The sequence below is a fragment of the Streptomyces sp. H27-H5 genome, assembly GCF_026627505.1.
GTDB lineage: Bacteria > Actinomycetota > Actinomycetes > Streptomycetales > Streptomycetaceae > Streptomyces.
Map to the genome: position 1 here is coordinate 56090 of NZ_JAPNLK010000023.1, position 41242 is coordinate 97331.

Below are 41242 nucleotides of genomic sequence, written 5' to 3' on the forward strand. Positions count from 1 at the left end.
CCACCGGCGCCGCCCCCGAGGCGCACGCCACCGCGGTGCCCAAGCCGGCCGCCGACCACGCCTTCGAGCACGCGGAGTGCATCGGATGCGGTGCGTGCGTGGCCGCCTGCCCCAACGGCTCGGCCATGCTGTTCACCTCCGCCAAGGTCAACCACCTCAACGTCCTGCCGCAGGGCTCGCCCGAACGCGAGACCCGCGTCCTCGACATGGTGGCCCGGATGGACGACGAGGGATTCGGCGGCTGCACCCTGACCGGCGAGTGCGCCACGGCCTGCCCGAAGGGCATCCCGCTGCCGTCGATCGCCGCGATGAACAAGGAGTGGCTGCGGGCGGTCCGCAAGGGCTGACCGGGCCGTGTGAGCCCCGTACGAGCGTCCTCCGCCGGGTCCGGGCCGGCCGGCCCCGGTTCCCCCGGCCTGGGCCGATCGGCTGACCCGATCCGCCGACCGGGCGCTCGTGCGGGCCGTACGTCGCGCCGCGCCCCGGCGGCGCGCGGCGCGTGGGGGACAGTGAGCCCCATGCCAGAAGCCCCCGCCGGGACCGGACCGCGCCGCCGCACCGTGTTGGCCGCCGCCCTCGCCCCGCTCGCGGTGGCCGGCTGCGCCTCCGAGGAACCCGCCGGTCCGGCGCCCGGCCCCCAGGCCGTCGCCAAGGACGCCGTCGTGATGGTGATCCGGCACGGGGAGAAGCCGTACGCCGGGGACACCGGCGAGGACGAGGACGGCAACGAGGACCCCGGCTTCCTGGCCGGCCGGGGATGGCGCCGCGCCGAGGAACTGCACCGGCTCTTCCCGCCGAGCCGCGGTTCCGTCCTGCCCGGCCCGCGGCCGTCTTCGCCACCGGCGGCAAGCCGCCCGCCCCGGCCCGCTGCAAGCAGACCGTCGAGGCGCTGGCCGCCGCGCTGAAGACCCCCGTCCGCACCGAGTTCGGCATCGGCGCCGAAGCGGGACTGGCCCGCGCCGCCCTGGCCGCGCGGATGCCCGTGCTCGTCTGTTGGGAGTACGCCGGCATGCCCCGCCTGGTCCGCGCCCTCGGCGCACACCAGGTCCTCGGGGTCCCCGCGATCTGGCCCGACCGCTACGACCTCGTCTGGGTCTTCACCCGCCGGCGGGGCGAGTGGAGCTTCCGCGAACTCCCGCAGCAACTGCTGCCGGGCGACGCCTGAGCCTTCCCGGTGCCTGCCCGGGAGGCGGATGTCAGCCCCCGCCCTCGCCCCCGAGTGCCCGCGCCAGGTAGCCCGCCGTGACGCTGCCGGGCGTGCGGGCCACCTCGCGCGGGGTTCCCGACGCGATCACGCGGCCGCCCGCCGCACCACCGCCCGGGCCCATGTCGAGGACCCAGTCCGCGCCGGCCACCACCGCCATGTCGTGCTCCACGACCACCACCGAGTGCCCGGCGTCCACCAGGCCGTGCAACTGCCGCATCAACACCCGCACATCTGCCGGGTGCAGTCCCGTGGTCGGCTCGTCCAACAGGTACAGGGTGTGGTCGCGGCGCGAGCGCTGGAGCTCCGACGCCAGTTTGACGCGCTGCGCCTCCCCGCCGGACAGTTCGGTCGCCGGCTGGCCCAACCGCAGGTAGCCCAGCCCGATCTCCTCCAGTGCCCGCAGGCTGCGGCCCGCCGCCGGGACCTCCGCGAAGAACCCCGTCGCGGCCTCCACCGTCAGACCGAGCACCTCCGCGATGTTCAGGCCCCGATAACGGACCTCCAGCGTCTCGGAGTTGTAGCGGGCGCCCGCGCACTGCGGACACGGTGCGTACGTACTCGGCAGGAACAGCAGCTCCACCGACACGAACCCCTCGCCCTGGCAGGTCTCGCAGCGGCCGCCCGGCACGTTGAAGGAGAACCGGCCGGCCTTCCAGCCGCGCGCCTTCGCCTCCTCGGTGGCCGTGAAGAGCCTGCGCACCACGTCGAACAGCCCCGTGTACGTGGCCAGGTTGGACCGCGGGGTCCGGCCGATTGGCTTCTGGTCCACCTCCACGAGGCGGCGTACGGGAAAGTTCGGATCGGTGAGCCGCCCGGACACCTCCTCGGCGAGCGCCTGCCCGACGAGCGTGGACTTCCCGGACCCGGACACGCCGGTGACGGCGGTGAACACCCCCAGCGGGAACTCGGCGTCGACACCGCGCAGGTTGTGGCGCCGTACCCCGCTGAGCCGGATCGTCGCGCCGGCGGTGCGCGCCGGTCGGGGCGCGAGGGGTTCCTCCGTCCCGAACAGGGCCCGCGCGGTCGCCGATTCGGCCACGTCGGCCAGTGCGGCCGGGGGCCCGCAGTGCAGCACTTGCCCGCCGTGCTCGCCGGCCGCCGGCCCGACGTCCACCAGCCAGTCCGCGTGGCGCACCACGTCCAGGTGGTGTTCCACGACGAAGACGGTGTTCCCGGCCGCCTTCAGCCGGTCCAACACGCTCAACAGGGCTTCGGTGTCCGTCGGGTGCAGCCCTGCCGAGGGCTCGTCCAGGACGTACACCACTCCGAACAGGCCCGACCGCAACTGCGTGGCCAGCCGCAGCCGTTGCAGTTCGCCCGCCGACAGGGTGGGTGCGGTGCGGTCCAGGCTCAGGTAGCCGAGTCCCAGCTCGGTGACGGGGTCGATGCGCGAACGCAGGTCCTCGACCAGGACCCGCGCCGCCTCACCCTCCGAGGGCGCCGTCGCCAGCACCTCGTCCAGGTCCGTCAGCGCGAGCGCCGCCGCCTCGGCGATCGTGCGGCCCGCGAAGGTCACCGCCAGGGCCTCGGGGCGAAGACGACGCCCCTCGCACACCGGGCAGGGCGCGTCGGTGAGGAACCGCTCCGCCCGGGCCCTGAGGGTGGCGCTCCTGCTGTCGGAGAACGTCCGCATCACGTACCGGTGCGCGCTCATGTACGTGCCCTGGTAAGGCCGTTGGATGCGGTCCGCGTCGCGCACCGGGTGCACGGTCACCACGGGCTGTTCCTCCGTGAACAGGATCCACTCGCGGTCCTTGGCCGCCAACTCCCGCCAAGGGCGGTCGACGTCGTACCCGAGCGCGTCGAGGACGTCCCGCAGGTTCTTGCCCTGCCAGGCACCCGGCCAGGCGGCGATCGCGCCCTGGCGGATCGACAGGTCGGGATCCGGTACGAGGAGTTCCTCGCTGGTGTGGTGTACGCGCCCCAGCCCCTGGCAGGAAGGGCAGGCGCCCGCGGCCGTGTTGGGGGAGAAGGAGTCCGAGTCGAGCCGTTCGGCGCCGTCGGGGTAGGTGCCCGCCCGCGAGTACAGCATCCGCAGGGAGTTCGACAGCAGCGTCACCGTGCCCACCGAGGAACGCGAGCCGGGCGAGGAACGTCGCTGCTGCAACGAGACGGCGGGCGGCAGGCCCGTGACGGAGTCCACCTTCGGGGCGCCGATCTGGTGGATCAGCCGGCGGGCGTACGGGGCCACGGACTCGAAGTAGCGGCGTTGGGCCTCGGCGTAGAGCGTCCCGAACGCCAGGGAGCTCTTGCCGGATCCGGAGACGCCGGTGAAGACGGTGAGCGCGTCGCGCGGGATGTCCACGTCGACCCCGCGCAGATTGTGCTCCCGGGCGCCCCGGACCCGTACACAGGGGTCGTGGCTCGGGCTCGGGGGGCCGGGGGCGTACGGGCCCGGGGTGGGGGAGTGGTGCATTCGCCCCACTTTAGTGCGGCGGGACCGTCGCCTCCGCTCCCGCCCCCCGATCACATCGGCATGCGGCGCCCGCTCAGAGCCCCGCGAGCCGGGCCAGCCCCGCGAAGGAGTCCAGCAGGGCCGTCCGGTCGTGGGTGGAGGTCGTGACCAGCAGTTCGTCCGCCTCCGTCGACCGCGCGACCTCGGTCAGCTCCGCCGCGACCTGCTCCGGAGTGCCGTGGATGTGCCCGACCAGCGCGCCCTCGTACAGTTCGCGCTCCTTCGGGTTCATCTCCAGCGCCTCGACCTCCTCGGCCGGCCGGAGCGGCGGGAAGCTGCCCCGGGTGCGGGAGTACGCGAGCGACCACGCCTCCGGTACCAGGATCCGGCGGGCGGCCTCCTCCGTCTCGGCGACCGCCACGGTTCCGGAGACCATCACGTACGGCTCCGCGCCCCAGGCGGACGCCCGGAACTCCTCGCGGTAGCGCTCCACGACCTCGGTCACCTTCGCCCGGCCCCGCAGATCCCCGACCACCATCGGCAGCCCGGCCCGCGCCGCGATGCCCGCGCCCTCGCCGGTGGCCAGCACGTAGGGCGTGATCGGCAGTCCCTCCGCCGGACGGGCGTGGACCTGGGGGTGGGCGCGCTGGGTTCCGTCCAGCCAGCCCAGCAGCTCGGTCAGTTGCTCCTCGAACAGGTCGGCGTCCCTGGTGTCCCGTCCCAGTGCCCGCCGGATCCCGTCCGTGAAGCCGACCGAGCGGCCGAGGCCCATGTCGACGCGGCCGGGGAACAGGGACTCCAGGACCCCGAACTGTTCGGCGACCACCAGCGGTTGGTGGTTGGGCAGCATGACCCCGCCCGTGCCCACCCGGATCCTGTGCGTGGAGGCGGCCACGGCCGCGGCGAGCACGGTCGGCGCGGAACCGGCGACGCCGGGCACGCTGTGGTGCTCCGACACCCAGAAGCGGTGGTAGCCCAGTTCCTCCGCGGCGCGCGCCAGCGCCACGGTGTCGCGCAGCGCCTGCGGGGCGCTGTGGCCCTCGCGGGTCCGGGACCGGTCGAGTATCGAGATTTTTCGGATCACACCGGTGTCAACGTCGTGGAGCGAGGAGGATTCCCCGGTCCGGGAGGGCGCGAGGGGGATTGCACCGCGGGTCGAGCGCCGGCGGGTCGGCGCGGGCCTGACCGGCGCCACGTCGACGGCGGAACCTAGGCTGGTCGTATGACGCGTGAGACCGACAACCGCCGCCCGCTGGCCGTCTTCGACATCGACAACACCCTGGCCGACACCGACCACCGGCAGCACTTTCTGGAGCGGCGCCCCCGGGACTGGGCGGGTTTCTTCGGAGCGGCCCCGGCTGATCCGCCGCTCGCGCGCGGGGTGGCGCTGGCGGTGGAGAGCGCGGCGGACTGTGAGGTCGTGTACCTCACCGGGCGCCCCGAACGGTGCCGTGCGGACACCGTCGAGTGGCTGACCCGGCACGGTCTGCCGGAGGGGCGGCTGTGGATGCGGGGCAACCAGGACCGCCGCCCGGCCCGGACGACGAAGCTGGAGGTGCTGGGGCGGCTCGCCCGGGGGCGGGACGTGCGGATGCTCGTGGACGACGACGAGCTGGTCTGTCAGGCGGCCCGGACGGCCGGCTTCCGGGTGGTGCTCGCGGACTGGGCGGCGGACGCGCCGGAGCTCAAGTCCGCCCAGGAGGGCGAGGGCCGCACCTGAGAGGCGGCCCCCGCGTGCCGCCCGGGGCGGGGCGCGGCGGCCCTCGCCTTCGACCGGGAGGCGTCAGACCTCCCGTCTCTCCCCAGACCTCGCGTCACTCCTCGCCGTCGATGCGGAAGCCCACCTTGAGGCCGACCTGGTAGTGGCCGATCTCGCCGTTCTCGATGTGTCCGCGCACCTGCGTGACCTCGAACCAGTCGAGGTTGCGGATCGTCTGCCCCGCGCGGGCGATTCCGTTCTTGATGGCCTGATCGATGCCCTCTGGAGAGGTGCCGACGATCTCGGTCACCCGGTACGTGTGGTGGGACATGGGGTCTCCCGACAGTGGTCGCTGTTGCCTTGTTCCAAGGTGCCCCAGTAAGTCCAGGTCCGCGAACTTTGCGTGAACAATCCCGAGCGAAAGGTCTTGACCAGCCTATTGGTCTATGCCAATTTCAAGCCATCTGAGATCCATCCCCAGAAGGTGACCCCCGTGAAGATGCGCTTCCTCGCCATGTGCACCGTTCTCGCGGCCGCGACCGCCCTCACCGGCTGCAGCCCGGTGGCCGGATCCGAAGGCGGGCCCGAGAAGGTGACGCTCTGGTTGATGAAGGGCAGCGCCTCGGACGACTTCATCGCGAAGTTCACCGCCGACTTCGAGAAGGAGCACGCCGGCATCGACCTGGACGTCAAGATGCAGGAATGGACGGGCATCGGCGACAAGGTCAACGCCGTCCTCAAGGGCACGAGCAAGGAGAGCGCCGACGTCATCGAGGTCGGCAACACCCAGGTGGCCCAGTACGTCGAGACCGGCGGCATCTCCGAAGTCACCATGGACGGGCTGCGCGACTGGGACAGCAGACACTGGCTCAAGGGCCTCTCCGACCCGGGTAGCGTCGACGGCGCCCAGTACGGAGTTCCCTGGTACGCCGCCAACCGGGTGGTGATCTACAACAAGGAACTCTTCGCGAACGCCGGGATCACCACCCCGCCGAAGACCCGTCAGGACTGGATCCAGGCCACCCGGCGGCTCGACAAGGGCGAACAGCAGGGCATCTACCTCCCCGGCCAGAACTGGTACGTCCTCGCCGGCTTCATCTGGGACGAGGGCGGCGAACTCGCCGTGCAGACCAACGGTGAGTGGGCCGGCGCGCTCGACGACGAGAAGGCCCTGAACGCCATGGAGTTCTACCGGCAACTCCAGGGACTCGGCGACGGCCCCAAGGACGCCGACGAGGAGACACCCCCGCAGTCCGAGGTCTTCGCGCGCGGCCGGATCGCCCAGATCATCGGCCCGCCGAGCCAGGCGGCGGCGATAGAGGCCGCCAACCCGGCCCTGAAGGACAAGCTCGGCTTCTTCCCCATCCCCGGCAAGAGCACCGAGAAGCCCGGCGCCGTCTTCACCGGCGGATCCGACCTGATCATCCCGGAGAAGGCGGGGAACCGTGAGCACGCCGTGGACCTGATCACGGCGCTCGTCAGCGAGAAGTGGCAGACCGAACTCGCCACCACCATGAGCTACGTCCCCAACAAGACCACCCTCGCCCACGTGGTCGAGGGCAACGAGGGCGCCGCCACCATGGCCGTCGGCGCCGCCCAGGGCCGGGCCACCCCGCAGTCCGCCCGGTGGGCCGAGGTCGAGGCCGAGAACCCCATCAAGCCGTACATGACGGCCGTGCTCACCGGACAGGACCCCCAGCGGGCCGCGAAGACCGCCTCGGAGTCCCTCAGCCGGATCCTCGGCTCCGACCACTGAGGCGACCCCCACGATCGAGGCGACGCCGACCGCGACAAGGGCCCCCTCCCGCGGGTCCGCCCGCGCGTCCGCCGAGTTCAGCGTTCGCACATCCGGCCGCCGCTGAGCGGTCATGTCGAATCCAGCCGGTCACGGAAGAAGTAAAGGAGCCAGGCCACCAACCTGCCGGCCTGTCTCTCCGTGCCCGGATCAGGAGCAGCCATGACCATCGCACCCCTGTCCCCGTCCCCCCTCGCGCCCCCCACCCTCCCCGCCGCCCCGGCCGTCCCCCTCGCCCCGACGCTCCCCGCCGCCCGCCCCGCGCCCGCGGGCCCCCGGTACGCCGTCCGGCTCGCCCGCGACGAGGACGAGGTACGGGCCGCCCAGCGGCTGCGCCACCAGGTCTTCGCCGGGGAACTCGGCGCCCGCCTCGACCACGCCGAGCCCGGCCTGGACGTCGACGCCTTCGACGCCTACTGCGACCACCTCCTCGTCGTCGACGAGGAGAGCGAGCAGGTCGTCGGCACCTACCGACTGCTTCCCCCGGAACGCGCCGCCGTCGCGGGCCGCCTCTACTCCGAGGGCGAGTTCGACCTCGGCGCGCTGGCCCCCATCCGCCACGACCTCGTCGAGGTCGGCCGGTCCTGCGTCCACCCCGACCACCGCAACGGCGCCGTCATCGCCCTGATCTGGGCCGGCCTCGCCCGCTACATGGACCGTTCCGGCCACAACTGGCTCGCCGGCTGCTGCTCCGTCCCGCTCGCCGACGGCGGGGTGCTGGCCGCCGCCACCCGGGAGACCGTCCTGCGACGCAACCTCGCCCCCGAGGAGTACCGCGTCACCCCGCACCTGCCCTGGAGTCCCGAGGGCATCACCGTCCCCGGCCGGCAGGAGCTGCCCCCGCTGCTGCGCGGCTACCTGCGCCTGGGTGCCTGGGTCTGCGGAGAGCCCGCGCTGGACGCCGAGTTCGGCTGCGCCGACCTGTACGTACTGCTCTCCCTGCGCCGGACCAACCCGCGCTACCTCAACCACTTCCTCGCGCTCGCCCCGGGCGCATGAACGCCTGGCTGCCCACCGCGCCCTGCACCCCCGAGGCCTGCGCCGGCCACGAGGGTCCGACGGCGAGCGTCCCGCACGCGGTGCTCCGCCTCGCCGGCGCCGTGGCCCTCGTCCTCCTCGCCGTCCTGACCGCCGCGCCCGTACGGCTGCTCCCGGACCGACCCCGACACGCCCTCGTACGGGGCTGGTCGGCGGCGCTGGTCGCCTCCCTGGGGATACGGATCACGGTGCACGGAAGCCCCGGCGCGGCCGGCGGCCGGCTGATCGTCGCCAACCACATCTCCTGGCTCGACATCCCGCTCGTGGCCGCCGTGCTGCCCTGCCGGATGCTGGCCAAGAGCGAGATCGGTGCCTGGCCCGTGCTCGGCCGGCTCGCGGCCCGGGCCGGAACCCTGTTCATCGAACGGGACCGGATCAGGGCCCTCCCCGACACCGTCGCGACCCTCACCGGCGCGCTGCTCGCCGGGGACCGGGTCACCGTCTTCCCCGAGGGGTCCACCTGGTGCGGGCGGGCCCAGGGGCCGTTCCGCCGGGCCGCGTTCCAGTCGGCGCTGGACGCGGGCGTGCCCGTACAGCCGATCCGGCTCGCGTACCGGCTGTCGGGAGGCGGGGGCCCTGCCGGGGGTCTCGCGGGGGCGCCCGCCTTCGTCGGGGACGACCCGCTGACGGCCTCCCTGTGGCGCATCGCCCGCGCCCGGGGCGTGCGGGCCGACGTGTGGTTGCTGCCGCGGATCCCGCCGGGCCGGCACGAGGACCGGCGGGACCTCGCGGCGGCGGCGCAGGAGGCCGTCCACGCGCGTGCCGCGCGGCCCGTGCCGGCCGCGCGGCCCGTTCATCCCGCGGAGCCCGTACAGGGGGCACGGCCCGACCGGACCGCACCCCTGCTGCCGGGCATCCCCACTCAGTCCACCGGGCCCTCCGCCACCGACAGGGACAGCGCGAAGCGGCCCGCCGCGTCCGTCCACCACTGGGTCAACTCAAGCCCGGCGGAGGCCAGTTCCTTGCGAACACCCTCCTGACGGAACTTCGCGGAGATCTCCGTCAGGATCTCCTCACCCGCCCTGAAGGGCACCACCATGTCCAGGGCCCGGATCTTCACCACCGCCTCCGAACGGGCCCGCAACCGCATCTCGATCCACTCGTGTTCCTTGTTCCACACCGCCACGTGCGTGAACTCGGCGTTGTGGAAGTCCGCGCCCAACTCGCGGTCGATCACGGCCAGTACGTTCTTGTTGAACTCCGCCGTCACCCCCTGCGCGTCGTCGTACGCCGCGACCAGGACGGCCTCGTCCTTCACCAGGTCGGTACCCATCAGCAGCGCGTCACCCGGCGACAGCATCGCCCGTACGGACGCCAGGAACGCGGCCCGCTCCGGCGGCAACAGATTCCCGATCGTGCCGCCGAGGAACACCACCAGGCGCGGCCCGGGGGAGTCCGGCAGCCGCAGCGGCCGCGTGAAGTCCGCCACCAGCGCGTGCACCTTCAAGCCGGGATGCTCCGCCAGCAGGGTGTCCGCCGCACCCCGCAGGGCGCTCTCGCTGACGTCCACCGGGATGTACGTCTCCAGCGCGGGCATCGCCTCGATCAGGTGCCGGGTCTTCTCGGAGGAACCGGAACCCAACTCCACCAGCGTGCGGGCGCCGCTCTCCGTCGCGATCTCCCGGGCCCGCTCCAGCAGGATCTCCCGCTCGGCGCGGGTCGGATAGTACTCGGGCAACCGGGTGATGTCCTCGAAGAGTTCACTGCCCCGGGCGTCGTAGAACCACTTCGGCGGCAACTTCTTGGGGGAGCCGGTCAGTCCGCCGCGCACGTCGGTGCGCAGCGCCTTCTCCGCGGTGTTCTCGTCGAGGGTCCGGGTCAACTGGAAATCACTCACGGTCGGCTCTCCTTGAGCGGGGTCAGGTCGACCCTCGTACGGGTTGCGGTCAGCAGGGTCCGGTCGGGTACCTCGCACCAGCGGGAGTCGTCGTCGTGCGGCTCGGAGGCCACGACCACGCGCCCGGCGTGCGGGTCCGCCAGATACCAGAGGGAATCGCCCCAGGCGGTCGCGGCGATGGTGGAACCGTCGGTCAACAACAGGTTGAGCCGTGAGGCGGGGGCGGCCGAGGCCAGGTCCCGGACGGGACCGGCAAGGGCGGCGCCGAGGTCGTCCCCGGCGCGCAGACGGTGCAGGACCAGCGCCCAGATCAGCGCCGAGTCCGTGCGCGCGGCGAGTTGCAGCAGCTCCTCCACCGGCAGCCCGGCGGCGACCGGGGCCGCCGACTCCGGCCAGTCCCGCACCGAGCCGTTGTGGCTGAAGAGCCACCGCCCGTCGGAGAACGGCGCGGCGGCCGCCTCCCCGTCGGCCCCCGCGAGCGTGGCGTCCCGTACGGCGGCCAGCACGGCGCCGCTGCGCACCACGCGGGTGAGGTCGGCGAAGGTGAGGTCGCCCCAGATCGGGCCGGCCCGCCGGTAGCGGGCCGGCACCGGGTCGCCCTCCGCGTACCAGCCGATGCCGAAGCCGTCGGCGTTCACCGTGCCGTTGCGCTGCCGGCGCGGCGCCCACGACTGCCGCACGAGGGAGTGCTCCGGTTCGCTCAGCAGCCTCCCGAGGCTCACCACCGGCCCGAGATAGGCGAGATGGCGACACATCAGACATCATCCCGAGCGGTGCGGAACCCGGCGAAGATCTGCCGGCGCACCGGCAGGTCCCAGTTGCGGAACGTGCCCCGGCAGGCCACCTGGTCCACCGCGAACGACCCGCCCCTGAGCACCTTGTGCTCGGGGCCGAAGAACACCTCCGAGTACTCCCGGTAGGGGAACGCGCGGAACCCCGGGTAGGGGAGGAAGTCGGACGCCGTCCACTCCCACACGTCGCCGATCAGCTGGCGCACCCCGAGGGGGGAGGCTCCGGCCGGATAGCTGCCCGCGGGGGCCGGGCGCAGGTGGCGCTGCCCCAGGTTCGCGTGCGCCGGTGTCGGGTCCGCGTCGCCCCACGGGTACCGGGTGGAGCGGCCCGTGCCCGGGTCGTACCGGGCGGCCTTCTCCCACTCGGTCTCGGTGGGCAGCCGGCGCCCGGCCCAGCGGGCGTACGCGTCCGCCTCGTACCAACTGACGTGCAGCACGGGCTCGTCGCCCGGCACCGCCTCGGTGACGCCGAAGCGGCGGCGCGACCACGCGTCGCCCTCCCGGTGCCAGAACAGCGGGGCCTCGATCCCGTGCGCGCGGATCTGCTCCCAGCCCTCGGCGGCCCACCAGCGGGACTCGCGGTATCCGCCGTCCGCCATGAACGCCTGGTAGTCGGCATTGGTCACCGGCGCCGTGTCGATCCAGTACGGCGCCGTGTCCCGGGTGTGCGCGGGCCTTTCGTTGTCGAGCGACCAGGGTTCGGCGGAGGTGCCCATCGTGAACGGCCCGCCGGGCACCCGTACTTCAGTCGCGGACAGGGGCGGGCCCTGCGGCGGATCCGGGTCCGGGGCGGTCAACACCGCGGCGCCCCGCCTCAGCTGATGTGTGACCAACATGGTTTCGTCGTGCTGCTGTTCGTGCTGGGCGATCATCCCGAAGGCGTAGCCGCCGGACAGCAGGTCCGTACCCTCCAGCGGGGTGCGCTCCAACAGGTCGAAGACCCGTCCGCGGACCTCCGCCGCGTACCGGCGGGCCTCCTCGGGCCCCAGCAGCGGCAACTTCGGCCGCTCGGAGCGCGGATGCTCGAACGCGTCGTACAGCGGGTCGATCTCCGGACGCATCGACTCGCGGCCGGCGACGTTGCGCAGCAGCCAGAGCTCCTCCATGTTCCCGATGTGCGCCAGGTCCCAGACCAGCGGGGACATCAGGGGGGAGTGCTGCGCGGTCAGGTCCCGGTCGCTCACGGTCTCGGTCAGCCCGGCGGTACGGGCCCGCGCGGTGGTCAGGGCCGCCACGGCCCGCTCGCGGAGTATCTCGGGGTGTATGTCGGTGGTCACGGGCGTGCGTCCTTCCCGGCGGGCTGCCGCTGTTCCTCTTCGTCGTCCGCCGGGCAGCGGCCGCGCAGTACGTAACGCTCGGTGAACGCGCCGACCTCGTCCCGGACGTGCGTGCTCGCCCCGAGCCGGGGAAGTGCCTCGCCCGCCGCCAGGAAACAGGCGACGGCGGCCGACCGAAGCTCCGGATCGGCGAGCCCCGCGCGGGCGGCGGACCGCCACAGGGGGTTGCGGGGCGCGCTCCGGGACCCGTACGCGTCCGACAGCGCCTTCGACACCCGGTACGCGGTCTCCGCGGCCTCCGGGTCGTCGAACAGCGCGTGCACCACGGCCACCGGCACGATCCAGCCGTGCTCGCCGGGCTGCGCGTCGATCATCCGCAGTTCCAGGTGGCCGCGCGGTCGGATCGGCGGGAACAGCGTGGTCAGGTGGTACTCCAGGTCATCGGCGGTGGGAGGCCGCGGGCCCGAGCCGGACGTCAGCCAGTCCCGGAAGGTCAGGCCGCGCGGGATCACCCAGGGCGCCCCGTCCCCGACGGACCGGACGCACATCACCTCGGTGTCCAAGGCGTGCCGGGTCCACGCGTCGCGGGGCTCCTCGTCCAGCGGCGGGGCCAGGGCGCGCCGCGTGTCGATGTCGTTCCAGATGCCCTGGCGGGCGCACCGCCAGCCGGCGTACGGGCCCTCCGCGGCCGGGGAGTTGGCGAAAGCGGCCACCAGGACCGCGCCCAGCAGGTGCGCGAGCCGCCAACGCCGTCCGTACCCGAGCGGGCCCGGCTCCTCGTGTCCGGCGTCCACGCAGACCTGTACGGACGCGGAGGAACGCATCATGGCCCGCCCGGCGGGACCCGTGCGGTCGAAGTAGGTCTCCATCGCCTGGTAGCGCGGGCTGTCCAGCATCCGGCGCAGGGGGCGCCGGGCGTCCTGCCCGAGACCACGCAGCACCAGGCCCTGCCGACGCAGGACGCCCCGTACGGCCGTGAGGTCGGCCTGGAGGCCGTCCACGCAGGCCGTCAGGGAATCGGCCGGAGCCGAACTGAGCTCCAACTGGCCACCCGGTTCGACGGTGAACCCGGAGTGCAGAGGCAGGGCGCCGGCCGCGTCGTGCGCGGCGGCGAGCCGGTCGGCGGACAGCGCGAGATCGGGACGCTCGGCGTCCAACACCAGCCATTCGAGTTCGGCGCCGAGCACACGAGGTGGACCCGTCTTGAAACAGATGCCGTGGAGGATGGTCTCCGCCGAGTCCACGGTGAGGGGCTCGGGCGGGGGGTGGTGCACAGGCGGAGCAGGTGAGTCCTGGCGCATGACCGGATCCTCGTCTCCTGTCGGCGGCCGGCGCTTTCGTCGGCCGTGATGTCACCCGTGCCTACCCGTCTGCGGGCCACAAATCCCATTGCCGTTCGAGGGGCTCGACCGGAGGATTGCGGTGTGAGCAGCAGATTGCGTGAAATCGCGCGGGAGAACGCGACGATCCTTGCGGCCGGGGGGTACCGGACGCGGACGGGACGGCAGATCTCCCTGGCCGCCGCCCTGGTGGAAGCCAAGGCAGGAACCAGAATATATGGACCAAACCGGGTCATTCCATATGGAGAACCCCTCACAAAGGAGGGGAAGACCGCCTTCGAGGTCACGGGCGAGAGCAGCACCGTCGCCGCCCACCGGCTCGCGAAGGACGCTCCGCGAGGGGTCCGGGTCGCCTACACCGACCGGGTGATTCACTCGCCCGCCGTCCCCGTTTTCCGCGACGATCGGGGCGGGCTCCTGGAGACCCCCTTCCCGGTCGCCTTCCTCACCTCCCCGGCCCCCAACGCGGGCACCATCCGCCGCCAGGAACCGGAGCGCGCCCACGAGATCCCCGGCGCCTTGGCGCGCCGGGCCGAGCTGGTCCTGGAGGTGGCGGCGCTGCACGGCCACCGGCGGCTGGTGCTGGGAGCCTGGGGATGCGGGGTCTTCCGGAACGAGCCGGCGGCCGTGGCCGAGGCCTTCCGGGAGCTGCTCACCGGCCGCTTCGACGGCGTCTTCGAACGGGTCGTCTTCGGAGTACTGGACCGCGCGCCGGAACCCCGCCAGGCATTCGAACGAGCGTTCGCCGGGCTGTGTGCGGAGCCGGGGAGCACCGACCCCGGGCACTGACCCGGGGCCCGATGCCGCGCGACTACTGCCAGCCGTGGCGCTCGCGCAGCCGATCCACCACCAGCTGGAAACGGCCCCGGTCCAAGGCGCACGCCTCGCGCCGCATCCCCGACTCGTGGACCCTCAGCACCCGGTCCACCGCCACCCAGGACTCCCGCCCCGCGCCGTCCCACGGCCCGGTCCCGATCGGCACCCACTCCCGGTCGTGATCGTGCCGCTTGCTGGAAACAACTGCACGGCCAGCAGCGTGCTGCCGCCCGCCTCCCGGGCGACCACCAACACGGGCCGGTCCTTGCCCCGACCGTCGTTCTCCTCGTACGGGACCCAGGTCCACACGATCTCGCCGGGATCCGGATCGCCGTCCTTGTCCGGCGCGTACTCGGTGCGCACCGGGCCGATGGCGCGCGGATCCGCCTCACGGGTCGCGGTGACGCCGTCACGCCCGGGCTGCTCGACGTGACCGTCGTCGTGGTCGTTGCTCTGGTGGGAAAGTGCCGTCATTCCGGTGAGGTTACTGGTTCCGGCCACTTCGAGGCCCAGTCCTCGGCCGCCTCGACCTGGGCCGCCAGGGAGAGCAGCAGGGGCTCCGCGTGGGCAGGACCGAGGAGCTGGGCGCCCAGGGGCAGACCGTCCGGGGTGAAGCCGGCCGGGACGTTGACGCCCGGCCAACCGAGGACGTTCCACGTCCAGGCGTACGGGCACGCCGCGATCATCGCCCGGTCCGTCGCCAGGGCCCCCAGTCCCGCCAGGGCGCCGATCCGCAGCGGCGGGGTGGCCGTGGTCGGGGTGAGCACGACGTCGAAGCGGTGGAAGATCTCCCCGACCCGGCGTTGCAGCACGGCCTCCGCCCGGCGGGAGGCGCGCAGGGGCACGCCGCCCAGGATCCGGCCCGTTCGGACGGCCTCGTGCGTGCGCGGGTCCAGCAGCGAGGAATCCGGGACACGGGCCGCCAAGTCCCGCACCCCGCTGGTCGCGCGCGGCGCGAAGGTCAGGCCGATCGGGCCGTAGCGGGGGTCCTCCTCCACCACCTCGTGCCCCAGTGACTCCAACCGTGCGGCCAGCCGTTCCACGGCCGAACGCACCACGGGATCCAGGGACTTCGCCGTGGCGGTGAAGGCCATGGCGAACGACAGGGCGACTCGAAGGCGGCGCGGCGTGCGCCGGGCGGCGTCGACGGCCGAGATGCGCGCGGGATGGTGCAGGTCCCCGGCGTGCTGCCCGCTCGCCGCGTCGAGCAACAACGCCGCGTCGCCCACGGTGCGGGCCAACACGCCGTTGACCGTGAGCCCGTTGAAGGACTCGGGTTCCGGCCAGGTGGAGATGCGCCCCCGTTGTGGCTTCACGCCGACCAGGTGGGTCCACGCCGAGGGGATGCGGACCGAGCCCGCCCCGTCGGACCCGAGCGCCGCCGGGACGAGCCCGGCGGCCACGGCCGCCGCCGAGCCGCCCGAGGAACCACCGGGCGTGTAGGCGGTGTTCCACGGGTTGCGGGTGTCGCCGAAGGCGTGCCCCTCGGTGAACGGCCACTGGCCCAGCTCCGGGGTCTGGGTCTTGCCGACGATGATCGCGCCGGCCGCACGCAGTCTGCGTACGGCCTCGCTGTCGGCGTGCTTCAGTGGGAAGGTCCCCGCGCTGCCGAAGGCGGTCGGCTCCCCGGCGACGTCCATGTCGTCCTTGACGGCGATCGGCACCCCGAGCAGCGGGAGCCGCTCGCCGGCCGCCAGTCGCCGGTCGGCGTCGTCGGCCTCCGCGAGCGCGGCCTCGACCCGTACGACACGGAAGGCGTTGAGCGCGGGCTGCGCGGCCGCGATCCGCTCCAGGGCCTGCTCCGTCAACACGCGCGCGCTGACGCTGCCTTCGGCGAGCGCGCTCGCCGTGTCCGACAACCCCGCGGAGACCCGCGGGGCCGAGCCAATCGAATCCAGCGATGACGCCGACATCGGACCTCCCCCTTACCGATCGGTAGGTACGACGGTAGCGGGGAGGAACGGAGAGCCGCTAGGGGCGCCGCGGCCCCGGCAGGATCCAAGGGGGACGGCCTGGATCCAGCCCTCCAGGGAACTCATGAACCCCTCGAATCGTCCCGGTGGATGGTGTGTCCGGCGCCCGCCACCGAACGGACCTCGAAGCCGCGCTCCTTGAGCAGCAGCGACCGCTCGGACGAGATCAGGAAGCTCGGGTCGGCGAGCTGCACCAGCGACGGGACCACGGGTGCGGCGGGCAGCAGGTCCGTGCCGAACAGCGGGGCCAGGCACAGGGCCGTCGCCTCGTCCCACACCGCCAACGTCTCCAGTTCGATGTCCACGTCGGCGTCCTCCCAACGGGGGTTCATGGCCCGCACCCGCTCCCTGGAGGCCGTCGCCTTGAATCCGGCGAACACCTCGGGCCCGGCGCCCTCGAGGGCGGCGAGGTGCCACGCGGGGTCGGAGGTCCACCGCGAGCCGGGTGTGAAGTCGCACGGTGGTGCCTTTCTCGACGTGGTGACGGATGAGGTGAGGGGAGCGGGGGCGAACGGGTGCGGCCGGGCCGTCGTCAGCGGACGCCGCGGATGGGCTTCACCGCGAGGGCGCCCGCCACGGCGAGCACGGCCGCGACGACGAACAGCGCGGTGTAGCCCCCGCTGACCGACACGATCACCGAGGCGATGAAGGGCGCGATGATCTGCGGTCCCGCGTTGGCGATGTTGAGCACGCCCATGTCGCGCGCCGCGTCCTCGGCCTTGGGGAGCACCATGGTCACGAGCGCGGTGTCCACGGCCATGTAGCAGCCGAAGGCGAGCCCGTTGACCACGGCGAAGGCCAACATCGCCGTCCAACTGGTGGAGACGGCCGGGATCACCAGGGCCAGCGCGGACAGCAGCGCGGACGCGCCGACGAACAGCTTGCGACGGTCGAACCGGTCGGACAGCCAACCGCCGAGCACCGTGGACACGACCATGGCCACGCTGGTCAGCGGCATCATCACGGCCACCGCCGCCTCCGGCTTCATCCCCTCGGGCAGCACGGTGTGGTCCTGGAGGATGTACAACTGGTAGCCGCTCACGGCGAAGTAGCCGAGCACGAGCAGCGCCCGTCCGATGAACGCCCATCGGAAGTCGTGGTTGCCGAGCGCGCTCGCGAAGGCGGCGAGCTGGACCCGGAGCGGCAGCGGGGCACGGGCCGGCAGCCGTTCCTCCCGGGCGCAGGCCGTGAAGAGCACTGCGGCCCCCGCGACGATCGCGCCGAACACGAGGTATCCGGTGCGGTAGTTCTCGGAGAAGGCGGCGCCGAGCAGGGCGCCGAGGGTGGATCCGAAGGGCAGTCCGAGGCCGACGGCGGCGGAGGCCTTGCCGCGGGCGGTCACGGGGACCCGGTCGGGGACCACGGAGGTGATGGCCGCCTGATAGACGTTCATGACGGCCTGGCCGAGGCACCAGGCGATCGTGATCAACAGGATCGTGTCGGCGAACCCCAGCAGGAACATGGCCGGGAGCGCGGCGAGTCCACCGCCCAGGATCCACGGATTGCGCCGTCCGCTGCGATCGGACAGGGCGCCGGCGACCGGATTGAAGATCGTCGCGAGGATGGCCGAGACCCCCGCGATCAGGCCGAAGTTGGCGACCTTGTGCGCGGGGTCGATGTGCTCGACCTGGAGGGCGAGCAGGATGCCGGCCACGCCGATGTACAGGGAGTACATGGCGGTGTTGCCGACGAGCAGGAGCGGGAGCAGGCCGCGTCCGGGACCGGACTTCGCGGGTCTCTCGGACGCGTCGGGGGTGGCGCCGGCGGTGCCGGTGCCGGGGGAGGAAAGGGCCACGGTGCCCTCCTGGGCGGTGTCTGCGTGCGGCTGACGGAAGATGCGGAGGGGGAGGGGGTGCGCGCCGCCCTGTCGCGGTGGCGGGGTGCGACGGGACGCGGCAGGGCGGCGGCACGGCTGGACACGTGGGCCCACACCGCCGTCGAGCGGGGTGTGACAGCGGAGGTTACACGTGTCAATGAATCGTGTAACCACTGTGTAGCACCCGTTTCTGGCCATCCGCTAGACCTCGGACGCAACCGGTCTGGAAAGATGCGACGGCAATGTCTCAGTCATCGAAGCCGGCGAGGTCGCCGAAGTCGCCGAACCCGGCGCCCGCGGCCCCCTCGCCCTCCACGCCGCCCCCCGCCCCCGCGCCGGCGCCCACCCTCGTGCCCGTACCGGAACCCGGGCCGGAGCCGGTACCGGAACCCGTGCCGACCAGCGCCGACGTCGCCCGCCTCGCGGGCGTCTCGCGCGCGACGGTCTCGTACGTACTGAACAACGCGGAAGCCGTGCGCATCAGCGAGCCCACCCGCCGCAAGGTCCGCGCGGCCGCCGAGGAACTCGGGTACGTCCCGCACGCCGCCGCCCGCAGCCTGCGCGCCGGGCACACCCGGATCGTCCTGCTGCCCACCTCCCACGTGCCGATCGGCCCGCTGTACAGCACCTTCCTCAACGAACTCCAGTGGGCCCTGCGCCGCCTCGACTACACCGTCGTGCAATACGGCAGCCTCGGACTCGGCGGGGACGAGGCGGCCCGCGCCTGGGCCGAACTGCGCCCCGTCGCGGTGATCTCGCTCGGGGAGATCACCCTGTCCGCGCGCAACGTCGCCACCCTCAAGCGGGCCGGTGCCCGCGCGGTGATCACGCTCGGCCCGGTCGGCGTGCCCGGAGCCCACGCGCTGGTGATGGACCAGGCGGAGGTCGGCGTCCGCGCCGCGTCCCACCTGGTCGAGCGGGGCCGCCGCCGGATCGGTGTGATCGTCCCCGAGGAGAGCGGCCTGGAGCTGTTCTCCACGCCCCGGCTGGCCGGGGCCCGCTCGGTGGCGGGCGCCGAGGTCGAGGCCCTGTCGATGGCCTACACCGAGGAGTCGGCCGGGGCGCTGGCCGCCCGCTGGCGCACCCTCGGGCTGGACGCGGTCTTCGCGTACAACGACGAGTACGCGATGTTGCTCATGCGGGCCCTGCAGGACGCGGGCCTGCGCGTCCCCGAGGACGTGGCCGTCATGGGCGCCGACGACCTGCTGATCGGGCGACTGCTGCGGCCGAGGCTGAGCACGGTGGCGCTCGAACTCCCGACGGGGGACCACCTGGCCTCCCTGGTGGACGCGGCGGTACGGGAACCGGCCGAGATCTCGGAGCGTCACGACCTGATGGCCGCCACGGCCGTCCACCGCGAGTCCACCTGACACGGCGGCCCCTCGAACCCACGGGTCCGCCGGTCGGGGACCCGTGGGCGGCGGGCCGGCCGGCCCCCGGTTCCCGGCGCGCCGCGGACCCCGATCGGGCCGGCCCCGGCCCCGGAGCGGGCGCGCGGGGCCCGGGAACCGTTGACAGGCGGTGATCGCCGGACGGAGACTGCGGGCGCGCCCCACCGGGCGCACCCGGCGTCGCGGGCCGGTGCCGACACCGGCGCCGTCGCGGCGCCGCCCGTACGGATCCGCCCAGGAGAGCCCCCATGAGCATCCGCACCGTCCGCGACGTGTACGTCGTCGACGCCGTCCGCACACCGATCGGCAAGTTCGGCGGGGCCTTGGCCGGGGTCCGACCGGACGACCTGGCCGCCCACGTGGTGCGCGCGCTGGTGGACCGGACGCCCGACCTCGATCCGGCCCGCATCGACGACGTCGTGTTCGGCGACGCCAACGGCGCGGGCGAGGACAACCGGGACGTGGCACGGATGGCCGTGCTCCTCGCCGGGCTGCCCGTCACCGTTCCCGGTGTCACGGTCAACCGACTGTGTGGCTCCGGTCTCGAAGCCGTGATCCAGGCCGCCCGGGCCATCGCGCTCGGGGACGCGTCCGTCGCCATCGCAGGCGGCGTGGAGTCGATGAGCCGCGCCCCCTGGGTGGTGCAGAAGCCGGAGCGGGCCTTCCCCGCCGGGCACCAGCAGATGTGGTCCACCACCCTCGGCTGGCGGATGACGAACCCGCGCATGCCGGCCGAGTGGACCGGCTCGCTCGGCGAGGGCGCCGAACTCATCGCGGAGAAGCACGGCATCACGCGCGAGGCACAGGACCTCTTCGCCCTGGACAGCCACCGCAAGGCCGCCGCCGCATGGGCCTCGGGGCTCTACGCCGACGAGGTCGTCCCGTACCCGGGCGCCGACCAGACCCGGGACGAATCGATCCGGGAGGGCTCCACGCCCGAGGCGCTCGCCCGCCTCAAGCCGGCGTTCCGTTCGGACGGCTCCGGGACCGTCACCGCCGCGAACGCCTCCCCCCTGAACGACGGCGCCGCCGCGCTGCTGCTGACCGACGAGGAAGGGCTGGCGGCCACCGGCAGGGAGCCGCTGGCCCGGATCAGCGCGTCCGCCGTCACCGGCATCGAGCCCCAACTGTTCGGCCTGGGGCCGGTGGACGCGGTGGCGCGGGCGCTGTCGAAGGCCGGCCGCGACCTGTATGACCTCACCGCCTTCGAGCTGAACGAGGCTTTCGCCGCCCAGGCGTTGGGCTGCCTCGCGGCCTGGCCGGAACTGGACCCGACGAAGGTCAACCCGCGCGGCGGAGCCATCGCGATCGGCCACCCGCTGGGAGCCTCGGGGGCCCGACTGGCGGGTTCGGTCGCCCACCAGCTCGCGGCGGCCGGCTCGGGAACCGGTGTGGCGGCGCTGTGCATCGGGGTCGGGCAGGGCATCGCGCTGGTCCTGGAGCGCTGAACCGGCGGCCGTGAGTGGTGGGTCGTGAGTGGTGGTCGGGCGAGCGGTGGTCGTGCGCGGTGGTCGTGAACCGGCGGTCGTGAGCAGGCGTCGTGCGTAGGCGGTCGTGAACCGACGGCCGTGGGCGGGTAGTTCCGAGCGGGTCGCCGGGAGCGCCGGCAGGTGACCGCCGTCTCGATCATTTCCGGTCACCCGGTGCGTCAACTGCCCAATAACTGAACAGAATTGGGTCTCCGGGTCTGACACGATGGCGCGTGCTGCCGCCCCCCGCCCCGTCCCTTCCCCACCCGGAGGCCCCGCGCCATGCCGCTCCTCGACCCGACGCTCTGGCAGGACGGACCCACCCTGACCGGCGGAACCGCCCCGGTCGTCGAACCCGCGACCGGACGTACCCTCGCCACGCTGGACCTCGCCTCGCCCGCCGACGTGGCGGAGGCCGCCGTGCGCGCCCGGGCCGTGCAGTCCGATTGGGCGCGGGCCACCCACCTGGAGCGGTCGGCGGTCCTGCGCCGCGCCGGGGACCTGTTCACGACCCACGCGCCGGAGCTGAGGGACTGGCTCGTGCGCGAGTCCGGTTCGATTCCCGGCAAGGCGGAGTTCGAGCTGCACGTGGCCGCCCAGGAGTGCTACGAGGCCGCCGCGCTGGCCTCGCGACCGGCCGGGCAGGTACTGCCGAGCGAGGCGCCCCGACTCTCCTTCACCCGCCGGGTGCCGGCCGGGGTGGTCGGGGTCGTCGCCCCGTTCAACGCGCCGCTGATCCTGTCGATCCGCTCGGTCGCGCCGGCGCTCGCCCTCGGCAACGCGGTGCTGCTCAAGCCGGACCGCCGGACCGCCGTCTGCGGCGGCCTCGCCCTCGCGGCGGTCTTCGCCGCCGCAGGCCTGCCGGCCGGGCTGCTGCACGTGCTGCCCGGGGACGCCCGGACGGGCGCCGCGGTGGTCGAGGACCCCCGCATCCGTGTGGTGTCGTTCACCGGCTCCACCGCCGCCGGTCGCACCGTCGGTGAACTGGCGGGCCGTCACCTCAAGCGCGCTCACCTGGAGTTGGGTGGCAACTCGGCGCTCGTCGTGCTGGAGGACGCCGACGTCGAGGCGGCCGTCGCGCAGGCCTCCTGGGGCTCCTTCTTCCACCAGGGCCAGATCTGCATGACCGCCGGACGGCATCTCGTCCACGCGTCGCTGTACGACGAGTACGTCGAGAGGCTCGCCGCGCGGGCGGAGGAGCTGGCGGTCGGGGACCCGTACCGGGACCGGGTCCACCTGGGCCCGCTGATCGACGAAGACCAGGTCCGGCGGGTCCACGCGCTGGTCGAGGCGAGCACCGCCCAGGGCGCCAAGCTCGTCGCGGGCGGCACCCACCGGGGGCTCTTCTACCGTCCGACCGTACTGGCGGGCGTCGCGGACGACACACCCGCCTACGCGGAGGAGGTCTTCGGTCCGGTGGCGCCCGTACGGTCCTTCGCGACGGAGGAGGAGGCGGTGGCGTTGGCCTCGGCGGGCCCGTACGGGCTCTCCCTGGGGATCGTCACCCGTGATGCCGCGCACGGGCTGGAGCTGGCCGACCGCATCCCGACCGGCATCGCGCACGTCAACGACCAGACGGTGAACGACGAGGCCGTGGCCCCCTTCGGAGGGGTCGGCGTCTCGGGCACGGGGGCCCGGTTCGGCGGGGAGGCGAACCTGGACGCCTTCACCGAACTCCGCTGGACCACGGTGCGCGCCACCCCGGCCAGCCACCCGTTCTGAGGCCGATCGCCCCGGTGCAGGGAGGAACGTTCTCGCAGCTCAGCGGGGTGCGGGGGCGGGATGGAATTCATGGGGCGGGCCATTCGTTCAAGCAGCACACGCACCAATCAGGAGGTTTGAACACCGTGGCAACCGTGGAGCTGACCAAGGACAACTTCGACCAGACGGTCAGCGAGAACCCGTTCGTGCTGATCGACTTCTGGGCGGGCTGGTGCCGACCCTGCCTCCAGTTCGCGCCGGTCTACGAGAAGGCCTCCGAGGCGAACCCGGACCTCGTCTTCGCCAAGGTGGACACCGAGGCGCAGCAGGAGCTGGCCGGAGCCTTCGAGATCACCTCGATCCCGACGCTGATGATCGTCCGCGACCAGGTGGCGATCTTCTCCCAGCCCGGCGCGCTGCCGGAGGCGGCGCTGACCGACCTCATCGCGCAGGCCCGTGCCCTCGACATGGACGAGATCAGGGCGAAGATCGCGGCGGAGCAGGCCAAGGCCACGGGGGACTCCGGCACGCCGGAGGCCTGAGATTGTCACCACCGCCCCCGGCCTGCCGTGACACTGGTCCGTATGACTGAAGCGGTGGAGTACGACGTGGTGGTGCTGGGCGCGGGCCCGGTCGGAGAGAACATCGCCGACCGGGTTCGCGCCGCCGGGTTGAGCACGGCCGTGGTGGAGAGCGAGCTGGTGGGCGGCGAGTGCTCGTACTGGGCCTGCGTGCCGAGCAAGGCGCTGCTGCGTCCGGCGCTGGCCCGGGCGGACGCGCGCCGCGTTCCGGGCTTGGCGGGGGCCGTCCAGGGGCCCCTGGACGCGGAGGCGGTGTTCGCGCACCGCGACTATTGGACCGGGAACTGGAAGGACGACGGCCAGGTCGACTGGCTGGACTCCATCGGGGCGGACGTCTACCGGGGCCACGGGCGGCTCTACGGGATCCGCAAGGTCGCCGTCACCAGCCCCGAGGGCGAGCACCACGTGCTCGCCGCCCGGCACGCGGTGGTCGTGGCGCCCGGCACCCGGGCCGTGATCCCCGACCTGCCCGGCATCGCCGGCGCGCGGCCCTGGACGAGCCGTGAGACGACCTCCGCCCGCCAGGTGCCGGGCCGCTTGCTGATCGTCGGCGGCGGCGTCGTCGCCGCCGAGATGGCCACCGCCTGGCAGGCGCTGGGTTCCCGGGTGACCGTGCTGGTGCGCGGCTCGCGGCTGCTGCCGAGGATGGAACCGTTCGCCGGGGAGCTGGTCGCGCAGGCGCTGGAGGAGGCGGGCGCGGTGGTCCGTACGGGCGTGACCGTGGAGGCGGTCGTCCGTGACGGTCCCACCGGACCGGTCACGGTGGTGTTGGAGGGCGGCGAGACTCTGGAGGGCGACGAGCTGCTGATCGCGACCGGTCGCGCGCCGCGCACCGAGGACATCGGCCTCGACACCGTCGGCCTGACCCCCGGCGACTGGATCGCGGTGGACGACGGCTGCCGGGTCCCGGGCCACGACTGGCTGTACGCCGTCGGCGACGTCAACCACCGTGCGCTGCTGACCCACCAGGGCAAGTACCAGGCCCGGATCGCGGGCGCGGCCATCGCGGCCCGAGCGGCCGGAAACGGCCCGCTCGACACCGAGCCGTGGGGCGCGCACACGGCCACCGCCGACACGCGGGCCCTGCCGCAGGCGGTGTTCACCGAGCCCGAGGCGGCGTCGGTCGGGCCGACCCTGGCCGAGGCGGAACGCGCCGGACTGCGGGTCCGCGCCGTGGACTACGACCTCGGCAAGGTCTCCGGCGCCGGCCTGTACGCCGACGGATACCGGGGACGGGCCCGGATGGTCGTGGACCTCGACCGGGACGTCCTGGTCGGCGCCACGTTCGTGGGTCCCGGCGCGGCCGAACTGTTGCACGCGGCCACCATCGCGGTCGCGGGCGAGGTCCCGATCGACCGCCTGTGGCACGCGGTCCCGGCGTTCCCGACCATCAGCGAGATCTGGCTCCGCCTGCTGGAGACCTACCGGGGCTGACCCGCGGCCTTCGAGGGCCCCGCCCCCGGCTTCCTCGTAGGGCGCCTCCCGACCGCCCGTGTCGCCTTCGCGATCGCCCCTCTCGCCCGCGCCGGGCACCTCCGGGCCTGCGGCCGCGCCGCTCGGCGGGCCCGCCCCGGGTGACGGGGGTCCGCCCGCCGACGGGTCCGGGGCGCCGCCGCCCGGCGCCCGGGCGCACGGCTCGCCGGCCGCCGCCGCGGGCGCCGCACTCGTCCTCACGGGAACCGCCGCCGCTCTGGTGGCCGCCGGTCGGGTGCTCGTCGGGATCCGCCGGGGGACGGTCGAACCAGGCTGATCCGCCGCAGGGACGGGCCTGTTGAATGGTGGCACCCGAGTGAAGGAGCGACCGTCCGTGACAGTCATCGCCCACCTCAGCGACATCCACCTCGACGGCGGCGCGCGCGCCGCGGATCGTACCCGCGCCGTCATGAGGTACCTGGAAGAGCTGCCGTACGACCTGGACGCGGTCCTGGTGAGCGGCGACATCGCCGACCACGGCAGCCCCACCGAGTACGCGGAGGCCCGCAAGGCCCTGGTCTCCCGCCATCCCCTGGTGGTCTGCCCCGGCAACCACGACGAACGCGTGGCCTTCCGGCGGGACCTCCTCGGCGAGGCGGAGCCGACCGCGGCGCCCGTCGACCAGGTCCTGCGCGGCGAGGGGTTCGTGCTCGCGGTCTGCGATTCGTCGGTGCCCGGCGAGCATCAGGGCTTCCTGGAGGACTCCACGGTGGCCTGGCTGGACGGCGTACTGGACGGGACCCCGCGCGAGGTCCCCGTGCTGGTGGCCTTCCACCACCCGCCCGTGTCCCTGCACATCCCCTACGTCGACGGGATCCGGCAGTTCGGCGAGGACCGGTTGGCGGACCTCGCCGAGCGGCACCCGCACCTCACGGCCTTCCTGTGCGGGCACGCCCACACGGGGGCCGCGACCACCTTCGCGGGCCGGCCGCTGCTGGTGGCGCCGGGCGTGGTGTCCACCACCCGGCTTCCCTGGGAGGCCCGCAGCGGGGAGAACGAGTACGTCCACCTCGACGAGCCGCCGGTCGTCGCCTTCCACGTGATCGGTGACGACGGCCGGCTGACCACCCACTACCGGGTGGTCGTCACCCGGTAGCTGCTGCCGTCGCGGGCGCGCGTGAGGCGACCCGAGGTGATCAGGTACCTCCGCAGGGCGGAGCAGTCCTCGTGCACGATGCGCAGCGCGTCGTTCACCTCGGGCTCGGTGTAGTCCCGGTCCGGGGTGAACAGGGTCTCCGTGAGGTGGGCCAGCAGTTGTTCGCGGCGGGCGACCTTGCGGGGGATCGCGATGAGGCGGCCGTCGGAGAAGAGGTCCGAGACGCCTCGGGGGGTGCGGGGGGGTTGTTCGGTGTGTGGCAGTGGTGCGGTGGTGTGTGACATGCCGGGCAGCATCACCCGGCAAGGAGCCCCCGGGCAACGGGATTTCCGCCGGGGCCGGCCGCCGACGCCCCGCTTCGGGTGGGCGGGCCCGGACGCGTCGAAGGCCCGCCGACGCCGGAATGGCTCCGGTGCCGGCGGGCCCGCTCGCACGGGTGGTTCACCTGCGGGTGGTTCTCACGCGGGTGGTTCTCATACGGGTGGTTCTCATGCGGCAGGTGACAAGCGGATGCTGCACACGCGGATGGTGCACGCGCGGGTGGTTCAGGGGCCGACGGTGATCTGCTGCGCCGGGTTGGTCGTGTCGGTGACCTTGTAGACCGCGTTGAAGGTCGACGACGTCGCGCTCGTCGGGCAACCGAACCCGCCGGTGACCGTGACCGGCACCGAGGCGTTGGTGAAGGTCAGGCTGGGCGGGGCGCCGTTGGTCCAGGTGCCGCCGACGTTCGCCGGAGCGCTCGGAGCGGCCGTGACCGTGCAGTTGGCCAGGCCGGACGTCGTCACGACGAGCCCGCCGACCGGCATCTTCAAGGTGGCGGTGATCGGCGAGCCGTTCTGCATCGACACCGTCCAGGCGCCGCTGGTGGTGACCGTCGGAGTCACGCCCGGCATGCTGGAGGAACAGGAGGAGTACGTCGGCGGGGTGATCGGCGAAGTGACCGCACCCGCCGGGTTGTTGTTGCCCGGCGCGGCCGGGACCGTACCGGTGGAGACCGAGACCGTGCAGGTCACGGTGACCGAACCGGCCTTGAGCGTGGCCTTCCCGCTGAGGGTGGCCTTGAAGGCGTGCCCGGCCGGGGTGACGGTGGTCGAACCCGCCAGCGGTAAGGGCGCGGCGGTGGCGGTGGCGGAGGCCACCGTCAGCGCGGCGGCCGCGGCCATCCCGAGGGCGAGAGCGGTGCGCTTGCGGCTCATGGCTGTGCTCCTTGGGGATCGTGGTGCGGGGTGGGGGAGTGACTGCGGGCCCCGTGGGGATCGGGGTCCGCTTCCGTGCCTGCCTCCGGCTCCGGTTCCGGGCCGGCCTTCGGCTCCGCACCGGGGGCGGCGGAGCCCCCGGCACGTGGTGTGGTGTTCGGCTGCCAGGCGAAGATCATCCCGCCGCCGACGATGCCCAGCAGGGTGCCGATCAGGAACCCGCCGAGGTTCGACAGGACCAGCGTGGCGGTCGCGATCAGGGTGGTGAGGATCCCTGCCAGGGTGCGCTGTTGGGGCGAGTACCAGGCGGTGAGCCCGAGCACGATCAAGATGATCCCCATCAGGACGGACGGGATGCCCGCCACTCCCTGCTGGAGCATGATCTTCAACGGAGCCAGTGGCAGGACGCTGATCCACACCCCGGTGAGGATGGCAAAGAGGCCGCCCCAGAAGGGCCTGCTGCGTCGCCACCGCCGCCAGCGGCTCAGAAGCATTCCTTCTTCCCCTTGCTGATGTTCATGCTCAGCCCGGAGAGCTTGAAGGTCCCGGCGTTGGTGGCCCACGCCGTCTGGTGCAGATCGGTGATGTTGACCGTGTCCGCCTGCTGGGCGAACAGGTCCTGCATGCCGATCGCCTCCGCCGGACCCTTGTCGAGGGTGGACGCGTCGCGCCCGATCTCGATGTTGCTGAAGACCGCGTCGCCGGAGAGCTGTGTCGCGTCGACGAAGAGGTTGCTCGCCTCGACGGGGTTCTTCTTGCCCGCGGTGAGGTTGAGCGAGATGTCCCCGATCATCGGGAGGGTGGTGACCACCGACTGGCAGAGGCTGTGCAACTTGGCCTCCTTGATGGCGGTGACCGCCACCGGGATGAGCTCGTTGCGCGCGTTCACGTCGACGCTGCCGTACTGGGCGAATCCCTCGCCCTCCAGACTCGCCGCCGACACCTTGAACTGCTGCCCGGACACGGCGAAGGAGGCGGCGAGCGCCCCCTGTGCAAGGGCTATTCCGAGTCCCGCGGTCACGGCGATGGCGGGCACGGTCAGAAGTGCGAACTTGCGCCAGCGGACGCGGCCGTCGCCTCTGCCGGCGCCGCCGCCGCCGTCGTCGCCCTCGGTGCCGGGCGGTTCGGGCAAGTTCGGTGAGACTGCCATGAGATCGTCCCTTATCTCGGCTGTGCACCTTTGTTACCGACGAGTTGAATGTAAGAGTGCCAATGGAGGTTGGCAAGGTTGCCGGAGCGTACCGTTTCGGCCGACTCCTACTGGCCGGTCACTGCTCCGCGCGCAGGAGTTCGGCGACCTCCGCGGCCACCCTCCGCTCCATGGCCCGGGCGAATTCCGAGGCCACGACCTCACCCGCCACCGGGCGCAACGCGGACACCGCCTCGGACACGTGATCCAGTTGGCCGGCCGAAAGGCGCTCCAGCCCGTCCGGGCCGATCACATGCCGGCGGAACAGTCCGACGAACCGGTCCGCGAGCGCGGCCGCCTGTGTCTGCACGAAGTCGGCCGCGTCCAGGATCTCCGCCAGCGGCACCCCCTGCCGCACCAGCGTCAGCGTCGCCTCCAGCAACCGCCCGCTCAGGTGCGTGACCCGGTCCCCGTCGATCCGTACGTACCCCAACTCGGCCGCACGCCGGGTGTCTTCGGCGGTCGCGGTCGGCCCGAACAGCGCGCGCAGCTCCGCCAACGTCATCGTGACGGGCACCTCTTGGACCCAGTCGCGAGTCATCGCCCGCTCCAGACCCAGGAGTTGGGACAGTCCGCCACCGCGGTCCCACGCGTCGAGCAGCTCGGAGATGCCGTTCACGGTGTAGCCGCGCCCCAGCAGGTCGTTGATCAGACGCAGCCGGGTCAGGTGGTCGTCGGAGTACCAGGCGACCCGGCCCTCACGGCGCGGCGGCGGCAGCAACCCGCGCTCCTGGTAGTAGCGCAGGTTGCGCACCTTGACGCCCGCCGCCCGGGCCACGTCCTCCCGGCGATAGCGCCCGCCGGCGCGTCCGTCCTGTTCCCCCTGGCTGTCCACGCGGCAGAGTGTAGGACGTACTGGCAGGTCACATGGGCCTTACGGGCGTTGGTCGCGCTCCATCCGCTTGACCGCCCGCAACACGACGAACTTCGGCTCGCTCGCGGTGACCTCGCTGTTGCCGAACAGCCGCTTCAGGTGCGTGTGGTAGCCCATGTGGCGATTGGCGACGACCCACAGCTCGCCACCCGGCCGCAGCGCCTTGCGCGACTGCGCGAACATGCGCAGCGCCGTGGCGTCCGTCGTCGCCTGGTGGGAGTGGAACGGCGGATTGCACAGGATCAGGTCCACCGAACCCGGGTCCAGCATCGCGACCCCGTCACCGACGAGGAAGTCGGCCCGCTCCCGCTCGTGCGTCACGTTGGCGCGGAACGTGGCCTTCGCGGAGGCCACCGCCTGGTACGACTCGTCCGTGAACACGATCTCGGCCCGCGGGTCCGCGACCGCGACCGCCGTGCCGACGACCCCGTTGCCGCAGCCGAGGTCCACGACGCGGGCCCCGTCCGTGTTGGTCGGGATGCTCTGGAGGAAGAAACGGGTGCCGACGTCGAGCCGGTCGGCGCAGAAGATGCCGGCGTGGTTGACCACGGTCAGCCCGGCGCCCGAGCCCCCGTCCTCGTCCACGACGTACGTCAGCGGCCACGGGCCGGGGGTCACGGCGTGCGTGGCCCCGGGGGTGCCCGGCGTACAGAAGATCAGTCGGGCCTTCTTCTCCGCGAGCGAGGTCTTCGTCGGCCCGAGGATCCGCTCGAAGAGCCGCAGCGTGGAGGTGTGGATCTCCTTGACCATGCCCGTGCCCACCACGACCGTGCCCGCGTGCACGTGCGGAGCCAGCCGGTGCAGCTGGTCCTCCAGCAGCGCCAGGCTCTTCGGGACCCGGACGAGGAGCACGTCGATCCGCTCCGGCGGCGCGTCCTGCGTGGTCAGCAGCCGCACCGTGTCCTTGGCGGTCCCGATCCCGGCACGATCCAGGTTCGCCATGGTGGCCGAGCGGGTCAGCGAGGAGTCGGTGATCTGCGTCGGGTGGAACGCGGCCAGGGCCGTCGTCAGCGTGCCCCAACGGTCCCCGATCACGGTGATCTGCCGATCGCCGGTGAGATCCACCGGGCCGCGTTCCCCGGTACCGGATTCGAGGTGCCGCAGCAGGTACTCATCGGCGGCATCCCAGGCGCGGAGGCGATCGCGCGGGTCCTGGGGGAAGCGGGTGAGTTCGTAGGAGCCGAAAGGCGTGGTCAGACGGTTCATATTCGACCCAGGCTATCCGAGACGACCGCCCGGCCCCGCATGGGCGGGGCCGGGCGGCGCGCTACTCGGGAAACTCGCCCGCCATCGCGGCGGCGATCCGCAGGTGGGGGCCCGCCTCGGCGGCCCTGCCCTGGCGCTCCAGCGTCCGCCCGAGGAGCAGCCGCGCGTAGTCCTCCACCGGCCAGCGCTCCAGGATGGCGCGCAGCTCCAGTTCGGCGCGGGACAGCTGTGCGGAGTGGTAGTAGGCGCGGGCCAGCAGCAGCCGGGCAGCCAGCTGCTCGGGGGCCTCGGCCGTCAGCGAGCCCAGGACGCGGGCGGCGGTGGCGTACTCCTTCGCCTCGAAGAAGAGACCGGCGCGCGCCCAGCGCTCGGCCGGCGTCCCGTGCTCCAGGTACTCCACCGGCGTGTTCATCGCGTTCCTTCCGCCGTTCCGATGCTCTGTCCGGTCTCCCCAACACGGGGGACCCACCGAACATTCCATGGAACGCCGGACGCGGCGCGGGGCTAAGTTGTGCCCCATGAGCAATCTCGATCGCCAGCCCGCTCTCTCCGCCTGCGGCGGCCGCGGTTTCGTCGTGGCCGAGCCCGTGCGCGAGCTCCTCAGCCCGCGCACCGTCAAGCTCGGGGAGTCCACCGAGGTCCGCCGCCTGCTGCCCAATCTGGGCCGCCGCATGGTGGGCGCCTGGTGCTTCGTCGACCACTACGGCCCGGACGACATCGCGGACGAGCCCGGCATGCAGGTGGCGCCCCACCCGCACTCGGGGCTCCAGACCGTGAGCTGGCTCCACGAGGGCGAGGTACTGCACCGCGACAGCGTCGGCAGCCTGGAGACCATCCGCCCGCGCGAGCTCGGCCTGATGACCTCCGGCCGGGGCATCAGCCACTCCGAGGAGAGCCCGCGCCCGCACGCCCGCCTCCTGCACGGCGCGCAACTGTGGGTGGCCCTCCCCGACGCCCACCGCGACGTCGCCCCGCACTTCCAGCACCACGCCGAACTCCCGCAGGTCACCGCCCCCGGCCTGACCGCGACCGTGATCCTCGGCACCCTGGACGGGGCCACCTCGCCCGGCAGCACCTACAGCCCGATCGTCGGCGCCGACCTCGCCCTGGCGGCCGGCACCGAGACCCGGCTCCCGCTCGACCCGGACTTCGAGTACGCGGTCCTGTCGATGTCGGGAGAGGCCACCGTCGACGGCGTCCCGGTCCTGCCAGGCGCGATGCTCTACCTGGGCTGCGGCCGCACGGAACTCCCCCTGCGGGCGACCTCGGACGCGGGCTTGATGCTGCTGGGTGGCGAGCCGTTCGAGGAGGAGATCGTCATGTTCTGGAACTGGATCGGACGGTCCCAAGAGGATATCGCACAGGCCCGCGAGGACTGGATGAACGGCAGTCGCTTCGGCGAAGTGAAGGGCTACGACGGCGCTCCGATTCCTGCTCCGAAACTTCCCCCAACTCGCTTGAAGCCCAGGGGTAGAACGCGCTGAACAGCGCTAATGTCATCAAGGGTGCGGGCTGCACGTGGCGGCTCGCATCGTTCCGCTTCTGAGGGCCCGGCGGGAGTCGACATGATCTCGGCAGTGGCATTTTGATCTTGGCGTCGAGTCTCATGTGGATCAGGGTGTGGTCAGGTCTAGTCGAACGAATGCTGACACTTTGCTGACTCTACTGACGAGTAGTTAGATGTCGGGAGGGAGAGTCGGACGGTCCTCGTGGCAGAGGTGCCTCACGCAGAGGTGCCGGTCGCGAACCGTTCGGCTGCCCCGGACAGGGCCGGTTCGACTCCTCCCTTCAGGGTCGAAGGCCGCAGTTGGCCCGCGGCGGAGGTCGGCCTGCGAGGTTGTAGGCAGTCAACAAGACGCCGTGCTGGAGCCGCCGCGGTCGCGTCGGCAGGGCTCCATGCCTTGGGACGTGTTCAGCGGGTGCTCGCGGGTGCGGTTTGGGGAGGTCCAGATGTGGCCGTTGACGGCAGCTCGGCCCACCAGCTGCCGCGCCTATTCGTTGAACGGGCCAGGCCGCCCTTCAGGCGATTGACTCATCAACAGGTTCTTCGTCCGCTGGTGGTACCGCAGCTGCACCCACGCTGTCCAGGGGGAGGTAGTTGGTGCAGCTCCACGGCGGGGGCTGGTCCGGAACTGGTCCGGATCTTGGTCCTGGTGGTCCCCAGGCGGAGAAGCTGGCGTGATGGGAAGTTCTGGGAGTGATCCATGTCTTGCACTCGCCAGCTGGGCCCGAGGCTGTGGTCGCCCTACCGCCAAGGTGCCTGGGCGCGCTGTGCCTGCTGTTGTGCGGAGGCGGCGTCTGCGCGTGCCATGGACAGGAGGTGGGGGAGCCGCCCAGCTGCTTGGGTGTTCCACCAGCAGTGGGCGTCGGGCGAGAACGCGGCCTTGGGGACGTTGTCGATGGCTTCTTGGTATACGGCGGGCGAGTCGTGCCATTCGGTGTCGCCGATCACTCGCAGGGAGCGGCGCGAGAGACTGTCGAGGAGAGTGAAGAGCCGGGGGACTGCCGTCAGGCGGTGTCGGCTGGGGCCGGCTTGGCGGGCACTGCCTGGATATTGGGCCCAGAGGAGGTACTGGGCCGGCCACGGAAGATCGATTACCTCGCGTCCGTCGTAGGCCACCACCACCGGCTCGGCCAGGGAAGCAGCGATGCCGGTCACCAGCCCGCGCCCCGCGTGGTGCAGTTGATCGGCCAGCCTGACCACCCACGGTTCATCCTGCAGGTCGCGCTTGATCGCCCGCTCCAGGGCGTCGTATGCGCGCGCCCATCGTGCCGCTACCGGAGAGGCGTGGCGGTTCTGCTCGGCAGGAGTGAGATGCATCAGGGCATGGAGCCACCTCTCGCACCACCGGTCGAAGCCGGACTGGTAGTCATACCGTGCCGTGCCCGAGAAGGTGTCCTTCCCTTCCTGTGCGTCCAGGGCTTCCTCGCAGATCTCTTCCCAGGTCTCCTGCCAGGGCAGCCGGAACTTCCCGGGCCGACGGCGCCGGAAGTCGGAGTCGAGGAGCGCGGCAGCCCCGATCAGGAGCAGCTCTTCTTGGGCATTCCCACCGCGGTAGGCGTCGGCATGGCGCTCCGCCAGCCGATCACGAGCGCCGCCCAGTGCCGACTGCGGCTTCCGAAGGAGGCGGTGGACGTCCCCCGCATTGCTCCCTCCCGGTCCGAACATCCCGAAAGTGAGGACGTTGCAATACGCCTCCAGGTCATGCCCGGAGGCGAGCCGGCCGGCCAGCGTCGCCAGTTCTTCCATGCCTGAGATCAGACGACGGGCTTGCGTGTAGTAATCGGGGAACGGGTTGGGGCAACGCCGGCACCCCCCAGGCTCCGGAACGTCGGCCATGCTTCCACGATCCGGCACCCGCAGGCTGACGGCAGCCCGCTGCGGAGGAACGCGGAACGCCCCGCACTCTGCCGACAGATGGAGCACCGAGCCGCTCGCCGTCTGCCACAGCGGTACGTCCATTCCCGCCAGAGGGCCCAATGGCACGTCGTGTGCCGTGGGAAGGGGTACCTGGTCATGTGCTGTAACACTCGCGGACACGCTCGTGATCTCCTGCCTCGGGATGCCGAATGCGTACCGCACCAGCCTGTCGTACGCCCGAGCGCCACGGCGCAGCTTTCGCCGATCGAGTGACGGCGCCGAGGTCCAGTCCTGCTGGGTGCCTCCCCCGACCGGCCATCGGCTTTACGGTTCAGGGTGGTGGGAGGCCACGTGGAAGAGACTGGGCAGGACGTCGGTGGAAACGTTGAACGCTGGCCCCCACCCGGAGGTGGGGGCCAGCCTCGCAGGTGTTGACCTGCATGTGTCGACGTCCGCGCTGTTGTCGCAGGGCGGCGAGGTAGCGCTAGGCGTCGAGGGCGCTGCCCAGTCGGAGCCGGCTGCGGTGATGGTGGGCGTGGAGGGACGTGGCCGACGTCGGATGTCATGGGGGCTGGGTGGACAGCGGGCACCGCCGGCTGCACCGGCAGGGCCTTGGCGTGGCACCCCGTGACGGTGGCCGACTGCCCCCCAGTGGACACCGTCTGCCGCCAATGGGCTTCGAACCGCGTGCCTTCACCCGGCGGGCTGGCTGATAACAGGGCAGCCGTTGTGTACCGCGCCGCTCGGACCCTTTCAGCTGCGGGAAGACGTTTCCCCCTCCTGGGGGATGAATCGAATCTGGCGTGCTTCGGCCCAAGATCCGATTCTGGCTTTGTAGTACGTCGTCCAGGCAGCTGCGTTGACGCTTCCGTCGTGCGTGATGGGTGCGGCCTCGACGATGCCGAATGCCTGGACGAGTTCGTTTGCGATGTGGGCCGCGGTCTGGACGAGTGGGACACCGGCGTCGGCAAGATCGTCCACCAGGGCGACGGCCTCAGCGTCGGCGTACGGGCACATTCGGATGCTCAACTGGGAGCGCCGCGAAGCATGGATGTCCGTCTGGTCGATACGAAAAGGCAGCAGCGGTGCGAGTTGGGGTCGGGGCGGCCCGTAGGGGTGCGTATGAGGTGCTTCCACGAGTGCTGCCTTCACCAGGGCGGTGCCGGTGGCGCCGGACCGATCTCGGGCGTGTGCTCCCAGGAACGCCAGCGCTGAGAGCAGTTCGTAGACGACTGCGTCGAGGTTGGCGAAATGGAACTCCTCGTTGTCGGCTGTGGCGGCGCCGGCACCGATGCCGTAAGCCCATATGCCGGAGCCGTCCCGGTGCAGTTCGCAGTGCTGGTAGCCGTAACCGTCGGGCTGGCCGCTCGTAGCGATCAGGCGGCGTGACCCGACCAGAACGCGAGAGAAGAAAGAGTCGCCGTCACCGAGGTAGGGGGAGGCCGCAATCAGGTCCCGCTGGTAGCGGTTGTAGGTCTCCCGGGTAATCGTCATGTCTCCGGGCACCTCGGGCGTGACTGTGACGAGGAGTTGGGGTTGGTTGCTGGCCGGCAGCGCTGCGAGCCCCTCTCGCTCGACGTCTTGGAGCCGGCTAGCGCGGCTGGCGGACGCGGTGAAGCGTTGGTGGTAAGCGGTGGCGATGTCGGTCTCAGTCAGCCAGTTGGTCCGACTTCCGGAACGGCGGGGGTAGCGCAGTGCCTTCTCGGTCGGCTTCGTCGGCGGCGTGATGACGGCATGAGGACCTTGGGGGCTCCGCGGCACTGCGATGATGAGGAAGCCGCGGCCATGGTCTGCTGGATTGTGGAGCTGATAGGTCTCGTAGCGAACGGCGGGGGCCGTGCTGCTCCCAACGACTTGCTCCAAGTGGCGCAGGTGGGCGTCTGAGAGATCGATGTCCATTGCCTTCGAGGGAACTCCCCGAGCCTCCGCGAGACCGACCACTAGGACACCACCGATGTGGTTTGCGAAGGCGCATACGTCCTTGGCCAGTTCTTCCTTGCCTTTGGGATCGGCAGCGGCAAGTTGTTGCTTGTAGTCGAGGTCCTCGGCCTCAGCTGCTTCTTCCACACCGACCAGGCTGGCGATCTGCTCGTAGGTCGACTCACTGAGCGGGCCGCCGAAAAGCGCCTCCAGGCGCCGTGAACGAAACGACATGGCTGGACGCTAGTGCACCGTGGCCTGTTTGTGCAGGCCCTTCTCGTTTCTGGAAGACCATCCCATCGGGGCTATGCGGCCGGATAGGGTGCCCTCCTCCGGAGGGGGTCGGCACGTGAGCAACGTCAGTCCGCAGCGGTACCGCGAGATGACCGAGAAGATGATCACCCACTACCAAGCAGCCGGACCGATCGAGACGAAGCAACGGAGATACCGTCCCGTGCTCATAGGACACGGGTGGTGCGCGGAAGTACACCGCCTCGCCGCGTCCGCCTTCCAACTCGCCGATGCCGGCTACGCCCACGAGGCGCATATTTTGCTCCGCACCATGTTCGAAACCACGATCAGTCTCCACTGGCTGTCTCAGAAGGGTGATGCCGGAGCACTGGGGGTCTTCGCCGAGGGCGAGAGGGCGAACCGGGCCTCAGCGGTAGACCTGGAGACGGCATTCTCCCCACCCCAGGATCTCATCGACATGATCAAGAATCAGCCCTTCGGCAAGACCGACGAGAGCGAGATCTTCCGCAGGTTCCAGGCCCAGTGCGACGAGATCGACCCCAGGAGGGAGCTCTACTCTGTCTATAGGCACCTGTGCGGCTATGCGCATCCCAGCACAGTTGGCGCATTCGCCTTCATCGAACCGTCCACCGAACCGGTCAGCCTTCGCAGCACTCCGAGAACGCCTGCTTCCACCGTGGCGGTGACCGCAGCCATGTGCGTGCTCTGGGCCGGCCGTGCCTTCGACGAGATGGTGAACGGCAAGCCGCGAAAGCAGTTCCTGCGGGCCGTCGCCAGGGAGCTTGACCTGGCACCGATCCTGCCTGCGCTCAGATAGGAGCGCCGGGGAGTTTGCCACGCCAGCTGCTTAGGGCATTCGTTGACCAGAGTATCGCGTGTTGGGGCGGGTAGGACTCCCGGGCACGGACGAGCCCCCTACCCTGCAGAACGATTGGGGGTAAGCCACGCTCCGATTTCACCAGGGAGGAGTCGGGGTTCCGTCAACATCGAGGCCGAACGGCCACATTGCAGCGAACTCGTCCGGTATTTCGTCACCCCAATCGCCTATATCTGCGGCACGCCGCAAAAGCTGTTCGGAGAGCTCCTCGTTTCCCCATTCCATCCTCAACGAGCTGGCCTTCAGCAGGGCGTATCCATCGTTGCTTACGCATGCCTGGGTCAGAAGCGAATCGGCTGCGGTAAGCTCGCGAGCTTCCTGACAGAATATTGCCAGTTCGATCAGCGTGAAGGGATCGCTAGACTCGGAAAACTCGGCTAGGAGCTCGTAAACCTTGGCCTGCTCACCTGATTCATGGTAGTGGTCGAGAAGTTCCAGCATGGCGTGGGTGCTGCCCGCATAAGCGGCTTGGAGAAGAAGCTGCATTGCCTCTTCGGGGTGGCCGAAGTGTTTACGAAAGTGGGCGAGCATCCTGGTCGCCTCCGGCGGGCCTCCATCGGCAGCCGCAGTGAGTAGCCGCTCGGACTCAGCCAGATCTCCACTCTCCAGCCTGATGCCAGCCAGCTGTATCAGCACGTACGGTCTCCCCGCCTCGGCCACTTCGGCGAGGAGGCGTTCGGCGCCCTCCTGGTCACCTCCTTCCGCGCGGAGCCGAGCGAGCTCCATCAGCAGGAAGGGGGTCGTAGCGGGCTTTCCGGCGAGAAGATGTTCAGCTCCACCCTTATCCCCTGCCTTCTCTCGCAGCCACGCGAGCTGCTTGAGAGCGCCGACGTCGCCGCTTTCGGCAGCTCGCGTGAGGAACTGCGTGGCGCCATCCGTGTCGCCGGCATCGAGTCGGAGCCGTGCGAGTTCCTTGAGCGCCTGGTCGTTGCCTGCAGTCGCGGCTTGCGTAAAGAGGTGCTCGGCGCCTTGCTGGTCGTTGTCCTCCTCGCGGAGGTGGGCGAGCGAGAGAAGAGCTTGCTGATCACCAGCAGCGCAGGCTTGGACCAGTAGTCTTTCGGATTCCTCAAGGTCGCCGACTATCTGGCGAATGAGCGCGAGCATGGCTAGCGATCGAGGCGCTGGGACGAGTGCGTAGAGGTAGTAGGCCCATTGCAGCCGATGGCGTTCGAATGCCGCGCTCCCCAGGCGTTCCAGATCGTCGATGTCGGTGATGTGGTCGTGTGCGGCCTGCCAAAAGCTGGCGGGTGGGTACAGCGAACGGCGCTTGCGGCCGTGCTCTTCTAGATAGTCCGCTAGTCGATATCGGGCGGCTTGAGCGGGTGTGACTGTATGGCTGCTGGCCGTCCGTGGGGCACGGCTTGTGCGACGTGGGCTGGACCGGCGGAGAGGAGCGAGGTGGCCATGCACAGGTTTGGTGAGCTCGTCCAAGGCCCGCTCAACCCAGTCATTCGCGAGGAGGTCGTACTCGTGATCGCTGAAGTAGTCAGCGGCGGCGTCGGCGAGGAACTCGATTGGTAGGTGAAGGCCGACACCGAGGCGCCGGGCATCCATGGCCGCATGGAGAAGGCATCGTGCCGGTGCGCTGGCGTTGCGGTAACGGCGCAGCAGTTCGGGTGCTCCTGCAAGATCTTGAGCCACTCGTCCGTCCGGAGCACGTTGCAAGGCGGCAGCAAGGAGAGTGTCGCCGCCGTCGGCGATGAGCCGTGCAGCTTCGAGTGCGGCTTGGTCGAACGTGTCAGGAACGGACGCCGTGCGCCCAGCGAGGAGCTCGCGCACCTGGCCGTAAGAGTCTGGCCTGCCTGGCTGGGGAAGGGCGCTGTATTCGCGTTCGTACTCAGGCCAGAGCGTGCCCAAGACAAGGACGGGCCCGCGATCCCGGTCAGTCAGCAGTGCGCGGAGGGCGGCAGCAAGAGTTTCGCCATCGTGTGTATCGCCAAGGTAGTGCTGAGCCTCGTTAAGCCACACCACCGTGCGGGGTCCCACCTGTTGAAGGCCGGCCAGAGCCGCTTTCGCCCGGCTCGGGTCGAAGGGGTGCCACAGTCGCCAGCCGCGGTCCGACAAGATTTGGACGGCCTCCCAGCATGCCCTCGTCTTACCTGTCGACGATGGGCCAACCAAGACCAGCAGCCCGCTCCGTCCACTGGCAGCCGCCTCCACCACACCAGCTAGCGTCGTGTCATGCCCACGTCGCACATATCCGGGCAGGTCAACGCTCGGAGCCGGAGAGGGCGACATGCCTGCGTCGTCTGTCCGCTGTGCAGAGGTGGCGGCCAGACTCCCGGCAGGATGCACCTCCAGGTCGTACGGGTCCCACTCGCCTACTGGCCGTCCCACACCGCCCGGGCCCTCGTCCATCTCCCCTTCAGCAACGGATTCGGTGGCAGCTTCCTGACGCAAGCGCAGCATCATGTCCACCTCGAGCCGGAGGACCTTTGCGATGGCCGCCACGGTGTCAGCAGAAGGCACGCGATCCGCACGCAGGGCGCCGTTGACGGTTGTTCGCCCCAAGCCCGCCCGTTTGGCGACCTGGCTCTGATCGAGACCAGCCTTCGCGCGACCCTCCTCCAGGCAGCGCTGAAGCTCACTCAGTGACGCAGAACGCCCTTCCAGAGACCCCCGGCTCAACTGATCACCCTCATGTGTCCATCAGACTGTTCGGCCGTGTTCATCATCGTTCACCGCGAACCCAGGCGGACACCGAAGCCGACAGATTCGAGGCCAGCGCGAATACGCGGCTCCACAGCTCCTGAGGGGAAGTTCTCGCTATGTCGAATCGCCTAGCCCTGATCTTGTTCGCCGTGCTGACGCTGCTCGTGTGGGCTCTTGTGGCCGCAGCGGGCGCCGGCTACCTAGCCCGTCGAGACGGGGCTACCTACCCAGCTGCACTCACTCGCGCGGCAACGGCCTTTGCCGCGACTGTGGCCACGGGGGCTTCTCTTGCAGCCGCAGCTGACGCCCTGGCGCGCTGAGCCCTTGTGTGGCGTCGAGTGCAGGTCGGCTGCTGTGGTCGCGCCCGGTACCAAATGGCGTGAACGTGTCGCCGTGAGGGCTCGCCTCGACTTGGTGTCGATGACCCATCATGTCGAGTGTGTCGCGATCCTTGAGCCCGTTGGAAAGGGCCTCTGACCTGCAGGTTAGGGCAGTGTGCGTTATGTGCGCTGTGGGCGTTACGGGCGATATCTTGACGCAGATTTGACGCTCGTGACGCACGTTTGACGCACGCCCGGCGTCCTTTCTGATGTGGCGTCAGCATGAAAAAGCCGCCTTCCGTACCAGGGTGAAGTCCTGGTGTGGAAGGCGGCTTTTTCGCGCCCGTCGTACTTGGCGAGGCTCCAACCCGGCCCGGGGTCACGGACTTGGGTCCGACTACGTACGGCGACGGTCGTGGCTGGGCTCCCGGGCATCCTGCTGCATACCGGAAATAGATCTAGTCGGCTGCGTGTTGGCGGTAGGTCGGTACGGAGGGGGAGGTGTCGGGCCTGAAGTTGTTCAACACGATCTGCTCGCCCCAGTGCTCGGGGACTCCGGCCAATGCGGCGAGCATGTCCAGGGCGTCCTGCGCGCGGCGTCGCTCACTACGGCGTGCTGCTCGAAAACGACGAGCCCCTGACGGCGTGCGCCACGCACTCACCCGAACTCGAGCCGATCGGCGAGCGTACAGCTCACCACACCTGCCAGAGCTGTACTCGGGCTCTCCTGGTGCTGACGACCCCGCCCCACGCTGGCGAGCTCGAAGCCCGGCCCGCAGCCGGTGCGGGAAGGAGCGCAGCCGCCCACCGCCCGATCCCCGGCCACCTGCTCGGCTACTGCGGCAAGCCTCTCGACCTCCGCCGCGCCACCGGCAAGCGGGCCTGCGCCAACTGCGCCCACCTAACCAAGACGCTGGAGGCGCTGCGGGGGCGCGCGGGAGAACTCATCCTCCCCGCGGGCGAGTCGTGTCACAGCGACGACAGCCTGCTGTGGACTCCACCCGGCGCCGGTCCCCTCACCTTCGGTCACCGCCGCAACAGCGCCACCGGCCAGACCTACTGCGGTGAACGGCAGCCCACCGTTCCGAACCCCGGGGCACACGAGTGCCCTGCCTGCCTGCGCCTGTGGGCCGAGGAGGAGACCTTCCGCCAGATGTACACCCTGCCCGAAATGCGCGTGCAGACCGCCGCATGGGCGGTCGATGTGCACGGCGCCTTCGAAGAGCGGGCGTGGCTGCTGGAGCCGGGCGACCGGTACACGATCTCGGGCTGCGGCGAAGGCCACCACGTGGTTGCCGTCTCCCGGAATCGCTACGCCAGCCATGTCGACCTCGTCGTCTATCTGCCTGGAGAGGACCGCATTGCCGATGCCCGAGTCCACTGCGACCGGCTCCTCGGCATCGAGCGACCCTTCGCCGACGGCAGCACGACCGGACTGCCCGCCCCGCAACGCGAGGCGTAACGAGCCGCACGCCGCCTGGGGAGATCCACCGAGCGGCTTTGGGCCACCCTGAGCGCGGGGTGGCCACCTTCCCACACGCGTCGCCAGCTGGACAGGCCCGGTTCCCCCTCCGCTAGTGCTGCTCCGCGAAAGTTCGTGGAGGGGGGTTCAGGCTTCCTGGAGGGGGCTGGCGGCGTAGGTCCACTTGAAGGGGCGGGCGGTCTCGTTCCGTTTGATCATGTAGTCGTCCATCTTGGCG

Annotated in this window: 37 protein-coding genes and 2 pseudogenes (1 of these 39 only partly in view); 17 read left to right on the forward strand and 22 right to left on the reverse strand. The window is 71.3% G+C overall.

The genetic code is table 11. The annotated features are described in order from the left end of the window. Both OTB19_RS14325 and OTB19_RS14330 read left to right on the forward strand, forming a co-directional pair. A protein-coding gene (locus OTB19_RS14325) for a succinate dehydrogenase/fumarate reductase iron-sulfur subunit (protein WP_266952202.1) crosses the window boundary here: on the forward strand, positions 1-347 show its end. Its footprint begins 394 nt before the window's first position; 347 of the gene's 741 nt are visible here — the last part of the coding sequence; its start codon lies beyond the left edge, outside the window; its stop codon occupies positions 345-347. A 410-nt stretch (positions 348-757) separates the two neighbouring features. Continuing rightward, positions 758-1165 carry a hypothetical protein gene (locus OTB19_RS14330; RefSeq protein ID WP_267798538.1) on the forward strand — a complete coding sequence of 136 codons (408 nt, stop codon included), beginning with the start codon at positions 758-760 and terminating at the stop codon, positions 1163-1165. Positions 1166-1196: 31 nt separating this feature from the next. On the opposite strand, the gene OTB19_RS14335 is transcribed toward OTB19_RS14330, so the two are convergent. Together OTB19_RS14335 and OTB19_RS14340 are read right to left on the reverse strand one after the other, a co-directional pair. After that, complete coding sequence (locus tag OTB19_RS14335; protein ID WP_267798539.1) at positions 1197-3623, reverse strand: excinuclease ABC subunit UvrA; 2427 nt, start codon at positions 3621-3623, stop codon at positions 1197-1199. 73 nt (positions 3624-3696) lie between these two features. Beyond that, on the reverse strand, positions 3697-4686 hold the full coding sequence (locus tag OTB19_RS14340; RefSeq protein WP_267798540.1) for an LLM class flavin-dependent oxidoreductase: 990 nt from the start codon (positions 4684-4686) through the stop codon (positions 3697-3699). Positions 4687-4824: 138 nt separating this feature from the next. Here OTB19_RS14340 and OTB19_RS14345 point away from each other — a divergent pair, with 138 nt between their 5' ends. Then, complete coding sequence (locus OTB19_RS14345) at positions 4825-5322, forward strand: hypothetical protein (protein ID WP_267798541.1); 498 nt, start codon at positions 4825-4827, stop codon at positions 5320-5322. Positions 5323-5416: 94 nt separating this feature from the next. Here the strand turns inward: OTB19_RS14345 and OTB19_RS14350 are convergent, their stop codons facing one another. Beyond that, entirely contained in the window at positions 5417-5632 is a 216-nt protein-coding gene (locus OTB19_RS14350) for a dodecin (RefSeq protein ID WP_267798542.1), read from the reverse strand. Between the two features lie 162 nt (positions 5633-5794). Between OTB19_RS14350 and OTB19_RS14355 the strand changes: the two genes are divergently transcribed. The 3 genes from OTB19_RS14355 to OTB19_RS14365 all read left to right on the forward strand — a co-directional run bounded on the left by OTB19_RS14355 (position 5795) and on the right by OTB19_RS14365 (position 9114). After that, on the forward strand, positions 5795-7057 hold the full coding sequence (locus tag OTB19_RS14355; RefSeq protein ID WP_420716839.1) for an extracellular solute-binding protein: 1263 nt from the start codon (positions 5795-5797) through the stop codon (positions 7055-7057). Between the two features lie 201 nt (positions 7058-7258). After that, a complete protein-coding gene (locus OTB19_RS14360) occupies positions 7259-8095 on the forward strand; it encodes a GNAT family N-acetyltransferase (protein WP_267798543.1) in 837 nt (278 codons plus the stop codon). Then, positions 8092-9114, forward strand: coding sequence for a lysophospholipid acyltransferase family protein (locus OTB19_RS14365; protein ID WP_267798544.1), 1023 nt, complete (start codon positions 8092-8094; stop codon positions 9112-9114). The genes OTB19_RS14360 and OTB19_RS14365 overlap by 4 nt, the downstream gene beginning before the upstream one ends. On the opposite strand, the gene egtD is transcribed toward OTB19_RS14365, so the two are convergent. The 4 genes from egtD to egtA are packed head-to-tail and all read right to left on the reverse strand — an operon-like array spanning position 8997 to position 13340. Continuing rightward, a complete protein-coding gene (gene egtD / locus OTB19_RS14370; RefSeq protein ID WP_267798545.1) occupies positions 8997-9971 on the reverse strand; it encodes an L-histidine N(alpha)-methyltransferase in 975 nt (324 codons plus the stop codon). The two genes, OTB19_RS14365 and egtD, sit on opposite strands and share 118 nt — an antisense overlap. Beyond that, positions 9968-10726, reverse strand: a complete 759-nt coding sequence (egtC, locus tag OTB19_RS14375) for an ergothioneine biosynthesis protein EgtC (RefSeq protein WP_267798546.1) — start codon at positions 10724-10726, stop codon at positions 9968-9970. Before egtC ends, egtD begins: the two co-directional genes overlap by 4 nt. Then, positions 10726-12039 carry an ergothioneine biosynthesis protein EgtB gene (gene egtB / locus OTB19_RS14380; RefSeq protein ID WP_267798547.1) on the reverse strand — a complete coding sequence of 438 codons (1314 nt, stop codon included), beginning with the start codon at positions 12037-12039 and terminating at the stop codon, positions 10726-10728. Before egtB ends, egtC begins: the two co-directional genes overlap by 1 nt. Beyond that, positions 12036-13340, reverse strand: a complete 1305-nt coding sequence (gene egtA, locus OTB19_RS14385) for an ergothioneine biosynthesis glutamate--cysteine ligase EgtA (RefSeq protein ID WP_267798548.1) — start codon at positions 13338-13340, stop codon at positions 12036-12038. Before egtA ends, egtB begins: the two co-directional genes overlap by 4 nt. A 123-nt stretch (positions 13341-13463) precedes the next feature. Here egtA and OTB19_RS14390 point away from each other — a divergent pair, with 123 nt between their 5' ends. Then, positions 13464-14168, forward strand: coding sequence for a TIGR02452 family protein (locus OTB19_RS14390; RefSeq protein WP_267798549.1), 705 nt, complete (start codon positions 13464-13466; stop codon positions 14166-14168). A 22-nt stretch (positions 14169-14190) separates the two neighbouring features. Here the strand turns inward: OTB19_RS14390 and OTB19_RS14395 are convergent. The 4 genes and pseudogenes from OTB19_RS14395 to OTB19_RS14410 all read right to left on the reverse strand — a co-directional run bounded on the left by OTB19_RS14395 (position 14191) and on the right by OTB19_RS14410 (position 17963). Continuing rightward, positions 14191-14669, reverse strand: a pseudogene (locus OTB19_RS14395) (type II toxin-antitoxin system PemK/MazF family toxin). Next, positions 14666-16108 carry an amidase gene (locus tag OTB19_RS14400; protein WP_267798550.1) on the reverse strand — a complete coding sequence of 481 codons (1443 nt, stop codon included), beginning with the start codon at positions 16106-16108 and terminating at the stop codon, positions 14666-14668. Before OTB19_RS14400 ends, OTB19_RS14395 begins: the two are co-directional and overlap by 4 nt. A 122-nt stretch (positions 16109-16230) precedes the next feature. Continuing rightward, positions 16231-16500 (reverse strand): hypothetical protein, encoded by a 270-nt coding sequence (locus OTB19_RS14405; RefSeq protein WP_267798551.1) that lies wholly within the window; start codon positions 16498-16500, stop codon positions 16231-16233. 200 nt (positions 16501-16700) lie between these two features. Then, positions 16701-17963 (reverse strand): MFS transporter, encoded by a 1263-nt coding sequence (locus OTB19_RS14410; RefSeq protein WP_267798552.1) that lies wholly within the window; start codon positions 17961-17963, stop codon positions 16701-16703. Between the two features lie 263 nt (positions 17964-18226). Between OTB19_RS14410 and OTB19_RS14415 the strand changes: the two genes are divergently transcribed. The 7 genes from OTB19_RS14415 (at position 18227) to OTB19_RS14445 (ending at position 25695) form a co-directional block, all read left to right on the forward strand. Further along, positions 18227-19354 carry a LacI family DNA-binding transcriptional regulator gene (locus OTB19_RS14415; RefSeq protein ID WP_267798553.1) on the forward strand — a complete coding sequence of 376 codons (1128 nt, stop codon included), beginning with the start codon at positions 18227-18229 and terminating at the stop codon, positions 19352-19354. Positions 19355-19623: 269 nt separating this feature from the next. Continuing rightward, positions 19624-20823 carry a thiolase family protein gene (locus tag OTB19_RS14420; protein WP_267798554.1) on the forward strand — a complete coding sequence of 400 codons (1200 nt, stop codon included), beginning with the start codon at positions 19624-19626 and terminating at the stop codon, positions 20821-20823. A gap of 303 nt (positions 20824-21126) precedes the next feature. Continuing rightward, on the forward strand, positions 21127-22566 hold the full coding sequence (locus tag OTB19_RS14425; RefSeq protein ID WP_267798555.1) for an aldehyde dehydrogenase family protein: 1440 nt from the start codon (positions 21127-21129) through the stop codon (positions 22564-22566). 125 nt (positions 22567-22691) lie between these two features. Next, complete coding sequence (locus OTB19_RS14430; RefSeq protein ID WP_267798556.1) at positions 22692-23087, forward strand: thioredoxin family protein; 396 nt, start codon at positions 22692-22694, stop codon at positions 23085-23087. Positions 23088-23129: 42 nt separating this feature from the next. Further along, on the forward strand, positions 23130-24560 hold the full coding sequence (locus OTB19_RS14435) for a dihydrolipoyl dehydrogenase family protein (RefSeq protein ID WP_267798557.1): 1431 nt from the start codon (positions 23130-23132) through the stop codon (positions 24558-24560). A 58-nt stretch (positions 24561-24618) separates the two neighbouring features. After that, positions 24619-24876 (forward strand): hypothetical protein, encoded by a 258-nt coding sequence (locus OTB19_RS14440; protein ID WP_267798558.1) that lies wholly within the window; start codon positions 24619-24621, stop codon positions 24874-24876. Positions 24877-24933: 57 nt separating this feature from the next. Continuing rightward, the gene (locus OTB19_RS14445) at positions 24934-25695 is read left to right on the forward strand and encodes a metallophosphoesterase (RefSeq protein WP_267798559.1); all 762 of its coding nucleotides are present in this window, start codon (positions 24934-24936) and stop codon (positions 25693-25695) included. Here the strand turns inward: OTB19_RS14445 and OTB19_RS14450 are convergent. From OTB19_RS14450 to OTB19_RS14480, 7 genes are all read right to left on the reverse strand, one after another. Then, entirely contained in the window at positions 25671-25979 is a 309-nt protein-coding gene (locus tag OTB19_RS14450) for a DUF2087 domain-containing protein (RefSeq protein WP_267798560.1), read from the reverse strand. The genes OTB19_RS14445 and OTB19_RS14450 overlap by 25 nt on opposite strands. A 261-nt stretch (positions 25980-26240) precedes the next feature. Beyond that, a complete protein-coding gene (locus OTB19_RS14455; RefSeq protein WP_267798561.1) occupies positions 26241-26891 on the reverse strand; it encodes a hypothetical protein in 651 nt (216 codons plus the stop codon). Beyond that, positions 26888-27385 (reverse strand): DUF6114 domain-containing protein, encoded by a 498-nt coding sequence (locus OTB19_RS14460; protein WP_267798562.1) that lies wholly within the window; start codon positions 27383-27385, stop codon positions 26888-26890. The genes OTB19_RS14455 and OTB19_RS14460 overlap by 4 nt, the downstream gene beginning before the upstream one ends. Further along, positions 27376-27933, reverse strand: a complete 558-nt coding sequence (locus tag OTB19_RS14465; protein ID WP_267798575.1) for a DUF6230 family protein — start codon at positions 27931-27933, stop codon at positions 27376-27378. Before OTB19_RS14465 ends, OTB19_RS14460 begins: the two co-directional genes overlap by 10 nt. Positions 27934-28159: 226 nt before the next feature. After that, complete coding sequence (locus OTB19_RS14470; RefSeq protein WP_267798563.1) at positions 28160-28915, reverse strand: MerR family transcriptional regulator; 756 nt, start codon at positions 28913-28915, stop codon at positions 28160-28162. A gap of 39 nt (positions 28916-28954) precedes the next feature. Beyond that, positions 28955-30160 (reverse strand): methyltransferase, encoded by a 1206-nt coding sequence (locus tag OTB19_RS14475; RefSeq protein WP_267798564.1) that lies wholly within the window; start codon positions 30158-30160, stop codon positions 28955-28957. A 61-nt stretch (positions 30161-30221) separates the two neighbouring features. Next, entirely contained in the window at positions 30222-30572 is a 351-nt protein-coding gene (locus tag OTB19_RS14480) for a tetratricopeptide repeat protein (protein WP_267798565.1), read from the reverse strand. 106 nt (positions 30573-30678) lie between these two features. On the opposite strand from OTB19_RS14480, the gene OTB19_RS14485 reads away from it, so the two are divergent. Next, the gene (locus OTB19_RS14485) at positions 30679-31644 is read left to right on the forward strand and encodes a pirin family protein (protein ID WP_267798566.1); all 966 of its coding nucleotides are present in this window, start codon (positions 30679-30681) and stop codon (positions 31642-31644) included. A 761-nt stretch (positions 31645-32405) separates the two neighbouring features. Here the strand turns inward: OTB19_RS14485 and OTB19_RS14490 are convergent. Further along, entirely contained in the window at positions 32406-33410 is a 1005-nt protein-coding gene (locus tag OTB19_RS14490; RefSeq protein ID WP_267798567.1) for a hypothetical protein, read from the reverse strand. 864 nt (positions 33411-34274) lie between these two features. Then, the gene (locus OTB19_RS14495) at positions 34275-35675 is read right to left on the reverse strand and encodes a helix-turn-helix domain-containing protein (RefSeq protein ID WP_267798568.1); all 1401 of its coding nucleotides are present in this window, start codon (positions 35673-35675) and stop codon (positions 34275-34277) included. 115 nt (positions 35676-35790) lie between these two features. Between OTB19_RS14495 and OTB19_RS14500 the strand changes: the two genes are divergently transcribed. Then, the gene (locus tag OTB19_RS14500) at positions 35791-36510 is read left to right on the forward strand and encodes a DUF5677 domain-containing protein (RefSeq protein WP_267798569.1); all 720 of its coding nucleotides are present in this window, start codon (positions 35791-35793) and stop codon (positions 36508-36510) included. Between the two features lie 138 nt (positions 36511-36648). Here the strand turns inward: OTB19_RS14500 and OTB19_RS14505 are convergent, their stop codons facing one another. Together OTB19_RS14505 and OTB19_RS43630 are read right to left on the reverse strand one after the other, a co-directional pair. Further along, positions 36649-38349: a hypothetical protein gene (locus OTB19_RS14505; protein WP_267798570.1), complete on the reverse strand. Its 1701-nt coding sequence runs from the start codon at positions 38347-38349 to the stop codon at positions 36649-36651. A gap of 639 nt (positions 38350-38988) precedes the next feature. Then, positions 38989-39198, reverse strand: a pseudogene (locus OTB19_RS43630) (helix-turn-helix domain-containing protein); the annotation flags it as partial. Between the two features lie 1074 nt (positions 39199-40272). Here OTB19_RS43630 and OTB19_RS14510 point away from each other — a divergent pair. Then, positions 40273-41004: a hypothetical protein gene (locus OTB19_RS14510; protein WP_267798571.1), complete on the forward strand. Its 732-nt coding sequence runs from the start codon at positions 40273-40275 to the stop codon at positions 41002-41004. Positions 41005-41242 lie beyond the last annotated feature (238 nt).

Coding starts and splice junctions, on each gene's coding strand:
- OTB19_RS14335 (WP_267798539.1), bottom strand. CDS start 3,623: ATGCACCACTCCCCCACCCCGGGCCCGTACGCCCCCGGCCCCCCGAGC.
- OTB19_RS14490 (WP_267798567.1), bottom strand. CDS start 33,410: ATGGAAGAACTGGCGACGCTGGCCGGCCGGCTCGCCTCCGGGCATGAC.
- OTB19_RS14495 (WP_267798568.1), bottom strand. CDS start 35,675: ATGTCGTTTCGTTCACGGCGCCTGGAGGCGCTTTTCGGCGGCCCGCTC.
- OTB19_RS14455 (WP_267798561.1), bottom strand. CDS start 26,891: ATGAGCCGCAAGCGCACCGCTCTCGCCCTCGGGATGGCCGCGGCCGCC.
- egtA (WP_267798548.1), bottom strand. CDS start 13,340: ATGCGCCAGGACTCACCTGCTCCGCCTGTGCACCACCCCCCGCCCGAG.
- OTB19_RS14475 (WP_267798564.1), bottom strand. CDS start 30,160: ATGAACCGTCTGACCACGCCTTTCGGCTCCTACGAACTCACCCGCTTC.
- OTB19_RS14485 (WP_267798566.1), top strand. CDS start 30,679: ATGAGCAATCTCGATCGCCAGCCCGCTCTCTCCGCCTGCGGCGGCCGC.
- OTB19_RS14405 (WP_267798551.1), bottom strand. CDS start 16,500: ATGAACCCCCGTTGGGAGGACGCCGACGTGGACATCGAACTGGAGACG.
- OTB19_RS14330 (WP_267798538.1), top strand. CDS start 758: ATGGCGCCGCGCCGAGGAACTGCACCGGCTCTTCCCGCCGAGCCGCGG.
- OTB19_RS14360 (WP_267798543.1), top strand. CDS start 7,259: ATGACCATCGCACCCCTGTCCCCGTCCCCCCTCGCGCCCCCCACCCTC.
- OTB19_RS14415 (WP_267798553.1), top strand. CDS start 18,227: ATGTCTCAGTCATCGAAGCCGGCGAGGTCGCCGAAGTCGCCGAACCCG.
- OTB19_RS14365 (WP_267798544.1), top strand. CDS start 8,092: ATGAACGCCTGGCTGCCCACCGCGCCCTGCACCCCCGAGGCCTGCGCC.
- egtC (WP_267798546.1), bottom strand. CDS start 10,726: ATGTGTCGCCATCTCGCCTATCTCGGGCCGGTGGTGAGCCTCGGGAGG.
- OTB19_RS14480 (WP_267798565.1), bottom strand. CDS start 30,572: ATGAACACGCCGGTGGAGTACCTGGAGCACGGGACGCCGGCCGAGCGC.
- OTB19_RS14425 (WP_267798555.1), top strand. CDS start 21,127: ATGCCGCTCCTCGACCCGACGCTCTGGCAGGACGGACCCACCCTGACC.
- OTB19_RS14450 (WP_267798560.1), bottom strand. CDS start 25,979: ATGTCACACACCACCGCACCACTGCCACACACCGAACAACCCCCCCGC.
- OTB19_RS14350 (WP_267798542.1), bottom strand. CDS start 5,632: ATGTCCCACCACACGTACCGGGTGACCGAGATCGTCGGCACCTCTCCA.
- OTB19_RS14460 (WP_267798562.1), bottom strand. CDS start 27,385: ATGCTTCTGAGCCGCTGGCGGCGGTGGCGACGCAGCAGGCCCTTCTGG.
- OTB19_RS14420 (WP_267798554.1), top strand. CDS start 19,624: ATGAGCATCCGCACCGTCCGCGACGTGTACGTCGTCGACGCCGTCCGC.
- OTB19_RS14435 (WP_267798557.1), top strand. CDS start 23,130: ATGACTGAAGCGGTGGAGTACGACGTGGTGGTGCTGGGCGCGGGCCCG.
- OTB19_RS14345 (WP_267798541.1), top strand. CDS start 4,825: ATGACGCGTGAGACCGACAACCGCCGCCCGCTGGCCGTCTTCGACATC.
- OTB19_RS14400 (WP_267798550.1), bottom strand. CDS start 16,108: ATGTCGGCGTCATCGCTGGATTCGATTGGCTCGGCCCCGCGGGTCTCC.